The 44,701-nt window shown below is 36.8% G+C and carries 42 protein-coding genes, 1 tRNA gene and 1 riboswitch; of the genes, 10 read left to right on the forward strand and 33 right to left on the reverse strand.

The window, feature by feature from the left end:
• The 11 genes from A5844_RS01365 to purC all read right to left on the reverse strand — a co-directional run.
• A partial coding sequence (locus A5844_RS01365) for a hypothetical protein (RefSeq protein ID WP_179190513.1) occupies positions 1–1,132 on the reverse strand: 1,132 nt, incomplete at its 3' end.
• A 111-nt stretch (positions 1,133–1,243) separates the two neighbouring features.
• Positions 1,244–2,158: an aldo/keto reductase gene (locus A5844_RS01370; RefSeq protein WP_086283270.1), complete on the reverse strand. Its 915-nt coding sequence runs from the start codon at positions 2,156–2,158 to the stop codon at positions 1,244–1,246.
• Between the two features lie 120 nt (positions 2,159–2,278).
• Positions 2,279–3,541 (reverse strand): phosphoribosylamine--glycine ligase, encoded by a 1,263-nt coding sequence (gene purD, locus A5844_RS01375; RefSeq protein ID WP_086283271.1) that lies wholly within the window; start codon positions 3,539–3,541, stop codon positions 2,279–2,281.
• A 16-nt stretch (positions 3,542–3,557) separates the two neighbouring features.
• Positions 3,558–5,090 carry a bifunctional phosphoribosylaminoimidazolecarboxamide formyltransferase/IMP cyclohydrolase gene (gene purH, locus A5844_RS01380; protein ID WP_086283272.1) on the reverse strand — a complete coding sequence of 511 codons (1,533 nt, stop codon included), beginning with the start codon at positions 5,088–5,090 and terminating at the stop codon, positions 3,558–3,560.
• Complete coding sequence (gene purN / locus A5844_RS01385; RefSeq protein ID WP_086283273.1) at positions 5,087–5,665, reverse strand: phosphoribosylglycinamide formyltransferase; 579 nt, start codon at positions 5,663–5,665, stop codon at positions 5,087–5,089. Before purN ends, purH begins: the two co-directional genes overlap by 4 nt.
• Positions 5,662–6,705 carry a phosphoribosylformylglycinamidine cyclo-ligase gene (purM, locus tag A5844_RS01390; protein ID WP_086283274.1) on the reverse strand — a complete coding sequence of 348 codons (1,044 nt, stop codon included), beginning with the start codon at positions 6,703–6,705 and terminating at the stop codon, positions 5,662–5,664. The genes purN and purM overlap by 4 nt, the downstream gene beginning before the upstream one ends.
• 33 nt (positions 6,706–6,738) lie before the next feature.
• A complete protein-coding gene (purF, locus tag A5844_RS01395; protein ID WP_086283275.1) occupies positions 6,739–8,178 on the reverse strand; it encodes an amidophosphoribosyltransferase in 1,440 nt (479 codons plus the stop codon).
• The gene (purL, locus tag A5844_RS01400) at positions 8,163–10,382 is read right to left on the reverse strand and encodes a phosphoribosylformylglycinamidine synthase subunit PurL (protein ID WP_086283276.1); all 2,220 of its coding nucleotides are present in this window, start codon (positions 10,380–10,382) and stop codon (positions 8,163–8,165) included. Before purL ends, purF begins: the two co-directional genes overlap by 16 nt.
• Positions 10,383–11,057 carry a phosphoribosylformylglycinamidine synthase subunit PurQ gene (gene purQ, locus A5844_RS01405; protein ID WP_086283277.1) on the reverse strand — a complete coding sequence of 225 codons (675 nt, stop codon included), beginning with the start codon at positions 11,055–11,057 and terminating at the stop codon, positions 10,383–10,385.
• 1 nt (position 11,058) lies between these two features.
• On the reverse strand, positions 11,059–11,313 hold the full coding sequence (gene purS / locus A5844_RS01410) for a phosphoribosylformylglycinamidine synthase subunit PurS (RefSeq protein WP_086283278.1): 255 nt from the start codon (positions 11,311–11,313) through the stop codon (positions 11,059–11,061).
• A gap of 17 nt (positions 11,314–11,330) precedes the next feature.
• Positions 11,331–12,050 carry a phosphoribosylaminoimidazolesuccinocarboxamide synthase gene (purC, locus tag A5844_RS01415; RefSeq protein ID WP_086283279.1) on the reverse strand — a complete coding sequence of 240 codons (720 nt, stop codon included), beginning with the start codon at positions 12,048–12,050 and terminating at the stop codon, positions 11,331–11,333.
• A 259-nt stretch (positions 12,051–12,309) separates the two neighbouring features.
• Between purC and A5844_RS01420 the strand changes: the two genes are divergently transcribed.
• Positions 12,310–12,687, forward strand: a complete 378-nt coding sequence (locus A5844_RS01420) for a hypothetical protein (RefSeq protein WP_086283280.1) — start codon at positions 12,310–12,312, stop codon at positions 12,685–12,687.
• A gap of 88 nt (positions 12,688–12,775) precedes the next feature.
• Here the strand turns inward: A5844_RS01420 and A5844_RS01425 are convergent, their stop codons facing one another.
• A complete protein-coding gene (locus A5844_RS01425; protein ID WP_086283281.1) occupies positions 12,776–14,071 on the reverse strand; it encodes an ISL3 family transposase in 1,296 nt (431 codons plus the stop codon).
• Between the two features lie 274 nt (positions 14,072–14,345).
• On the opposite strand from A5844_RS01425, the gene A5844_RS01430 reads away from it, so the two are divergent.
• A complete protein-coding gene (locus A5844_RS01430; RefSeq protein WP_086283282.1) occupies positions 14,346–15,776 on the forward strand; it encodes an IS1182 family transposase in 1,431 nt (476 codons plus the stop codon).
• 33 nt (positions 15,777–15,809) lie between these two features.
• Here the strand turns inward: A5844_RS01430 and purB are convergent, their stop codons facing one another.
• The 9 genes from purB to A5844_RS01475 form a co-directional block, all read right to left on the reverse strand.
• Entirely contained in the window at positions 15,810–17,105 is a 1,296-nt protein-coding gene (purB, locus tag A5844_RS01435; protein WP_086283283.1) for an adenylosuccinate lyase, read from the reverse strand.
• Positions 17,106–17,118: 13 nt separating this feature from the next.
• Positions 17,119–18,243, reverse strand: coding sequence for a 5-(carboxyamino)imidazole ribonucleotide synthase (gene purK / locus A5844_RS01440; protein ID WP_086283284.1), 1,125 nt, complete (start codon positions 18,241–18,243; stop codon positions 17,119–17,121).
• Positions 18,236–18,724 carry a 5-(carboxyamino)imidazole ribonucleotide mutase gene (purE, locus tag A5844_RS01445; RefSeq protein ID WP_086283285.1) on the reverse strand — a complete coding sequence of 163 codons (489 nt, stop codon included), beginning with the start codon at positions 18,722–18,724 and terminating at the stop codon, positions 18,236–18,238. The genes purK and purE overlap by 8 nt, the downstream gene beginning before the upstream one ends.
• Before the next feature lie 208 nt (positions 18,725–18,932).
• A complete protein-coding gene (locus A5844_RS01450) occupies positions 18,933–20,237 on the reverse strand; it encodes a nucleobase:cation symporter-2 family protein (RefSeq protein ID WP_086283286.1) in 1,305 nt (434 codons plus the stop codon).
• A gap of 2 nt (positions 20,238–20,239) precedes the next feature.
• The gene (locus A5844_RS01455) at positions 20,240–20,821 is read right to left on the reverse strand and encodes a xanthine phosphoribosyltransferase (RefSeq protein ID WP_086283287.1); all 582 of its coding nucleotides are present in this window, start codon (positions 20,819–20,821) and stop codon (positions 20,240–20,242) included.
• Positions 20,822–20,939: 118 nt separating this feature from the next.
• Positions 20,940–21,037: riboswitch (purine riboswitch) on the reverse strand.
• Between the two features lie 507 nt (positions 21,038–21,544).
• The gene (locus tag A5844_RS01460) at positions 21,545–22,222 is read right to left on the reverse strand and encodes a beta/alpha barrel domain-containing protein (protein ID WP_086283288.1); all 678 of its coding nucleotides are present in this window, start codon (positions 22,220–22,222) and stop codon (positions 21,545–21,547) included.
• Positions 22,223–22,243: 21 nt separating this feature from the next.
• On the reverse strand, positions 22,244–22,858 hold the full coding sequence (locus A5844_RS01465; protein ID WP_086283289.1) for a glycoside hydrolase family 73 protein: 615 nt from the start codon (positions 22,856–22,858) through the stop codon (positions 22,244–22,246).
• Positions 22,859–22,867: 9 nt separating this feature from the next.
• Positions 22,868–23,671, reverse strand: a complete 804-nt coding sequence (locus tag A5844_RS01470; RefSeq protein ID WP_086284059.1) for a M15 family metallopeptidase — start codon at positions 23,669–23,671, stop codon at positions 22,868–22,870.
• A gap of 13 nt (positions 23,672–23,684) precedes the next feature.
• On the reverse strand, positions 23,685–24,221 hold the full coding sequence (locus A5844_RS01475; protein WP_086283290.1) for a hypothetical protein: 537 nt from the start codon (positions 24,219–24,221) through the stop codon (positions 23,685–23,687).
• A gap of 205 nt (positions 24,222–24,426) precedes the next feature.
• Here A5844_RS01475 and A5844_RS01480 point away from each other — a divergent pair, with 205 nt between their 5' ends.
• Positions 24,427–25,392 (forward strand): Gfo/Idh/MocA family protein, encoded by a 966-nt coding sequence (locus A5844_RS01480; RefSeq protein WP_086283291.1) that lies wholly within the window; start codon positions 24,427–24,429, stop codon positions 25,390–25,392.
• Positions 25,393–25,509: 117 nt separating this feature from the next.
• On the opposite strand, the gene A5844_RS01485 is transcribed toward A5844_RS01480, so the two are convergent.
• Positions 25,510–26,469, reverse strand: a complete 960-nt coding sequence (locus tag A5844_RS01485; protein ID WP_086283292.1) for an aromatic acid exporter family protein — start codon at positions 26,467–26,469, stop codon at positions 25,510–25,512.
• A 110-nt stretch (positions 26,470–26,579) separates the two neighbouring features.
• Here A5844_RS01485 and A5844_RS01490 point away from each other — a divergent pair, with 110 nt between their 5' ends.
• Complete coding sequence (locus tag A5844_RS01490; RefSeq protein ID WP_086283293.1) at positions 26,580–27,176, forward strand: FUSC family protein; 597 nt, start codon at positions 26,580–26,582, stop codon at positions 27,174–27,176.
• 253 nt (positions 27,177–27,429) lie between these two features.
• Positions 27,430–27,633: a hypothetical protein gene (locus A5844_RS01495; RefSeq protein ID WP_086283294.1), complete on the forward strand. Its 204-nt coding sequence runs from the start codon at positions 27,430–27,432 to the stop codon at positions 27,631–27,633.
• 142 nt (positions 27,634–27,775) lie between these two features.
• Here A5844_RS01495 and floT read toward each other — a convergent pair whose 3' ends face one another.
• The gene (gene floT, locus A5844_RS01500) at positions 27,776–29,257 is read right to left on the reverse strand and encodes a flotillin lipid rafts scaffold protein FloT (RefSeq protein ID WP_086283295.1); all 1,482 of its coding nucleotides are present in this window, start codon (positions 29,255–29,257) and stop codon (positions 27,776–27,778) included.
• Between the two features lie 13 nt (positions 29,258–29,270).
• Positions 29,271–29,795, reverse strand: a complete 525-nt coding sequence (locus A5844_RS01505; protein WP_086283296.1) for an NfeD family protein — start codon at positions 29,793–29,795, stop codon at positions 29,271–29,273.
• Between the two features lie 162 nt (positions 29,796–29,957).
• Between A5844_RS01505 and A5844_RS01510 the strand changes: the two genes are divergently transcribed.
• A complete protein-coding gene (locus A5844_RS01510; protein ID WP_086283297.1) occupies positions 29,958–30,767 on the forward strand; it encodes a DNA/RNA non-specific endonuclease in 810 nt (269 codons plus the stop codon).
• 9 nt (positions 30,768–30,776) lie between these two features.
• Positions 30,777–31,142, forward strand: coding sequence for a hypothetical protein (locus A5844_RS01515; protein ID WP_086283298.1), 366 nt, complete (start codon positions 30,777–30,779; stop codon positions 31,140–31,142).
• 779 nt (positions 31,143–31,921) lie between these two features.
• On the opposite strand, the gene nagA is transcribed toward A5844_RS01515, so the two are convergent.
• From nagA to A5844_RS01535, 3 genes are all read right to left on the reverse strand, one after another.
• Entirely contained in the window at positions 31,922–33,070 is a 1,149-nt protein-coding gene (gene nagA, locus A5844_RS01525; protein ID WP_086283299.1) for an N-acetylglucosamine-6-phosphate deacetylase, read from the reverse strand.
• Positions 33,071–33,144: 74 nt separating this feature from the next.
• On the reverse strand, positions 33,145–33,981 hold the full coding sequence (locus tag A5844_RS01530) for a helix-turn-helix domain-containing protein (protein ID WP_086283300.1): 837 nt from the start codon (positions 33,979–33,981) through the stop codon (positions 33,145–33,147).
• A 187-nt stretch (positions 33,982–34,168) separates the two neighbouring features.
• Positions 34,169–35,386, reverse strand: coding sequence for a pyridoxal phosphate-dependent aminotransferase (locus tag A5844_RS01535; RefSeq protein ID WP_086283301.1), 1,218 nt, complete (start codon positions 35,384–35,386; stop codon positions 34,169–34,171).
• 214 nt (positions 35,387–35,600) lie between these two features.
• Between A5844_RS01535 and A5844_RS01540 the strand changes: the two genes are divergently transcribed.
• Positions 35,601–35,684 (forward strand) — tRNA-Leu (locus tag A5844_RS01540).
• A gap of 214 nt (positions 35,685–35,898) precedes the next feature.
• On the opposite strand, the gene A5844_RS01545 is transcribed toward A5844_RS01540, so the two are convergent.
• Positions 35,899–36,174, reverse strand: a complete 276-nt coding sequence (locus A5844_RS01545) for a hypothetical protein (protein WP_086283302.1) — start codon at positions 36,172–36,174, stop codon at positions 35,899–35,901.
• Between the two features lie 462 nt (positions 36,175–36,636).
• Between A5844_RS01545 and A5844_RS01550 the strand changes: the two genes are divergently transcribed.
• Both A5844_RS01550 and apf read left to right on the forward strand, forming a co-directional pair.
• On the forward strand, positions 36,637–36,846 hold the full coding sequence (locus A5844_RS01550) for a DUF378 domain-containing protein (protein WP_086283303.1): 210 nt from the start codon (positions 36,637–36,639) through the stop codon (positions 36,844–36,846).
• A 485-nt stretch (positions 36,847–37,331) separates the two neighbouring features.
• On the forward strand, positions 37,332–37,982 hold the full coding sequence (apf, locus tag A5844_RS01555) for an aggregation-promoting factor (protein ID WP_086283304.1): 651 nt from the start codon (positions 37,332–37,334) through the stop codon (positions 37,980–37,982).
• A gap of 1,226 nt (positions 37,983–39,208) precedes the next feature.
• On the opposite strand, the gene A5844_RS01565 is transcribed toward apf, so the two are convergent.
• The 5 genes from A5844_RS01565 to A5844_RS01585 form a co-directional block, all read right to left on the reverse strand.
• Positions 39,209–39,751, reverse strand: a complete 543-nt coding sequence (locus A5844_RS01565; protein WP_244610772.1) for a hypothetical protein — start codon at positions 39,749–39,751, stop codon at positions 39,209–39,211.
• 100 nt (positions 39,752–39,851) lie between these two features.
• On the reverse strand, positions 39,852–40,454 hold the full coding sequence (locus tag A5844_RS01570; RefSeq protein WP_086283306.1) for a hypothetical protein: 603 nt from the start codon (positions 40,452–40,454) through the stop codon (positions 39,852–39,854).
• Between the two features lie 39 nt (positions 40,455–40,493).
• Positions 40,494–40,844, reverse strand: a complete 351-nt coding sequence (locus A5844_RS01575) for an EF2685/EF0750 family sortase-dependent surface protein (protein ID WP_256924506.1) — start codon at positions 40,842–40,844, stop codon at positions 40,494–40,496.
• A 410-nt stretch (positions 40,845–41,254) separates the two neighbouring features.
• Positions 41,255–42,727, reverse strand: a complete 1,473-nt coding sequence (locus A5844_RS01580) for an AcpB/EbpR/MafR family transcriptional regulator (protein ID WP_086283308.1) — start codon at positions 42,725–42,727, stop codon at positions 41,255–41,257.
• 331 nt (positions 42,728–43,058) lie between these two features.
• Positions 43,059–44,543 (reverse strand): AcpB/EbpR/MafR family transcriptional regulator, encoded by a 1,485-nt coding sequence (locus A5844_RS01585; RefSeq protein WP_086283309.1) that lies wholly within the window; start codon positions 44,541–44,543, stop codon positions 43,059–43,061.
• Positions 44,544–44,701 lie beyond the last annotated feature (158 nt).

Consider the following 44,701-nt stretch of genomic DNA (forward strand, 5'->3'; position numbering starts at 1 on the left):
GTTGTTTCTGAGTAGCATTCCTTAAGGTATTAATATTATGGAGTTTCTCCATCATCGTCGCTCTAACTTTTGGTTCAATTTTTAGACCCCGATCCTCTAAGGACAAAATGAAAGAGGTGATATCTTTTGTATAAAATTTTCCATCTATTTGGCCTAATTTTTTCTCTCCATGGTCCTGTTCAACCTTAAGTTTTTTAAAAACAGGTTCTCCATGGTTATTACCAATCTTAAGTTTATTTAAAATAGATTTTTTTTGTTTATCCTTATTCTGTGGCTTTAAAATGTTTTCTAGTTTTACTACTTTATTTGATAGTTGCTGCAAATAAGTCAAATTACCAGAATAAACCGCCAATCCATTTACATATGGATTGACATCGCGTGGAACTAACTCTGTAGTAGAGATGCGATTCGGATCCTTACCATGTTTTTTTTCTTCTTTGATGTCATCTTTAATCCACAGCTCAGTCTTCCATGGATCCCTATCAAATTGAAGTTTCACACTCATTAAATTTTCTTTCATTTTTACGAGAATACGTTCTTGACGTTTGGTCGTATCAAGGACTGTCTCAAATTCACTGCTGAAGATTTTTAATCGTTTGGTAAGTACTTCTTTACTTAAACAAGCTACCAACGGAGTTTTTTCTTTTAGCGATAAGTCACCTTTTAAATTTAGTTCAAATGGATGAGGGGCATGAAGATTAATATTGACGAAAGCTTGCAAGACTTCATCAGTAAACATCCCATCTCTTTTCATAAATGCAAGCTGCGCTTCCCCGTATTCATACCCTATACTTTTAAATTTTTTGCTTGGTTTTACGTTTTCTAATTTAAATTCTCCTCGAAGTTTCTTAATACGTTGTTCAAGTACCATCATTTTCAATGCATTGTCAAAATATTTATTTGTCAACTGATGAAATTTCTCTGCATCTTTGATCAGTTCTAACCTTAAGTCGCGATTTTGTAGCTTCTTCTGATCTTTGACTAATTTTCCTTTTAAACCCTCAATTTTTTTCAACAATGTTTTTTGGTCTTTATGTAATGTCTCGAATTCCTCATATAAGTTTTCTTTTAATTTTATACTTAATCTTTTAGAATCCTCATATATAAGTACATTTTCTTTTTCCTTTTCCATTTTTCTCCTCTTTTCTTTTATTTTATTTTTTCCCCAACCATTTATTCAAAGAGCTGACTAACCACAAGCCAAAATTCTTTCATGGAAAGTCAGCTCTTACTTTTTCAAACCTTAAGGTAAAATATTTCCTGCTGCTTGATACAAGGCATACCAGTCTTCTCTTGAAAGTTCAATTGTAGAAGCACGGGCGATTTCTGCAATTCGCGAAAGATTCATCGTTCCGGCAATCACTTGCATTGATGCTGGATGTCTCAGTATCCATGCAGAAGATAAACCAGTTGGTGTTGTATGATATTTTTCAGCTAACTCTGCTAATTTCTGGTTCAATTCCGGAAATTTTTCATTCCCAATAAATACACCTTCAAAAAAACCATACTGATAGGGCGACCACGCTTGGATCGTCATCTCGTGTAATCGAGAATAATCCAGCACACTTCCATCACGATCAATACTTGCTTGATCTGTCATATTGACATGGATTCCTTGATCGATCATACCAGAATGTTTCAAGCCAAATTGTAATTGATTCGCTACTAACGGTTGTTTGACGTATTTTTTCAACAACTCGATCTGCATTGGTTTTTGGTTGCTAACACCAAAATAACGAACTTTTCCTGATTGCTCCAATTCATCAAACGCAGCTGCAACTTCTTCCGGCTCCACTAAAGTGTCCGGTCGATGAAGTAATAGTGCATCCACATAATCCATTTTCAAACGACTCAAACTGTTTTCTACTGATTCAATGATATGTTTTTTTGAAAAATCAAACATAACACCTGGTACGATTCCACATTTCGTTTGAATAAACAAATCTTCTCGTTGCAATGACGTTTTTGCCAAGGCTTCTGAAAAGATTGTCTCACACTCTCCTTGACCATAAATATCTGCATGATCAAAGAAATTGATGCCATTTTCGAATGCTGTGTCAATCACTTGTTCAGGCTTTTCAGCGCCATTTATGCGCATACAACCTAAAACGACTGCTGACACGAGTTGGTCAGAAGTTCCTAATTTAATTTGTTTCATCTACCCCCACCCTTTCTTATCTCCATCGATTTTACCATATCTCATATGAAAAGGCTTCACAAAAAGATAAAACTATTTTTCTTTTTCACAAAAAAATAGTTTTATCTCTACATTAATGTTCTATTTATTTAAGAGAGCTTTTGTACCAATATCCATACGGTAAAAGGTGTGGTCCGTTTTCTTGTCTTTCAGAGTCTTGTAAATCTTTCCCTGCGCTTCTTCTATCGTTTCGCCAAAAGCTTCAATCAGATAGAGGCGGCCTCCAGATCCTACTAATCTTCCCTTATCATCTTTTACACCTGCATAGCATAATGAAAGATCATCCTCTGAAAAATTCGGAATCTCCATTCCTGTCTGATAGTCATGTGGATAGCCTTCTGCTGCCACAACGACACCTACACGATATCCCTGTGTTTCCCATGTCAAATCCACCGATTTTCCTTGTAGCAAATCATTGATTACTTGTGCTAAATCATTCTTCAGGCGTGGTAGAACAACTTGTGTTTCAGGATCACCAAAGCGTGCATTGAATTCAATCACTTTTGGTCCTTGGGGTGTGGCGATCATTCCAGCATATAAAATACCAGTAAACGGACGCCCTAATTCTTTCATCCCTTTCGCCGCCGGTTTCAGCACATTCTCAATAGCTTCTTCAATCATCGTTTCAGGGATTTGTGGAACAGGTGTGTAAGCACCCATCCCCCCAGTATTAGGCCCTTCATCCCCGTTATAAGCACGTTTATGATCTTGAGAAATCACCATTGGATAAACATTTTCATCACGAACAAAAGCAAGTAAAGAAAACTCTTCTCCATTTAAGAATTCCTCGATCACTACTCGTTGACCACTCGCTCCAAAACGGTCTTTTTCCAACATTTCAAAAGTTGCTCCAATCGCTTCTTGAACACTCATCGCAACAACTACACCCTTACCTGCAGCTAAGCCATCTGCTTTGACAACGATCGGTGCTCCTTTTTGTTCGATATAAGTTTTCGCCTGAGAAAAATCCGTAAAGGTTTGGGATTCAGCTGTAGGAATATTGAATTGAGCCATTAAATCTTTTGCAAAGCTTTTTGATCCTTCGATTAAAGCAGCATCTTTCGTCGGTCCAAAAATCGATAACCCAGCTGCCATGAAGTCATCAACAATCCCATTTAATAAAGGTATTTCTGGCCCAACAAAGGTCCAAGCAACACCTTCTTCTTTTGCAAACGCAATAAGTTTACGATGATCCGTTTCCATAATCTCAACGGGCTGGATTGCATCTTTTTTCATCCCAGGATTTCCAGGGGCACAATACACTGTTTCTACAAGTGGGCTTTCTAGTAATTTTTTGGCGATTGCATGTTCTCGGCCACCAGAACCGATAAGTAGTACTTTCATCCTTTTTTTGCTCCTTTTAATGTCTGAAATGGCGCACTCCAGTGAATACCATGGCAATGCCGTATTTATTTGCCATATCAATAGAGTCTTGGTCTTTGATGCTTCCTCCAGGTTGAATAATTGCTTTTATCCCATATTTTGCAGCGTATTCGACCGAATCATCCATTGGAAAATACGCATCACTTGCTAAAACCGCATCTTTCGCTTTGTCTTCTGCTTGTTCGATCGCAATTTTCACCGATCCCACACGATTCATTTGCCCCGCACCAATCCCAACCGTTTGGTGTTGATTTGCTAGAACGATCGCATTGGATTTGACATGCTTCACTGCTTTCCACGCAAAAGCTAATGCTATCTTTTCGCCTTCTGTTGGTTGCCGGTCAGTCACAACTGTCCAGTCTTCTGACATTTCCATTGTTTCATCCTCTTGTTGAACCAATAAACCACCTAAAACGGATACTACTTCCTCGGTGTATTTGAGGGAATCATTAAAATCAAGAGTCAATAAACGAATATTCTTTTTTGTTTGCAGTATCGCTAATGCTTCTTGACTGAAACTTGGCGCAATGATGATTTCTAAAAATAAGCGGTGCATTTCTTCCGCAGTTTCTAGATCTACTTCTCGATTCAAGACGATGATACCACCAAAAATAGAAACAGGATCTGCTTCAAAAGCCGCTTTCCAAGCAGAGTAAATCGACTCTCCACTCCCAATGCCACAAGGATTCATATGTTTCAAAGCAACAACAGTCGGTTCTGAAAATTCTCTCATGATCCGTAAGGCTGCATCGGCATCACGAATATTGTTGTACGAGAGCTCTTTTCCATGTAACTGTTTGGCACAAGCAATCGAATAGCTTTGAGGAAGAGCTGATTGGTAAAACGCTGCTTCTTGATGGCTATTTTCACCATAACGCAAGTCCTGTTTTCGTACGTATGTTAGCGTCAAATTTTCTGGTTCTTTTTCTCCCACCGCATCAGTGAGGTATTGCGCAATCAATGCATCATAAGCAGCGGTATGGCGAAATACTTTTGCCGCCAGTTTTTTGCGTGTCTCAAGGGTTGTCTGGCCAATTTCAGCCATTTCAGCCAAAACAAGATCATAGTCAGCTGGATCAACAATCGCTGTGACAAAAGCATGATTTTTCGCTGCACTGCGGAGCATACTAGGTCCACCGATGTCAATCTGTTCAATGGCTTGGTCCTGGGTTGTATCTGGGTTCAGGATCGTCTCTCTAAATGGGTAAAGATTCACACATACGAAATCAATCGGATGAATTTCCTCCTCTGCCATGGCCTTCATATGACTGGGGAGGTCACGACGTCCTAATAGACCTCCGTGGATCTTGGGATGTAAAGTCTTTACACGGCCATCCATCATTTCTGGAAAACCAGTTACTTCATCAATTGACAGTGTCTTAACACCTGCTTCATCTAAGACTTTTTTTGTTCCTCCTGTTGAAATAATCTCAACCCCTGATTCAATTAGCCCTTGTGCAAAGTCAACGATTCCTGTTTTATCTGAAACACTTAGTAATGCTCTTGTCATTGTGTACTATCCCCCATATTAATCAATTCTACAATTGCTTCTGGAAATATTCGATGTTCGATTCGATGGATCTTCTCCTCTAAAGTCACCAATGTATCTTGCGGCTCTATCTCTACTTTTTCTTGTCGAATAATTGGACCCGTATCTACACCACTATCCACATAATGAACGGTGACCCCAGTTTCTTTTACCCTTGCTTCAAACGCATCTCTGATCCCATGTAAACCTGGAAAATCAGGAAGAAGCGAAGGGTGGATATTGATAATCTTATTTTCATAAGCCGTTAACAATTCTTTTCCAATGATTCGTAAATAACCTGCCAAAACAATCAAATCAATCTGATGATTCGCCAGCTCCTCCAATATCGCTTGTTCATAAAGCACTTTTGATGCAAACTCTTTTGGTGAAAAACAAGTTGCTTTAATTCCAAGTTTTTCTGCTCGTTGCAAAACAAAAGCATCGGGTCGATCACAAAATAGCCAGTCTATCGTTGCAGGTACTTCATTTTCTTTAAAGTATTCTACTAACGCTTGGAAATTACTACCATTCCCTGAAGCAAAGACCGCAATTCTCATTTTTCTTCCTCAATAAACGTTACTTTTTTACTAGCGAAAGGAACAACTTGACCAATCTGATACACTTTTTCTCCTAATGCTTCGATCTTCTCAACCACTTCTGCGACTTGATCTGAAGCTACAGCAACGACCATGCCGATCCCCATATTAAAAATTTCATACATTTCCTTGTGTGGGATTTTTCCATATTTCTCTAAGGCATCAAAAACTGGTAGAATAGGCCAAGAACCTAGTTGAATATTAGCTGCTGTTTCTTTCGGTAGCATCCGAGGAATGTTTTCGATAAAACCGCCTCCTGTAATATGGGCTGCCCCTTTGATTTTTCCTTCTTTGATCAACGGAAGTAAGGAATGCACATAGATTTTCGTTGGTTCTAACAAAATATCAACTAATGGTTCTGTGAAGTTTTCAAGTGTATCCGTTAAAGAAAAGTGGTTTTGTTCAAAGAAAATCTTGCGAACTAAGGAATAACCATTCGAATGAATCCCACTAGAAGGTAGTCCTAAAAGTACATCATCCACATTGATCGTTTCTCCAGTAATCAACTGAGATTTTTCAATGATCCCTACTGCAAAACCTGCTAAATCATAATCTTCCCCTTGATACATTCCTGGCATCTCTGCCGTCTCGCCACCAATCAAAGCCACATTCGCAAGCACGCATCCATTTGCTACACCAGCAACTACTTTTTCTAAACGTGCTGGTTCATTCTTTCCAGTTGCTAGATAATCTAAAAAGTATAACGGCTCTGCTCCTTGGGCCAAAATATCATTGACACACATTGCCACACAATCGATCCCGATTGTAGCGTGTTGATCCGCTTCAATAGCTACAGCTAGTTTTGTCCCGACACCGTCCGTCCCTGATACCAAAACAGGCTCCTTCAGCTGAAATCCGCTCAAGTCAAAACAACCACCAAAGCCACCTAATGCGCCCATCACGCCTAAACGTTCTGTTTTCTTCACATGCTTTTTGATACGTTCGACTACTTCATAGCCAGCTTCCACATTTACACCAGCTTTTGCATAAGCATTACCCATTTTCTACTTCCCTTCTTCATTTCTATTCCTCCACTAAAAGAATGAGACTTTTTCCTTTAGTGATTCGCGATATTTTTCTTCATAATCATATAATGGTGTTGGATAATCCCCATTAAAGTACGCCATACATAATCCTGAATAAGGAGCATTTTCTTTCAAACCAATGGCTTCAATCAAGCCATCTTCACTCAAAAATTCTAATGAATCTGCTTCAATGCATGTTCTAATTTCTTCCACCGTATGATTGGCAGCAATCAGTTCTTTTCTCGTTTGAATATCGATGCCATAAAAACAAGGATATTTTAATGGTGGTGAAGCAATACGCACGTGGACTTCTTTCGCTCCTGCTTCTTTCAAAAGCCGAACGATTCTACGGCTCGTCGTTCCTCGTACGATCGAATCATCGACCATGACTACTTTCTTTCCTTCTACCACCCCACGAACAGCCGAAAGCTTCATTCGAACTCCTTGTTCTCTTAATTCAGGAGTGGGTTGGATAAACGTGCGAGCAATATACTGATTTTTCACTAAGCCGATTTCATAAGGAATTCCACTAGCTTCAGCATACCCACTTGCTGCCGATAAAGAAGAATTAGGTACACCCACAACGATATCTGCTTCAATTGGCGCTTCCTTAGCTAATCTTCTTCCCATATTTTTACGAGCTGTATGAACATTTACACCAGCAATATCAGAATCAGGTCGCGCAAAGTAAATAAATTCCATGGAACAGATAGCCAACTGCGTATCTGTTGTGTATTGTTCGATCGTATACCCATTATCATCAATGATGACAAGTTCTCCAGGGTGCACATCTTGAACAAAACGAGCGCCAATCCCTTCTAATGCACATGTTTCGGAAGTCACCACGTAAGCACCATTTTTCATTTGTCCGATCGCTAACGGACGAAATCCATTTGGATCTAAAGCTGCGATCATTGCATCTTCCGTCAGTAACAGATATGCAAATCCACCTTTTACTTCATTCAAAGCCGCTTTGAGTTTAGCTAAGAAAGTCGTTTCGTAACTTCGCCGAATCAAATGCATCAAAATTTCTGTATCAGAATTGGAGTGAAAAATTGCTCCGTCTTTTTCTAATTCCGTTCTTAACGAACGAGCATTTGTCAAATTTCCATTGTGCGCCAAACCAATTGATTGATCATAAAACTTAAATAGAAAAGGTTGTATATTGTCCACACTGCCATTTCCCGCTGTTGCATAACGCACATGCCCAATGGCAGCTTGTCCAGTCAGTCGGGCCAGTTTCCTAGGATCTTTAAACACTTCAGAGAGCAAGCCAAGATCTCGATGACCCAATAATCTACCCGAGTCATTTGAAACGATCCCAGCTCCTTCTTGCCCACGATGTTGCAAACTATGCAAACCAAAATAGGTGATATTTGCTGCTTCAGGATGTCCCCAAATACCAAAAACACCACATTCTTCATTGATACTTCTTACTTCATAAGACATGCAAGTGCTTCCTCCCAGCTTTTTTTCGCTGTTTGTGTTTCTAAATCGATCTTTTTATCGATTGTTTGTATCTGGATTCTCGAATCTGTAACCTGACCTAGTCTGATCGCCCGATCCCCAACAAATTGTTCAAATTCCGTTTGTTTTTCCTTAGCAACTGTTAAAACAAAACGTGACTGAGTTTCTGAGAACAAAAGCGCTACTGGTAAATCAATTTCTACTGTTATGCCTAATTCTTTGGTAAATGTTGCTTCAGCTAAGGCCACAGCGAGACCACCTTCTGCACAATCATGGGCACTTTGGATCCATCCTTGTTTGATTGCTTGTAAAACCAACTCTTGATTCGCTTTTTCAACAGCCAGGTCAAAATGTTCGATTCTCCCTTCAATTTTCCCTAATTGCATTTTTTGCAATTCACTACCATTAAAATCGTTAAATGTTGCCCCCACGAGATAAATCAGATCCCCTACCTGCTTAAATTCTTGCGTGGTAATGTAAGCATGATCTTCAATCAAACCGACCATTCCGATTACTGGGGTTGGGTAGATGGCTTGGCCATCTGTTTCGTTATAAAGTGACACATTTCCAGAAATCACTGGCGTTTCTAACATTTCACAGGCTTTAGCAATCCCATCTGCAGAATGAGATAATTCCCAGAACACTTCTGGTTTATCGGGTGAACCATAATTCAAACAATCCGTAATAGCTAAGGGCTTCCCTCCACTAGCAATAATATTTCTTGCTGCTTCCGCTACTGCTATCTGCCCTCCTACTTCTGGATCAAGATAAATATAACGAGCATTACAATCTGTGGTCATAGCCAGTGCTTTCTTTGTTCCACGGATACGTAAGACCGCAGCATCGCTTCCAGGTAGCACCACTGTATTCGTTTGAACTTGTGAATCGTAAGTTTCATAAATTACACGTTTTGAAGCAATGGTCGGTTGTGCTAACAAGTCAAGCAAGACTTGATTTGGGTCTACAACCAGAGGATGGTATTGGTCCATTTCTCGAAACTTTTTCATTCTTTCAGGTTCAGTCATGGCTTTATGATAGATGGGTGCTTCTTCTGCTAAAGCATCTACAGGCAGATTAGCAACCTCAACGCCATGATGATACAAACGATACTGACCATCATCTGTCACTTTTCCGATCGTTACTGCATCAAGTTCATATTTGTTGAATAGTTCTTGCACTTGTTCTTCTGCCCCTGCTTTGACACAAATCAGCATACGTTCTTGCGATTCCGAAAGCATCATCTCGTAAGGAGTCATAGCCGTTTCCCGTTGTGGCACGTCATCAAGTGTCAAGACTAGTCCTGATCCAGCTTTTGAAGCCATCTCGGAACTGGAAGAAACTAACCCTGCCGCCCCCATATCTTGAATACCCACCAAGATATCTGCGTGCTCTAAAATCAGTTCTAAACACGCTTCAAGAAGTAATTTTTCCATGAAAGGATCTCCTACTTGGACAGCTGAACGTTGTTGCTCTTCTTCTTGGCTGAATTCCTCAGAAGCAAAGGTAGCACCATGGATCCCATCACGTCCAGTCTTAGCTCCTACATACATGATCGAGTTACCAACCCCAGAAGCTTGTCCCTTTTGGATATCTTGGTGATCAATCAGGCCCACACACATCGCATTGACCAATGGATTACCTTCATAACATGGATCAAATGCAATCTCTCCACCAACCGTTGGAATACCGATACAATTACCATACCCGCCAATCCCTGCCACTACTTCTTCCAGCAAGTATTTTGTCCGATGGTTATCTAACTCGCCAAATCTTAAAGAGTCTAGTAATGCAATAGGTCGAGCACCCATACTAAAAATATCGCGTATAATACCACCAACACCTGTTGCTGCTCCTTCATATGGTTCAACCGCTGATGGATGATTATGGCTTTCCGCTTTGAAAACAACCGCTTGGCCATCTCCTATATCAACGATACCTGCTCCTTCACCTGGGCCTTGTAAAACATTTGGACCACTAGTTGGAAATTTTTTTAAGACCGGTTTGGAATTTTTATAAGAACAATGTTCGCTCCACATGACAGAAAAAAGGCCAGTTTCTGTATAATTGGGCATCCTTCCCAAAATATCTTCTTCAATCATCCGGTATTCTTCTTCTGTCAAACCCCATTGTGTATAGATCTTTTGTTCTTTGATTTCTAATGCGGTTGGTTCATTGATTGTTCTCATTTACACAGACACCTTTCCAAAATTCTTTAGCATGGAAGCAAAAAAACGTCGACCATCATTTGACCCTAGCAATTTTTCCATCGCACGTTCTGGGTGAGGCATCATCCCCAAAACATTTCCTGCTCGATTGGTGATCCCAGCAATCCGTTCCACACTGCCATTGACATTTTCCTCTTCGTATGTAAATACGATTTGGTTGTTTTCTTTCAATTCCTGTAACGTCTCTTCATCACAAAAATAATTCCCTTCTCCATGAGCCACTGGAAGTTGGATGATTTCATCCATCTCATATTCAGAAGTGAATGCTGTTTGATTGTTGACTTTTAGCGCTACTGATTTACAAATAAATTGTAAGGAATCATTCTTTCTCAAGACTCCAGGCAAAAGGCCTGCTTCTGTCAACACTTGAAATCCATTGCATGTTCCAAAAACAGGTTTTCCTTCATTAGCAAAACGAATGACTTCATCCATAATGGAAGAAAAACGAGCAATGGCACCACATCTTAAATAATCACCATAAGAAAACCCTCCAGGAAGCAATACGCCATCAAACCCTTCAAGTGATGTTTCATCATAACGGACATATGCTGCTTGGGCGCCCATGACATCACGAATCGCCCACAAAAGATCTGCATCGCAATTTGAACCAGGAAAAACGATCACAGCAAATTTCATGTTATGCTTCCTCCATTTGCATGATTTCATAACGGTAAGTTTCCATATTGACGTTTGCTAATAATTGATCGCAGATTGCTTCAATCGTTTCTTCCACTGCCTCTTCGCCAGCAGAAACTTGAATCTCGAAATACTTGCCGATTCTAATCTCTTCAATACTGTGATAGCCTAAATGATGAACCGCCTTTTTCACAGCTTCTCCTTGTGGATCTAGTACTGAATCTTTATAAGTGACATAGACTTTTACAAAATACATCAATCTGATTCTCCTTTTTATATGATGATTAATCGGTTTAAACGATTTAATACTTCTTGGTATACAGGGATCATATCCCCAATTTTTCTACGATAGACATCTTTATCCATGTGAGCTTGTGTATCTAGATCCCACAAACGACAAGTATCAGGCGAAATCTCATCCGCCAATTGGATCGCTCCAGAAGGTGTGCGACCAAATTCCAGTTTAAAATCGATTAATTGCAAGCCAACTTGATGAAATAATTTAATCAATTTCTCATTGATCAGTAATGCCTGTTTTTTTAATTCAGCAATTTCCTCCAGTGATGCAAGCTCTAAATAAACGATATGTTCCTCATTGATAAAAGGATCATCCAATTCATCTTTTTTATAATAAAATTCAAGAATAGGAAATTTTAGTTTTTCTCCTTCCTCCACTCCTAGACGCTTTGAAAAGCTTCCCGCCGAAAAGTTTCTAACAACCACTTCAAGAGGAATCATTTCTAGCCATCTTACCAATTGTTCGGTTTTTGATATTTTTTTGATAAAATGATTTTGAATCCCATGATGAGATAAATAACTAAAAATCACACTTGTGATTTGATTGTTCAATTCAGCCTTCCCCTTCATTGAGTCTTTCATTCCACCATTTAACGCAGTAACTTGATCCATATATTCTACCCATAGGACCATTCCTTCAGAAGTTCCATATATTTTCTTAGCTTTCCCTTCGTAGAGCAAACGACCTTTTTCCATTACAACGTCTCCTTATTATACTTACATTATAACAACCAGCCATATATTTCGTCCGTGTTTTCACTTATGATTCTAACAATTATTTTTACCAAAATCAATATAATTATGTACATTGATAGTTATAACCCCCGATAACGTTCGTGTTTAACTAAAAAAAGATCATTCATCTCTATTATCTCGAGAAGCGTTTACACCATTTCCATTTGATGATATAGTAGTCTTAAAGAAATTTCGGAATAGTTTTCAAGGAGGTATCTAAATGGAAGAATCACTGGCTTATGCACAACGCTTCTTACTCGAATTATCAGAAGAAGAAAAAACACGCTTATACAATGATCTATTAGCCATCAAAGATGTTTATTCGTGTCTAAAAGATGCAAGTTTTTATAAATTCAGAAAAATACATCGTGCATCTATACGATCGAACGAATGTCGCAAACGAACATTACGTTATTCAACAAAGAACAGCCATGAATTAGTCATTGAGCATATTCATGAACAAAAGCTATTCAAACACCATTATCGGATCCAAGTTACTTATGATCACCAAGAATTCGGTTACACATTTGTTGAAGCATTATTACAATTGCTCCATACGCAACATTTTAATTTCTCCAATCATATCGCCTATGCTTAAAAAACGGCTCTTTGTCAATAAGGACTGATGAGTTGTGCAAAATCAAATCTGGGTCAGAATGAACCTCATTCTTTCTCAGATTTTTTTGTTATTTCACTTTGATTAATTGATTGATCAAAAAGATTCTAATTTTCATGTTCTCAAATGATTTAAATCCGTAAGATACTCGTTTCATTGTCTTTATATGGGTATTCTTCGCTTCTATTTTTCCATTAGAGTAAGGATAAACCAGCGCATTGGTGATCCCTTCTTCATAGGATAGAAGATTTTGAAGCTTCGTTCGAAAGCTGTCGTCAAACGTTTCTGGAAGTTCTTTTAATAAGGAGAAAAACAAGTTGGGATCTTTGGCACGAAAAGCTTCCATCAACTCATGAAAAACAGTATATGTCTCTTTGAGAGGTGTTGAAAAAGCAAGCAATCGATCAATCATCATGGATTCGGTGAGAAGTGGGTATTTAGGCGCTCGGAAACTTCGCCATGTTTTGTAGTCATAATGATTAATATTTTCACGATTTTTTAACAGAAAGCGCCAGTTCCTTTTCAGTTTTTCGGCTTCACTATGTTGCCCCCTCTCACGTAGCTCTTTCATTTCTCGGATACGAAAGTCGTTGAATGCCTGATTCATATGTTTGACTATATGAAAACGGTCAATCACAAGTTTTGCATTTGGTAGAATGCGTTTTGTGAGCTGGAAGTAGGCGGCATTCATGTCTGTAACTAGGTATTCTACCGTTTCGGGATTGGTACAGTTTAGAAAATAGTTGGTTAAACGAGGTAATTTGCGTGTGGGTAAAATCTCAATTAGTTTGCCTGTCTCACCATCTGCACAAATGAAGCTCATCTTATCTTCCTTGCAAGTATGAGAACGAAATTCATCGACCATCAATACCCGAGGTAGAGTGCTTTTGGAAGGTTTTGGTAGATAGCATTTCAGCTCTTTCAATGTACGAATAACGGTTGTTAAAGATACCTGACAAATTTTTGCAATAAAAGATAAAGACACTTTTTCAGTTAGAAAAGAAATGATTTTGAATCTGACATGATTGGCAATCGAATGTCTAGGGCGGACAAAATAACTCTGAGCAGTCCAGTGTCTCCGACAATTTTTACAGGTGTAACGTTGCTTCTTCAAGCGTAGGACCATTGGCATATGATTGTATGGGTCAAAACGTACCATCGTTTTCTTCTTACCATTTTTAACAACGATCGACTTGCCATTCGCATCTAACACGGAAGAACCACAATTTTTACAGGCACACGGAGCAGGTGAAAGAACCGCATCAACGATTAAGGTCTTTTTCTTGTGCAGGGTCTCGAAAGTAACCTCGGTAATGGTTAAATTTTTGTCTACTAATCTCAGCATTTTTTTGATAGAATCATTCATAGAGCATATCGTCCTCTCAGTTGTTTATTTTGTGGTGATTTAATCATACCAGAGAACGATATGTTTTTTAATATCTAAAATGAAAATGGGACGGAAGAATCAATTCTGATTCATCAGTCCCATAAATTATAGAGCCTAAAAAACAAACAAAAAGCTATTCCCTTCAAATAGAAGGGAATAGCTTCAGACTGTAGACAAAGAAAAAAATTTCTTTGTTCTACAGTTTTTTTGTTACAATTAAAGAAAACGTTTGCTTTTCGAGGAGGAATGTATAATGATGTCCAAACAATCAATGGATAGTCGAATGGAAGAAGCCAAAATTTCGCTAGATGCACTTGTTCCTAAAAATCATTTGGTCCGTAAAATTGACAAATCATTGTCATTTGATTTTATTTATCCAATTGTTGAATCAACTTACTCGACCATTGGTCGTCCTAGTGTTGATCCTGTCGTCTTAGTAAAATTAGTATTCATTCAATATTTATTTGGGATTCGTTCGATGCGTCAGACCATTAAAGAAGTTGAAACAAACCTAGCTTATCGTTGGTTTCTTGGGCTTAGTTTAATTGATAAAGTTCCTCATTTTTCGACTTTTGGTAAAAACTATGCACGGCGTTTCAGAGAAACCGATTTGTTTGAACAGATATTTATCGTTATTCTTGAACAAGCAGTTGATGCTAGATTTATTCATGAAGAAATTTTGTATATGGATTCAACTCATATTAAAGCGAATGCGAACAAACGTATTTTTACAAGAGAAATGGCACATAAAGAAGCCATTTTATACCAAAAACAATTGGAAGAAGAAATTAATGAGGCAAGAATTGCCGAAGGCAAACGCCCTTTTGGTTCAATCATTCGTCAGGAGGTGGTAGAAAGGAAAATTAGTGTCGCAGATCCAGAAAGTGGTTATTATGTAAAAACAGAACGAGAAAAACAGTTTGCTTATTCTGCTCATACCGTTTGTGATGAAAATGGTTTTGTATTAGATGTCATGATTACGCCTGGAAATCTACATGACAGCCGAATGCTCGTGCCACAAATTGAACGTGTTAAATCGCGTGGTTTCTCCTTTTATGGTGTAGCTGCTGATGCTGCGTACAAAACACCTTGGAATGCCAAGTATTTAATCGACCAAAAACTACGGCCCATTTTTCCTTATACTCGACCCAAAGGAAACAAAGAACGTTTTAAAAAGAAAGATTTTGATTATGATTCCCATTATAATTGGTACTTATGCCCCAATGATCAAACACTTCAGTTTCGCACAACTACTCGAGATGGCTATAAAAAATATGTATCTAAATCTTTTATTTGTGAAACTTGTCCATTATTGAAAAATTGTACAGAAAGCCAGAAACACCAAAAAGAAATACATAGACACATTTGGGAAGATTACTTAGATGAAGCAGAACATTTACGCCATACGGCGTATAATCGCGAAAAATATAAAAAAAGAAAAGAAACGATTGAACGTGTTTTTGCAGACGCAAAGGAAAAGCATGGAATGCGCTACACCAAGTATCGAGGCTTGGAAAAAAATCAGGTGCATACGATGCTTGTTTTTGCCGCAATGAACCTGAAAAAATTGGCCACTTGGCAGTGGAAGCATATGTCTTCATATCTTTTATTATACAAAAATAGACAAAAGTATCAGTCTACACTCTTAGTAAAGAGGAAACTGATGCTTTTGTCTACAGTCTGAAGCTATTCCCTTCAAATAGAAGGGAATAGCTTTTTATGCTAATCCAACACGTTCAAATATGACGTCTACATTTTTCAAATGATGATGGTAATCAAAGGCATCAGCAATATCTTCTTGTGTCAATACAGAAGTAATAGCTGGATCTTCTTCCAATAATGGTTTAAAAGGTACCTGATTATCCCATGCATAAGCTGTTTTTGGCTGTACAAGATCATAGGCTGCTTCTCTTGTCATTCCTTTATCGATCAACTTCAATAATACACGCTGACTATAAATCAAGCCAAATGTCGCATCCATGTTTCTTTTCATATTTTCCGGGAAAACAGTTAGATTTTTTACGATATTTCCAAAACGATTCAACATGTAATCAAGCAAAATCGTTGTATCCGGCAGAATAATTCGCTCAGCAGATGAATGAGAGATGTCTCTTTCATGCCACAATGTAACATTCTCATAAGCAGTTACCATATGACCACGAATTACGCGGGCAAGACCAGCCATATTTTCTGAGCCAATCGGGTTTCTTTTATGTGGCATTGCCGAAGAACCTTTTTGTCCTTTAGCGAAAAATTCTTCCACTTCTCTTGTTTCTGATTTTTGCAAACCACGAATCTCAGTGGCAAAGCGTTCAATGCTAGTAGCGATCAAGGACATCGTTGCAAAATACTCTGCATGTAGATCACGAGGTAACACTTGAGTAGAAACTTCTTGTGGGCGAATCCCTAATTTTTCGCAGACATATTCTTCAATAAATGGTGGGATATTGGCGAATGTTCCAACAGCACCAGAAATTTTCCCTGCTTCTACACCTTTAGCTGCATGTTCGAAACGCTCGATGTTACGTTTCATTTCGGAGTACCAAGTGGCTAATTTCAAACCGAATGTCGTAGGCTCTGCATGTACGCCATGCGTTCTTCCCATCATAACAGTATATTTATGTTCCTTAGCCTTTTCACCAATGATTTTTGTGAATCGTTGCAAGTCTTCACGAATCAAATCATTGGCTTGTTTGATCTGATATCCATAGGCGGTATCAACTACATCTGTACTCGTCAAACCGTAATGTACCCATTTCCGTTCATCCCCAAGGGTTTCTGAAACAGCTCGGGTAAACGCCACTACATCATGCCGAGTCGATTTTTCAATTTCCAAAATACGATCAATATCAAAAGAAGCATGTTCCCGAATTTTTTTCACATCTTCTTTTGGGATTTCACCTAATTCGGCCCAAGCTTCATCTGCAAGTATCTCAACTTCTAGCCATGCTTGATATTTATTTTGTTCTGTCCAAATATTGCCCATTTCCGGTCGTGTATATCGTTCTAACATCTATTTTTCTCCTTTAATCCCAGATATTCGTTTCCTTGATTTCTTTTAGTGTCCCTTCTACATCTTCGGTCAAAATGGTGATATGGCCCATCTTACGACCTTTTTTAGACTCTTTTTTACCATAGAAGTGAAATTTCCAGTTGGCTTTTTTCTCAATCACATGATAGCTTTCCAATAGTTTTTCCCCTAGGACATTGACCATAACAGCATCACTTAACAAAGAAACTTTTTCTTCTAATGGCCAGCCACAGACTCCTCTGATATGGGCATCGAATTGGCTCATACCACAAGCTTCAATCGAATAATGACCAGAATTGTGCGGACGTGGTGCTAGTTCATTCACATAAAGTCCACCAGATTTTGTTAGAAACATTTCCACACATAAAACACCAGATAAGCTAACAGCTTCTGCAATCACTCGAGCAATCCGTTCCGCTTCTTCTATGACATCTGCAGAGATATTTGCCGGTGCGATCGTTTCATGAAGAATATTGTTTCGATGAATATTTTCAACAACCGGAAATGTGGTATATTGCCCTTGCCCATTTCCCGCAACAAGGATCGATAATTCTTTTTCAAAAGGGATCCACGCTTCTAGCACACATGTTCCTTCTCGTAACAAATCCATCGCTAATGCTAAATCTGCACGACTTCTTAAAACATATTGTCCTTTTCCATCATACCCGCCACGAGTTGTTTTCAGTACGCAAGGATAGCCAATACCATCAATGGCATCTTGGATATCCGTAGGACTGACAATCGTTGCATAAGGAGCAATCACGATATTATTGGTTTCCAAAAATGTTTTTTCCAATAAACGATCTTGCGTGATTGCTAACAAATCTGTTCCTTGCGGGATAAATGACATAGGCAATATAGCATTCAATGCTTCAACACTGACATTTTCAAATTCATAGGTGATGACTTCCGTTCTCCTTGCAAGTTCTTCTAAAGCAAAGGTATCATCATAAGAGCTTTCGATATGCCAATCCGCCACTTGAGCTGCAGGACAATCGTTCGTTGGATCAAGAACACCAACTTTAAATCCCATTTCTTTTGCACTGATCGCCATCATGCGACCTAACTGTCCACCACCCACGATTCCGATCGTCGAGCCTGGTAATAATGGTTTAACCAAGTTGATCACTACTTTCTATAACAGTTTCAACCGACATTGCACGTCGTTTCGCCAATGCAGCCTCCAATTCTAAATCATACATGGAAAGCATCTGTATCGCAAGTAGCGCAGCATTAATTGCGCCAGGTTTACCGATAGCGGTCGTCGCTACAGGAACTCCTCCCGGCATCTGAACGATAGATAGTAACGAATCTAAACCATTTAATGTTCGGCTTTGGATTGGAACGCCAATCACCGGTAATGTTGTTTTTGCTGCCACCATACCTGGCAAATGAGCAGCTCCTCCAGCCCCTGCAATAATCACTTTGATTCCTCTTTGTCTTGCTTCTTCAGCATAAGTAAACATCAAATCAGGCGTTCGATGTGCTGATACCACCTGTTTTTCATACTCCACTGAAAATTCATCCAATATTTCACATGTATGTTCCATCGTTTCCCAGTCAGAAATACTACCCATTATTACAGAAATTTTCGCAGCCATTCGTTTCTCCTCTCATCATTTATCCATTCATATTTTAACAATCACTTGTTTTAAAGTCAAAGATAAATTCGAACGATTATCTACTTTCGTTGTATAATATTCGTATTTTGTATTATGCCAACAAAAAACAAGCTGGCTCACTCAAAAATACCCTTGAGTAATCCAGCTTGTTTCTATGAGGGGAGTCGTTCATTCCCTTCAGCCTTTACTATCTTAAAGCTTCTTTGAGAATTTCTTCATCCTTTTTCAATCCATTGAAAATCAAATTTAACACGATTGCGGTAATACTGCTCATGACGATTCCATTACCAGTAAACATTTGAACGGTCTCAGGTAACTGACTAAATAATTCTGGCATGATGTTAAATCCTAACCCAAAGCCAATGGATACCGCCACTATCAATAGATTCTTATCATTGGCAAAATCGACTTCCAATAACATACGAATTCCTTGAACTGCCACCATACCAAACATAACAAGCATCCCACCACCTAAGACTGGATCAGGGATAATTTGAGCAAGTGCGCCAATTTTGGGGAATAAACCTAAAATAATTAAGAAAAATGCCGAAAAATAGATTGGTTTTCTTGTTTTGATACCTGATAGTTGAACTAATCCAACATTTTGTGAAAAACCAGTATAAGGAAACGTATTGAAAATACCGCCAAGTATGACAGCCAATCCTTCAGCTCGATAACCTTTTTTCAACTCTTCTTCGCCAACTTCTTTTCCAGTAATATTTCCAAGTGCAAAATAAACACCGGTTGATTCTACCATACTTACCATGGAAATGATGATCATCAATAAAATCGACCAAATTTCAAATGTTGGTTTCCCAAAATAAAAAGGTTGAGGAACATGGAAAACTGGTGCATGTCCGATGGCACTTAAATCAATCAAACCTAAAAAAGCTGCTAAAATACTACCACCTACTAAGCCAATCAATACTGCGATAGAGCGAACAAATCCTTTTGCTAACAATTGAACGCCAACAATCAAAAGAATCGTTACAAACGCTAATAACAAGTTCGTTAAATCGCCAAAGCTTTCTGCACTGGCACTTCCACCACCCATTTTTTCGATAGCCACTGGGATCAAGGTTAACCCAATCACCGTAATGACAGTCCCAGTAACGATTGGCGGAAACAATTTTTTGATCTTTGAAAAAAAGCCAGCAACTAAAACGACAAATATTCCAGATGCAATGATTGAACCATAGATTGCTCCCACGCCTTGTGTGCTTCCAATCAAAATCAAAGGTGCAACAGCTTGGATCGCACAACCTAAGACAACCGGTAATCCAATACCGAAAAATCGATTAACTGTCAATTGGAGCAACGTTGCCAATCCGCACATAAAGATATCGATCGAAATCAAATACGTCATTTGTTCTTGGTTAAAGCCTAGTCCTGTCCCAATCAGTAACGGTACAGCCACAGCTCCTGCATACATCGCTAATAAATGTTGTAACCCTAATACAGCTGCTTTACCATTTTGTGTTTCTTTTTCCACGATTATGCATCCTCCTCAAGAAACTCAACTGTGCCACTTGATAGTGATGCGACCCGGGCTAAAGAAACCACTTTTAACCCCATATCTTCTAATAACTGACGTCCATCTTGAAAAGATTTTTCGATCACGATACCAATGCCTTCAACTTGAGCCCCAGCTTGTTGGCATAATTCGATCAGTCCTTTAGCAGCTTGTCCATTTGCTAAAAAATCATCGATGATCAATACTTTATCCTCCGATGATAAAAATTTACGAGAAATCGAAATCCTACTTGTCAACTGCTTAGTAAAAGAGTAAACAGATGCTGTTAATAGCTCTTCATCCATCGTCAAACTCTTCGCTTTTCTAGCAAAAATCATTGGTACATTCAGTTCTTTAGCTGCAAATAAAGCCGGTGCGATTCCTGAAGCCTCAATGGTTACTACTTTCGTAATCCCATGATCTTTAAAGACTTCCGCAAAGCGCTGACCAATTTTTTCCATCAATACTGGATCTACTTGGTGGGTGACGAAATTATCTACTTTCAAAACTCCCTCACCTAATACGCGCCCATCTTCTTGAATACGTTCCACTAATTCTCTCACTTTATCTGCTCCTTTTTTCACGATTTATATAAAAACAAGTGATTCAGCTATATATTTGTTGTCTCTTTATTCAAATAAAGAAAAATCCCTTTTTGCTTGAAGATAAGCAAAAAAGGGATCCATCCACTTTTTTACTTATAGTCCAACATTTACGGTGTTGGCTAGAAACTGTCATCCTTATTATGACGATATATAAGTAATTTCATTCTATTTTAAATAACGATAAAACAGTAACATTAAAGCTAACATTTTGATGCACAGCGCGACTTTCTTCATTCCACATAACAATCAAAAAAATTTTTTTACTAGTTGATTATATTTAGCTCGGTAAACAAGCATGAAAATAAAAAAATTCTTTCTTAAGGTGGTTTGAATACCGCAGTTTGTTTGTAAAGATCAACTCTATCTATCTTCAAACTTTTGCAACGATGTTTTAAATAATGAAAACAGTCTAACACTAGTTTCTGAAACTGACAACAATATTTAACATATTTTTTTCTAAAATCTCATCTTATTTTTCAAAAATCCTATAATTTCCAAAGTATACAAATCACTAAATCATTATCGCTTAATATGCCCCTATCTTCACATAAGGCCTATTTAAAACTACTTCTTAGAAAGATAAGATATATGATACCAAAAAATGCAAAGACCTTTTTTAGTTTCTAGCTCTTGATTTTTCAAAACTACATATCCATATATCTTTACTTTTATAGAGTAAGTTCAGTTGTTTTTTTCGAGCTTTCGATATTTATCCATTTTTCGGCTAAAAAGCTCTCCACTACTTGGTGGTGTGTATGTGATTGCATTTGCTCCAGCTCTGATCGTATCCAGAATACTATCATCTGATGGACCACCAGTTGCCATAATTGGCAATTCTGGATAATTCTTGCGAAAATGACGAACGGTTTCTGCAGTATCTTTGCCAGCACTGATATTGATAATCGAAATACCTGCTTCTAACTTCTCATCAATTTCTGAATATTTAGAGGTGACTGTGCTAATCACCGGAATGTCCACTACTTGACAGACTTCATGAACAGTTTCAACTGGCGTAGGTGCATTCAGTACCACGCCCAATGACCCTTGTGCTTCTGCAAAAAGACTCATGTAAGCCGAACGCGTGCCATGTGTCAATCCCCCACCCACGCCTGAAAAGACTGGTATATCAGCTGCTTCAATAATACTTTTGGTAATTGCTGGATGGGGCGTAAAGGGGTAGACAGCAATTACTGCATTGGCATTGGTATTCCTTATGATTGCAATATCCGTCGTAAAAATAATCGAACGAATCAACTTCCCAAAAATCTTGATACCACTGGCTTCCATAATGACTTCTGGGACTTTTACAATATCTTTACGTAACTCTGTCATTATTTCTGGAACAAATGAATCTGCCATACTTCCACTTCCATTTCTAGATTATTGATCATATTGATCGAGTTTATAGGTTTCTATCACGTGGATGATCTTTTGCGCATAGGTCGGGTCTGTCGCATAACCAGCATCTTGTAAAGCTTGTGCAGCCTCTCGATAATTACTTGCCGTGATCACATTTGCATACAATGCTGGATTCCAATCGACACCTTGAACAAATAAAGCAGTATGGTCGTCCATAGATTGTTCCCAAGAATCGTAGACTCTAAAGTCTCCTTGGATAGTTATCCATTCTTCATTGATAAATTCCTTTGTTTCTAGATTGACTTTCGGTTCATTCCCGAAAGCTTTGATCCCAAAAAGATTTTTATATTGACTAGCTAGTGTGCTTTTTCCCCAATCTGATTCGAGGATTGCTTGACCAATGATGATACTAGGCAATATACCATAACCTTGTTGCAGTTCTTTTGCATGAGGAATAAGGGCAGCAATGAATTCTTCATGCGTCCGTGTTTCTTCTTGCTGCACATCGGATGAATACGGTAATGACAAACTTTTCAAAGAAAAAACAAATGCCATTAATATCAAACCACTTCCCAGCACTACAGCAAACCAACGACTGTTTCGCCGTTTTTGTTTTTTCCATTTACTTTTAGCCATTTTTTGTTCCTACTTTTCTTTTAATTGATCCAGATACTCTTCTAGAGTCAAGCCGTGTTTCACCATGTACATCGCATTTTCTTTGCCCACGTAACGCAAATGCCAAGGTTCATACGTGATGTTGGTAACATCTTCGCGTCCTTTCAAATAACGAACAATGAATCCATAATTCGCAGCATTCTCTGCAATCCACTTTGCTCCAGGTTCATTTCCATAACTTGCATCTAAAACAGTAGTTGGATAATTGTTATACCAGTTTTGATCGACCACATCAATCGCTAATCCTGTGTGATGTTCGCTATACCCTGGTTCAGTTATCGTTTGTTTTGTAATGTTTGTCGCTTCTTCTTGTGTCACACCTTGACTTGCCATCACTTGCTGAACATTTTGCGCAAACACTTCTTCTTGGGAAGCGACTGAACGATAAGCTGACACCATCACTAAGGGAAAGCCAGCCGCTTGGGCAGCTTGAGCAAACTCTTCATACTCGGGTTTAATCCTTTTATCAATCAAGTATCCATTGTCTAACGAAACTAATTGATTGGTTTCATCAATTTCTTTCGTTAATTTATGCGTAGGACCGACCAGAACCAAATTCCAATCGTCTACCTGTACATCAGGAAGATCTGACTTTGTTTTTTCTGAAGAGTTATTCACTGACTCAGCTTTTACCTCACTCATCGTTGTTTTTTTCTGTTGCTTCGTTTGACTTACAGTTTGGTCTTTTGCGTATGAATTGTTTTCTGTAACCACGAGATAGCCCATGGCAGCCAACATGATGATAACTGCGCTAAAACCTAATAGTTTATTCAATTTAAAAATCCTTTCATTTCCCTTCTCGTTCCATTGTTTCATGAACATAGGTTTCTTCTAGATTTTCATTTACCCAATCTAAAAGTTCTAGCTTCTCTCCTTCGATTTGGCGCTGAATCTCAGCTGGCAAACGGAAGTTCAAAATGTCATCATAACCCCATTCATCATATTGAATACTTACTTTTAAGTCAAGGTAACCAGCGGGAGATTGCTCATTTTTTAAAGGGATCAACTCCACACTTGCACAACCACTACTTAACCACTTTTGCGCAATTCTCGTTTTGATTTGTTTGTACTCCGCTATCGCCACTGTTCTTTTTTCAGGAAATATAATCGTTTGACGCAAGATCTTTTGTGTCAACATCCATTCATAATCAGTAAATAAGTTCTTTACTTTTTGCATGGCCTCTGATGATAGATTTCGTTCGCCACGTTTCCAACCTTGCCAATCCTCTTCATTCATCAAGAGATAGTTTTCTAAAAAATTTTGTTCTGTTTCAAATTGTTCAAGTAAAACACTTATGATTAGATCTACGTAGACTTGATGCACGTTAATCTCCTCCTCTTATTTCATTTTTATTTTACTTAAATTCAACCAAAAAAGCATCCTTTCAAACAAACCTTTCACACTTTTTTATTAATTTCTTTTTCAAAGTAAAAAAATAGGAATCTTTGATATAATCGAAGATGAACAAATGATTACTTTCAGTTTCATTATGTTACTATAAATATAACACGAGAAGGAGAGATGATGAATGAAAAAGTTTCAATGGGGCATCGTAGGTTTAGGATCCATCGCTCATGAATTTGCAGAAAACTTTTCTCAAGAAACAAGCGAGCTAGCAGCTGTGGCATCAAGGACACTAGAAAAAGCACAAACTTTTGCAAAACATTACGGCATAAAGAAAGCTTACGGAAATTATACAGATATGCTGCAAGATGAAACAATCGATATTATTTATATTGCTGTACCTAACCGTCAACATATCGCTCATATTTTACAAGCATTAGAAGCAGGCAAACATGTGTTATGTGAAAAAGCCATCACGATGAATAAAGAGGAACTGGATCAAGCCATCCAATTAGCCGAAAAAAAGGAACTCGTTTTAGCTGAAGCAATGACTATCTTCAACATGCCTCTCTATCAGCAGCTACGTTCGATCATTGATTCTGGTAAACTTGGGGCTTTAAAAATGATTCAGGCGCCCTTTGGTAGCTATAAAGAACCCGACCCAACTAATCGTTTTTTCAATCCTGATCTTGCAGGCGGTGCGCTCCTTGACATTGGTACCTATGCCGTTTCATTTGCACGTTTCTTTTTAAGTTCTCAACCAAAAGTCATCGCTTCCCGAATGATTCCTTTTGAAACAGGTGTTGATGAACAATCGGTGACGATTTTACAAAATAAAGAAAATGAACTTGCTGCTATTAGTCTAACTTTTCAAGCAAAAATGCCTAAAGTAGGGATTGTTGCTTTTGAAAATGGGTATTTGACTATCAACGATTATCCACGAGCAGACAAGGCAGAGATCTTCTATACTGATGGCACAAAAGAATTTATTGAAAGTGGTAGCACAATGGAAGCGATGAATTATGAAATCGAAAATATGGTCAAAATCATTGAAGGAAAATTACCGAACCGCTCCTTTTACTTGACCAAAGATGTCATTAGCATTTTAGATGATATGCAAGTCCATTGGAAAAAGCAGGAACTAGCGTAAAAAGGCCTTATTTTAATAGATGGAAATGCCTAAAAGCCACCTAACTCTTTAGAGTCAAGTGGCTTTTTTGATTGATCATTTAGGGTTCAATGTTTCGTACTTATAAAAAAATGCAATCTACTCATTGCTATTGAGTTGTTGAGAAAATTCAACTTTAAGTTCGATAAAACTTTTAAACGATTGCAAAAATTGAAATAATTCCGCTCGATCTTCAAATTCTAAACGAGAGGCGGGCAAAGGCATTTGCCGATAAAGTTCGTATACTTCTTCAATTCGTGTTAAAATTTGACGCCCATCATTTGCTTCAGCAAACGTCTCAGCGGTATAAATCAGCAAGCCATATATATGATGACTATAAGGAGCCGGATGATGGATCCGTCTAAGATTCTCCTCCATATCTTGGACAACATTGATCTGTGCGCGCCTCATTGAAAAATAGGTTTCAAAATACTGATTTTGATTCAATAAATTGTTTTCTTGATGCCTACGTGCATAGGATTGGCTCTCTCGGATATAGATCTGTAACTCTTTGCAAAGAGTAAGGTTTCCTGTAGTTTCTCCAGAAAGTAAAAAATCTGCCATGTTCTTCAAGAGCAAACGAAAACGCTCTTCTATTAACTTTTGGTGTTCTTTCAGCTGCTTCTTTGCATCAGGCATATAGATATTGGAAAGCAAGGCGAAACCTACACCAATCGCCATCAACCATGTCTCGTTTTGGAGCAACTGCCAACTCATACTTTGCTCACTGAGATAATGAGTGACTAATACAGAATTCACCACTATCCCTTCCGTTAATTTAAAGCGAACAGCAACAGGAATAAATAACAATAGAAAAAATCCGAAGCCCAGAATCGTGTACCCTAACACATAAAAGCAAATAAAAGCAATCAATGTAGCGACAATAAACGCAAGGATCCGATAAAAACCTGTTACCAGTGTTGCCTTGCGCGTATTACCAACGCTCAGCAAAGCAATAATACCAGCTGCTGGCCAAAATAAGAGGGACAAATACTTTGCTAAAAACATTGAAGCAATCACACTGATCACCGTTTTGATTGTTCTCATACCAATGCGCATTGGTCTCCCCCTTCCTTTTCTTTGAATTATACTAAAATCAGCTATGAAAAACTAGCAATCCTATCAAACTTTAGTTATGATATTGGAAAGAACTTGAAGGAGAATCAATTATGAAACTCGGACGCTTTCGTCTCGGTATGCGAACCTTAAAAAGCGCTTTAGCCGTATTCTTATGTATTTTGTTTTTTCACGTATTTAATCGTGGTATCCCTATGATCGCTGCCTTATCTGCTGTTTTTTCATTACGTCAGGATTTAACGACTACCGTCTCCTTTGGGCGTTCCCGTATAATTGGAAATACACTTGGTGGTGGATTAGGTATCTTTTACTTTTTTGTAAAAAATTATTTTCACAATGATTTTTTAGTGGAGCTTTTTTTGTTACCACTCTTAGTGATCATTGTGATCGTTGTTTCCGATGGTATCAATAATAATTCTGGTATCATCTCTGCCATCGCTACCTTGCTTTTGATTTCGCTAAGTATACCTCAAGGCGAGTCCTCTTTATATGCGATTCAAAGAGTTCTAGACACCTTTATCGGGACTTTTATCGCTATTGGCATAAATTTCTGCTTACGTCCGCCAAAAATCGAAGAAAAAGAGGAACTAGTAGAAGATTTAGAAGTCTTACTGAAAAAAGAAGAAGGATTACGAAAAAATCTAGCTGAGGTGGAAGCTCAGATTCGCAAACAACACCAACAAAAATAACTTTCAGGACTTATTCTGCCACTCGTCCAGATAAGCAAGTAAGAACCTACCAAAATGAAATTTATTCTTTGTTTGATAACTCAAAAAAATCGAAGAACTCCAAAAATATTGGTTCTATAATATCTAGTGTTGGTGGAAAACAATTTTGTTTTCTACTAACACTATTTTTTTATAAAAAAAGATAGAAAAAGAGATATCCAAATTGATAGAATTAAGTCGACTAAAACAAACTCTCTCAAGAAAGGATATCTCCATGGACTATCATACTAGAAAATTACTCGGTTTAACAGATGAAAATATCATTTTCCCTACAAATTGGCTTTCTGAAAAGAAAGAAGGAGGAATTATCCATTTTCGTGACCGTATTTACTTGATCCAGGGCTTGGTTTTCCAAGATCAATCCAAAACAAAAAAGAATCAATCGAAGCATATTTCTACTTCGATTGATTCTCGATGAAACTCTTTCAATTTGAACTCACCAACACTACTTGTCGAAGAACCAAAATCCTCACTTTTTTTGGGTTCTTCGACTTTTTGCTAACCATTTCAGGCTTCTTTTTCAGCCACAATTCTAAATTCAGTTGGTTTATTCAGTCAGTTTATTCATTTGATTCTTCTGGCTTATCATAAACATTTACTTGTCTACTTGTTCCACGAGTTGATAAATTCTCGATGAGGTCTTTTATATCAAGACCGGTTGTTTCTTTCAATGTTTCTTGAGTCGTGGATAATAAATTTGTGGCATAACTCGTCACACGGTTTGCCCCACCAGATTCACCTGAAGTATTTCCTGTATCCACAACAGAGATTTTCTCAATATTTCCTAAAGGCTGTGCAGCTTCTCGCATCAACTGAGGAAGCATTTCGATAACCATACTCAATACAGCAGCTTCGCCGTATTCTTTAAAGGCATCTGCGATTTTTTGTTTGGCTTCGGCTTCCGCTTTTCCTTTTGCTAGAGTTGCTTCGGCTTCGGCTTGACCAGCTAATCTCGTTTGATTGGCTTGGGCTTGCGCTAATGCCTCAATTCTAAATTGTTCTGCTTCGGCTTCTGTTACTTCTCGTACTTTTTGCGCTTGCGCCTCTTGTTCTTTGGCATAACGATCTGCATCGGCTTTTTTCTTCACTTCAGAATCATATTGTTTTTCACGACGGATGATTTCTTTTTCTTCCAACTCAATTTGTTTTTGTCGTTCAACGACTTTGACTTGCATCTCTTGTTCAATAACTTGTTGTTGCTCTCTTGCACTTTCTAAATTGTACGCTTGGTCCGCTTTTGCTCTTGCTACATCTTGTTCTTGCTTGTATGCAGCTAATTTCAATTCTTTTTCTTTTAAAGATTCCGCAATCTCTGTTTGGCGTTGCAATTCAGCGGCTTGAGATTCTTTTTCAGCTTGCGCTTTTTTGATTCGGGTTTCTTTCAATGCTTCCGCTTCAGCAATATCTGCATCACGTTTTACTTGAGCAATTCTTGGTTTCCCTAGCGAATCCAAATAACCATTTTTATCACGTACTTCTTTGATCGTAAAAGAAACAATGATCAAGCCCATTTTCGCTAAATCTACCGAAGCGACTTCTTGTACACTCTGGCTAAATTTATCTCTATTTTGATAAATTTCTTCCACTGTCATAGAACCTAGGATCGAGCGAAGATGACCTTCTAATACTTCTCGTGCTTCGTTTTCTAATTCTTCACGAGTTTTTCCTAAAAATTGTTCTGCTGCTGTCGCGATTTCTTCAACAGAAGAGCCGATTTTTATGATAGACGTACCATCACACATGACTGGTACACCTTGTTCTGTATAGACCTCTGGAGTGGACACATCTAGTTTACTTGATAATAAGCTGATTCGGTTTGAACGCTGAAATACAGGTAAAACAAACGCTCCTCCCCCACGAACGATTTTTACTTTGTTGTTACTCTCATCTGCGTGGACATTTTTACTTCCTAGATAGCTTCCGCTAATGATCAAAGCCTCATCTGGTTTTGCCGTTTGGTATTTCGCAACAAACACGATCAATAACATCAAAACAATCAATGCCGCTAAAATCACAGCGATTAAAACACCCGATATTTCCATTCCCTACACTCCTTTATATTTTTAGCATACTTTCATAAGGTGTTACATAACACACTCTATCTCTTACTTCAATAATCAAGACTTTTTCGCCACGCTTGATCTCTGTTTCTTGCGGCGCATAAAAACAAGCTGGGCGACTGATCGAACCCGTTACACTCTTCAATTGAATTTCACCCATTCCTTGAATCGGTATTGGTGTGACTACCGTAGCGATCTGCCCTTCTAATGACTTCTCTGAAGCAGAAAGCGTCGACTCCGCATGCTTCATTGGCATCAAAATATAAAAGTTCAATAAAAAAACTAAAACGGTTGCAATTATTCCACTCACAATAAAAATAAAAAATGAAGATTGTTCAGTCAACGTTTCGCCAAGGTAGCCTAATAGACTAGTAAATGTCAACCACGGGATGATCAACATCGGATCTACTGGACCATCAAAATCAAATACATCTCCAAAAATCACCAGTACGACAGCAAGAGCTGCACAAACCAGCAAGACATACCAATAAATCGTGGCGATTGCAATTCCCCCTATCATTTCATTTATTCGCCTCCTTTGTTCACAATTTTATCATACCATAGCAAGGAAACAAAATCGTCATACTTCTAAATTAATAGTTCAACTTTTATCCCAATTTTCAATGACCTTTATCTTTTCCTTCGACTCATTTTCCATTATACTGGAACACGAGGTGAGACAATGAAAAACTTGAAAAAGCTTTGGGGAAGTTTAATTTCTTTAGTAATCGTCAGTGCGGTTGGCTTGTGGGTCGGAATCGATCGAATGGGTGAATATCAAACAGATAAAAGCAACTATACCGCTCCTACGACCGAAACAAAATCATCTATAACTACTAGCGATACTGCCGATTTTTTTGAAAGTGAGGATTCAAGTGAAACTCAAACAGAGAAAAGCGAATCTTCTCCCTCTGTGATCAGAACAGAGCCGTCTGATAGTAACGATTCTACGCAGCAAACAAAGAATCGCTTTACACGAGCCGAGGATCTAGAACCAGTAGGAAACAACGAGGGACCTCAAGTGCTTGGAACAGCTACCTTCAATAAAAGTGAATTAAGTAACAAAAACGGTTGGATCGACTACCATAAATTGGATCATTTAGGACGCCCCACTGGCGCAGATGCTTTATTAAAGAAATCGATGATCAATACAGGGACGAGTGCCAATCGTGAAATACGTCCACCAGGATTTATTTCTGGACCAAAATATGATCATTCCCGTGGTCATTTGATTGCCAAACAATTCGGGGGCAGCGGTGATGAACCAAAAAATCTAGTGACCCTTTACCAATATCCTGTAAACGATCCTTATATGAATTACTATGAATTAATGATTCGTCGCGCATTGAATCAAGGAGAAACTGTCCGTTATCGAGTGACTCCTCATTATGTAGAAAATGAGTTGATTCCTGAAAGTATCGAACTTGAAGCAAAAGGATTAAGTCAAAATACAATCATTGATTTTACAGTTCTTATTCCTAATAAAAAGTAGGTGAACGTGATGTTTGAATCCTTAGAAAAAAAGCACTATACATTAGATGAAATGATCGAATGGCTAATTGACACTAACCTATTTTTTTACGAAGAGCTTATTTTCCTTCCTTCTCTCGATCAATTTAAAAATAGTCTAGCTACTACAGCTCGCTACTCTTCTTTTGAGAAGGAAGATTTAGATGCTCTACTTACTGATCACCGATTAGTCGCACGTACGATTGATGGTGAGTTTTTATTTGCAAATGAGGAAACAGTCTGTCTGTTTCCTCATTCGCATATGAAAGAAGATCTTTTATATTTCAATGGCACTTTTTCTGATCTATTAATAAGATACGCTAACTCATCAAAATCAATCGCTGATTTTTTTAACTAATATCTGAAAAACTGGACTTTCTCTAATAGAAAGTCTGATCGACTGTCCTACTCCTCCAAACAGTCATTTTCCTATCCGGATCCTCTTTCATAGATGCAGTTAACTGCGCCATTATCTCCGGATAGGTTTATCTCACATCTTCTAAATGACATTGATTGCCCTCTTGTCACACTATACTTAAACCTCGGCACACACCACCATCTATAATAAACCAGCTATTATATAACTGAGAAACTGATTTTGATTATTCTAAGACATCCACTACTGTACAGTAGATGAATAACTTTTCTGCTTGAGAGATGAGAGGAGCTTACCCTTTTTATCCATTTTTTCAGGAATATATTTTAGCTATAATTTTTTATGTATTTATGCAGTTATTCTCAATAGCGATGATTGTTTCTTACTAAAAAGGAAAAAAGCGAATAGCAAAAAAGAACGAGCGTGGAACAAAAGTAAACAACACTTTTATTTCACGCTCTAAACACTTATAACGATGGGAACAGAAGTACCTCTTTCGGAAATAAGCCGAAATTCACAAAAATTTGAAAAGTAATTTTCGTGAGGTTCTTCTTATTTTTCGGAGTTTAACACTTCTGTCGCAACCTCGTTCCGTCAGATAAAATTCCTCTGTGAGAGTACCATTGGATTAAAGGTAGCTTGTCCAATGCTTGAGATTCTTGCTTATGACATACCCTTTATTCACTTCAAAAGATCCAAATCTACTTTATTCCATAGAACTTTTTTGAGAATTCCTTAGACTAGGCTTCGGTAATGGATGATTAAGCATGGTAACGTTCAACGCCATCTAGATACGTAGCTTCTAATGTCATATCGGGATTTAAAACGATGAAATCAGCATCTCGGCCTTTAGCGATCTTCCCGCAAGTGTCATCAATTTTACAACTAATTGCTGGAACTAAAGTAGCCATCATCACCGCTTGCTCAGGAGTAGCTAATCCCCAGTCTACTACATTTTTGATTGCTTCTTTCAATTTCAAGATACTTCCAGCTAAATTACCTGATTCCAAACGAGCTGTGCCATCTTTGACTACCACTGGAAACTCGCCTAAATTATAATTTCCATCAGGCATACCTCCAGCCATCATGCAGTCAGTGATTAGTGCGACATGATCATGTCCAGCTTTTTCCATTAAAATTTGAGCAGCATTCGGATGAACATGATGACCATCACAGATCAATTCAGAAAAGACATGTTCCAATGATAACAGCGCACCGACCATTCCAGGTTCACGATGATTTAAGCCTCTCATTCCATTATATGCATGAACAAAGACACTGGCACCAGCTTCAACCGCTTTTTGCGCTTCATCGATTGTGGCATTACTATGACCTAAAGCAACAACAACACCTTCATCCGTTACTTGTCTAACAAAATCTTCTACGCCTTCTCGTTCAGGTGCCAAAGCGATTTTTTTGATCAAGCCGCCAGATGCTTCTTGCCATTCATTGAATGTAGATAAATCGGGATCACCAAAGTAGCTTGGATTTTGAGCACCTTTATATTCGACTGTAAAGAAAGGTCCTTCAAAATAAATTCCTTTGATTTTAGCTCCTGGTACTTCTTGGTAGACCTTACCAATCGTTTCAGCGACATCTTTTAAGCGTTCTTTGCTAGAGGTTAAAGTGGTTGGTAAAAATGAAGTAACCCCACAGGAAAGTAGCCCTTCAGACATTGCTTTGATTCCTTCTGCATCATTATCCATCACATCATGATTCATAAACCCATGAATATGCGTATCCACTAACCCAGGAGCAATCCATTTGCCTGTTTGATCAATGATATTGACTTCTCCTTCAGGTGTTGTTTGAGTATACTCCCCAAAAAGACCATCTGTAACTTCAAGATAACCCGCATTTTTTACGCCTGATGTCAAAAAGAATTTGTCTGCATAGATAAAAGTTCTCATTCTACTCTCTCCTTTGATATTCTACCTTTAAATTACTCTTATTTTATCAAGAAGTCAAGAATGGTCTACACCATTTACAGACTTTTCGCAATTTTTTTTACAGATTGAGCAAGTTCTTCATAGAATAAAGCTTTACTTAATTCATCTCTTTGTTTATAAATCAAACTTTTCAAAATAAATAAATCATTCAGATAGTAATAACTATTTTTTTCTTGTGCCCAATGAATTCCTTGATTCACTTGCTCTAATGCCGCTTCGCTTTCTCCTTGGTGAAACAAGAAACTTCCATAATTATAAAAAATCTGAGTAAATTCGCTCTTCGTTCGCTCCTTAACTGTTTCATGAAAAAGCTGTACACTTCGGCTCAAGTAATATCTTGCCTCAGTACTTCTGCCGGCCACACCATAGATTTTTCCAATACAGCTGATTAATTGGATTTCAATATCACAAAGATGGGCACGCTCTTTTTGAGTCGAATAGGTTAGCGCTTCTTTCAAATAACCTAAAGCTTGCACTAGATTTTTACGAAGTGTAAATTCACATACCCCTAAATAATAGTAATACCGTTGAAAATCTTCGGCAGAAGAGAGATTATCAGTCACACTTGATGATTTCAGTTCTTGTTCTAATTTACGATAGTCTCGTTTTAAAAAATATAAGTCCAACAGATCGAACTGATTAGATAAGGAGCGGTTTTTATGATCCGATAACGTCATAACGTGATCGATCGTTACTCCTAGCCGCTGACAGATTTGTGCCATTACTAAAACATTTGGCAATTCTTCATTATTCTCGATCCTACTTAACACACTTTGCGAACAAATTCCTTGTGAAAGCATCTTTTGTGTCATTTTTTGCTCTTTTCGAATCTCTTTTATAATTGTTCCAAAGGAATCGATCAACGCTTCCATAAGTAACCTCCTCCAAAATATGCAGATTTGCATTATACCCAGTATTGTACTTTACACACTAAGAAACTTCAAGAAAAGACCAGTAAATGAGCGAGCATTCTTACTCTTTCTCATCAACAAAAAAAGCCTCCACTGGATCGTATCGGCAATTTTTGAAGAGAACCATCAATAATCTTATTTTATTCTACTATTTTTGTCGATAACTTGCTAAAAACTCACGCATCTTAGTAGCAGTAGTTTTTAAATCATCTAATTTTGGCAGATACACGATCCTGAAATGATCAGGCTGAGACCAATTAAATCCACCACCATGGACTAGTAAAATTTTATGCTCATGTAAAAAATCTAAAACAAATTGTTCATCATCATAGATATTAAAACGTTTCGTATCGATTTTAGGAAAAATATAAAACGCTGCTTTTGGTTTCACAGCAGAAAGACCTGGAATGTCGTTAATGGCATGATAAATGTATTCTCTTTGCTCATAGATCCGTCCACCAGGAAGAAGCAATTCATCCACACTTTGATACCCGCCTAATGCAGTCTGAATGATTTGTTGGGATAATACATTCGAACATAACCGCATAGAAGAAAGCATGTTCAGCCCTTCGATATAGCCTTTCACATGCGATTTGTCACCACTTAAAACCATCCATCCTACACGAAATCCTGCTACACGATGTGATTTCGACAGACCATTCAATGTCACCACAAACAGATCAGGTGCTAAAGTGGCAATCGGGATATGTTCCAAGCCATCCATGACTAAACGATCATAGATTTCATCTGAATAAATAATCAAATGATTTTCACGAGCTATTTTAACTATTTCTTCCAATAATTCTTTGGGATAGAGCGCACCGGTTGGATTATTGGGATTGATGATCACAATTGCTTTCGTTCGGCTAGTGATCTTTGATTTGATATCCGCAATATCGGGATACCATTCCGCCTCTTCGTCACACACATAATGTACTGGTTTTCCGCCTGCTAAAGAGACTGAAGCTGTCCATAATGGATAATCTGGCATAGGTACCAGTACTTCATCCCCGTTATCTAGTAGCCCTTGCATACACATCGTGATCAACTCACTGACTCCATTTCCGGTATAAATATCATTGATAGTGACATTTGGAAATCTTTTCAATTGGCAATACTGTTCAATCGCTTTTCTAGCCGAAAAAATACCTTTTGAATCAGAATACCCTTCTGAATCTCTGGCATTCATAATCAAATCACGGATTACTTCATTTGGGGCTTCAAATCCGAATGGTGCTGGATTACCGGTGTTCAATTTTAAAATACTGATGCCCTCTTCTTGCATACGTTCCGCTTCTTCAAGTACTGGACCACGAACATCATAGCTGACACCTTCTAATTTATTGGATTTTTCAAATTCTCTCATACTATTATCCAATCCCTCTTTTCAAAAAAGTTAGAAATTTCTGATATTATTTACTTATTTATCTCAATATCATACTCTATTCGATTGGATTTTACCATCATTTTCAGGAAATTGAATGGGAATATTTATACTTTTTTATTCTTATTTTTTCTTTTTTGCCTTCCATATCTTGACTTCCATTTCGTATGTCGTTATGATTATAGTGTTGTTTCTTGCAGATGTGTTGGAATTGGCAGACAAGCATGATTGAGGGTCATGTGAGCATTCGCTCGTGTGGGTTCGAGTCCCATCATCTGCATATTAAAAAAAGCCTACAATAAGTACAGAAAAATAAGCTAAGTCTTTCGGGAGATGCGGAGGACTTAGCTTATTTTGATCATTCTGAAATCAGAAGCTAGAAGAATGTAAAGTATCTTTTGCAACGCTTATTATTTACCAATCAATCTATACGTACTTTCCCTTTTAGTCTTATGGAGAATAGATCTATCTTCACATCTCAATAGTTTTCTTTCTTATTTCAATGATTGCTTTCTTGGATAACTACTGTTTTCAAATGCAAGGACAATTTTTGATTTTTCCATGATCGTATAGTCTTTGACTACAAACTGTTTTTTATTATTGTAGTATCCTTTTACGAAAACTTTTGTTCCTTCATCTACTTCTGCAAAAAAATTTAAACTATGATTTGCAATCAAGCAATTTTCTCGTCCTAAACTAAAGCGAATCAACGGTCTGGCACCTAGTTTTAATGTTCTGATTTTAGTAACGGTTCCATACCTTTTTTCCATCAGCCTCACCTCATCTACCATTATACGAACAAACGTTCTTATAATCAAGTGATTAAAGAAATATATGATGTACTTAAATCAATGAATAAAAACGGTTTGGCAAAGAAGTAAATCATCTGACTTTCTTTCACCCTCTTTGTTGATGAACACACGAACACATAATTAAGAATTAGGGCAATTACCACATAACGGGAAGTTGAAACTTCTCATCAGACTGAGTTTTAAAAGGGTTTAATTGCTTTTGTATTTACATATCTAATTGTTTTATTTGAGTATTTATCGACTATTTGTTTAGAAAATCCTGCCATACCGTTCACTTGTTTTGCTTGTTCAAATCCTTTATGAATTGATTTTCCTCTTATCGTTTTTTAAATAGTACATGAAGACTCAAGCAGTATTTTAGTATGAATCGTCTAATTGCTTTATAATGAAAGTATGTCATATAGGAAAGGGGTAATTTCAATGAAAACATTAGACATGATTGCTTTAGCATTGCTTATTGTTGGAGGATTGAACTGGTTATTGGTTGGTTTATTAGAATTTGATTTAGTTGCTATGATTTCTGGTGGTTCAACTACCATTCTAGCCAAAGCTATTTATATCATTGTTGGAATTTGCGCTATTTATTGTTTGAAATTCTTTCCAATGATCTCAAATCGTGTAGAACGCTAATTACCATTAGCTTCTGCTAAGATTTCTTATAGATATGTTGTGACGAATTGTCCAACGCTCTGAATGAATCGAAGAATCCGAAATTAGTTTTTCTATTTTCGTGATTCTTCGGTTTATTTTTTTGTACTGATGTAGTATTGAAACATCATGAACACAAATAGATAGTAGAAAAACTATTTTCTAACCATAATAAGTGAACAGGACTTTATTAAAAAATCACTTTTTATTCCTTAGATTTCAGCTAGGTTATCGGGACTTAAGTTTTTTTTAAACACTTTGATAAACGTACCAACTAACTTCTTTTTCCTCTCATTTAAACAAAGGTAACGTTTTCTGATTACGTTTATGACTTGCATTATTACAAAAAACGTAGATTTGTCACAATCTGTTACATTTCTTTCACCTATGAAATATTCTGATATGTTAAAGTATTCCTCGTTGGCAAGATAGCTGACAATTTAAAACAAACACGAAGGAGATTTTTCATGAAATCACTTAAAACAATTCTATTTGGAACAACTTTGGCTGCCGGCTTTGCATTATTTATGGGGACTTCTGCACATGCAGATGAAGCCTATACTGTTCAATCAGGTGATACACTCTCAACGATTTCTCAAAAATACGTTGGCGATAACTCCTTGGTTCAATCAATTGCAGAAACAAATTCTATCTCAAACATTCACCTGATTTTCTCAGGTCAAGAATTAACGATCCCAACAGGAGAACAAGCAAGTACTCCAGCACCTGTTGTATCTACAACTACTCCACAAACACAAGTAGTTGAAGCAGTAGAATCAACACCTGTACAAGAAACAGCTCCTGTTGTTGAACAAGCACCAGCAACACCTGCACAAGAAACAACTCCTGTTGTTGAACAAACTCCAGCTGCACCTGTAGCTGAAACGTCTGCAACAAACACCAGCTCAGCAAAAGAATGGATTGCGCAAAAAGAATCAAGTGGTTCTTACACAGCTTCTAATGGTCGCTATATTGGACGTTACCAATTAGATTCTTCTTACTTAAATGGTGACTATTCTGCTGAAAACCAAGAACGCGTAGCAGATCAATATGTTACCTCTCGTTATGGCTCTTGGGAAGCTGCACAAGCTTTCTGGTTAGCAAATGGTTGGTACTAAGATCTATCTATAACAAGATAAAAATTATAAAAGTAACATCTTAAAAATACACTGCAGAGCGTGGGACAAAAGTATTATTTTACTCTTGTTTCACGCTCTAAATACGTATAGACGGCGGAATCAGAAGCAACTCCTTCAATAACAAGCTGAAATTCACAAAAATTTGAAAAGCAATGTTCGTGAATTCCTTCTTATTTCTCGGAGTTAACCACTTTTGTTCCAGCCTCTTTAGTATGTTGACAGATAAACTTCTTAATTTTTTTCAAATGATCAAAGTAAGATTTTTTATCTTATTCGGAATCACTTAAATTAGTTGATTATTTAAAGCTTGACCCTCCCTATTATTGTTGAAAGTAGCTTTTGAATGATTAAGCTTGCTTGATCGGCACCTTAACTAGCTTTTCTATTAGATACCCTTCCATATTTCCACTCAGCAGTAGCAATAGAACCCAAATGATGAGTGTCACTTTTATTTTGTTGTATCAAATGGTTTAAATGTGTGAGAATTACTTCTTCACTACCAATTACCTCCATTACTTTCTGAAACCTTCTATTTTTCTTTAAAAAAAAAGACATCTATAACTACCGACCTCCCATTTTATTCAGTATGAACGGAACGCTCCTCCATTGGGTAGTGTTTGCTATATAAAGTATGTTCACTCTGAGCAAGAAAATGAAATTGAGATAATATATAGTTTCTTACGTTTATCTAGGATTTTCCGTTGCCAGTTGCTTGAACAATATGTCTATTATTTTCTACACTAGTAAAATCAGTGTTAAAGTGGAATATAAATTTACCGCTATTTTCAGTCACTTTTTTCTATTTGACTTATGGGAATATCCATTGGAGACTCCACCTTATCAGCTGTAAAATTCCTTTCTTTTTAATTCTGATAGTCAATATGATTGTCTTGTTCTTTTTAGATTCCGATGCACTTTCTATATTTGATTTTGATTTACCAGTGTACACCCTGTCAAAAACAGAATTGTACTACATAAATTCACTCCTTCATTTATTTCATCAGGGTGTTACCTTTCATTGAAGTTTAAATCTCAACAATTTGATCCTATTTACTTATATAGCATGGTATATATTTTTTCTTCTGATTGGATAGCGCTTTTCTCAAGCTTTTCATTGTCTGATATCAGGGCAAATAAAAATTGCTCTAGAAATAGTCCTTTTTTTCAAAAGGGGTATTTCTAGAGCAATAATTTTTTCAAAATTATCAACTGATGTTAATCGCTCCATCAATTGTTGTTGTATTCACTAATTCTGTTTCATTATAAATATTATAAAATATTTTTACTTCATAACTACCTTCGCCTTGATTAGGTAAATTCTTAAAAGGAATTGAGTCTATCCGATTATTGGGTGGAATCAAACCAGATTTATAGAGTTCTTTATTATTTGAGGCTAAGTAGTATTCGACTTGGATATTGTAAACATTTTGCCCACTATTTCGGACATCAATGTTTGCTTTACCATCCGCATCGATTTCAATATTATGTTTTAAGATGATTCGCATTTTATCTTTATCTACTTCATCTTGCATTGCTTTTAATATCTCTTCATTACTCAGCTTAGTTAGATTGTCATCCAAATCGGGCAAACCAGTTACTATCTGAGGGGGAGATTGATTAAAATAAAAGTATCCACCGATCCCAGCCATTAGAAATAAGGCAATTAAGGAAATGAGGATATATGTTTTTTTCTTTTTGCTACTATTTGTATGTTTTATATTAATTGTTCTATGTGCTATTTTGTTCAATCTCCCTTCTCTGTCTATAACTAAAAAGGTCTGAATGTTCAGATCTTTTCTAAATAGCTGAGTTAAGATTTACTCTTCTTATCTATCTGTCAAAGTAATCTTAGTCTTTTAAAGCAGTAAAATGAAGTGACATTTTATATGAAGGTGTCACAATTTCATTTTCTTTAAACTCACTAGTGATCATGCCTTCGAATTTTAAAGCTTTGGATTGTTGCTTTCCAATCGTTGTTAAATAAGTTTTTGTATTCAAAAATTGACCGGAAGCACTTTGTAGACGAACAGCTGGTTCATTGAGCGCTGTGAAGTATAAATCTTGTGTAATACTTGTAGAACTAGTCTCTTCAAATTTTTCAACTTCAACCTTTACGTTACGTGCATTCGAATTATTCGTCATCGAATAAAGTGGTGAAACGATTTCAGGTTGTGGTGTGCCATCTTCGGCCATACCATTCGCATAACGAACTGTTGTTGGAATGGTGATATCAATATAGTCCTTATCTTCTGGTGTTACCGGATCCCATTCACCGACCCAGCCTTCCACTGCAACTTCGGCTTTTTCTTCTTTTTGAATCGTTTGTCCTGGTGTATTATCTGGTTCACCAGGAATCCAGCCTAACTCTACAGCTTCTGTACTTAAGGCACCTAACTGTAATCCACCTAATACGATAGTTGATAAGATAGCTACTTTACTCAGCTTCTTCATGTTGTTTCGCTCCTTACTGAAATGAATAAGACAAATATCTCAATTATAATTTTGTGAAAAATCTTTTTCTCTATTAGTAACAAAAATCATCACTAGTGCTAAAAGTGAGACCAATAAACCAATTAAAGCAATTTGATTATTGAATAGTTCGCCAGTTCGTGGGAAATTTGATGAAGAATCTTTTTTTGATGGTGGAATCGTTACATTTTGTTCTCCATTTGATGGTGTTGTTTCTCCTGTGTCGCCCTTATTGTCTGAACTAGTTCCCCAATCACCAATCGTTGCCTCAATACGAATTGTCTGCGTCTCTGTTTCTTGTGCATGACAGACAGTTGGAATCATCAAAACCAACATCAACATGCCTACCATGTAATACCTTATTTTTTTCACTGCTCACCTCCAATTGTTTACGACACAATTCCCACAAATCAATTATCCTTAAAAACGTGAGAGTTTTAAAACCTAGTTTTACCGACAGATTGGTAAATAAAATAAGTACACATTGTTATTTTTATAATGATATGTACACTTAACTCTTACTTTTTTTGCCATATATAACGTATCTTTATTGATCTTATCAGGAAATACACTATCCCTCTTCCAAACACATAACATATTATTGAATTTTTTTATCAGGCAAGAATTTGATTGCTTCTTTAATTCAGTAAACTGATGAAGTAAAAAAAGAAATCGAAGTAACTTTCTTGTTTATCTACATCAAATTTAAGTATATTTATTTCCTGCTATTTTACATTTCTGAGGAACTTCCGCATAGTTTTACTATCTCAAAGAATAATGTCTTACACTTCGACAAATTCATCCACCTTAATGTGATAGTAATCGACTAATTTGTTGATTGCATCTTCATCTAGATAATTTGAGATTCCAATAGTTGGTATACCAAAATGATCATCCAAATAAATATCTGTTAAGATACAATCAAATTTTTGCAGATAGCTAGTCTCTATTTTTGTGGTGGGGTTCAGAATTTCAATATCAATGTTGTGGCGAAAATAGAATTGAATTTCTTCTTTAAGCATGCACATGTGTTCATATGAGCTATCCAACAATAAAGCCACACGGAGCTTCACTCGATACTTACGAACTTGGCTCCACAAATCAGGCCATGAAGTCAATAACTTAAAAACGGATTGATGAACCATCTCATCTATGTATGATAGAAAAGGTGAACCTAATGAACTATAGATTTCAAAAAAACTATTTTTTAAGTTTTTTACTAATAATGGGCTATCTCTTTGGATGTTCTCACAAAATTCTTCTTTCTTATTATGTAAAATATAGGTGGGTCTGACAACATTCATCGTTGTCCAATAAATATCGTGTATCAATTTATCCCGTTTTTCACAAATTACGCCGTATTGGTCTTCTAAATAAGAGATGATCGAACTAACTTTCTTTTTTTGAAGAACAGAATCTACCTCAGAATCTAAATGGCTAAATCTTGCTGTAGGATGGATAGGCTGATAAAATTCATGAAATAGTTGTTGTAGATTCTCCTCTTTCAGTTCTACCGCAAATACTTGTTCCATGCGATTCAATAGTTCTATCTCGTTATTAAGATGGTAGAAGACAAAAGGGGCAAAATTTGGAGGCAAATTGTACCCTTGCTTCAGCCGTGTAAAACAAACAAAAAATTGAAATTTAATACTCCCTAAAAACAAATGATTGTCGTTGTTCATAAGTGCCCAAATTGTATTTTCTTTAACAAACATCTCAATGATATCCGAAATTAATTCGACTTCATCTTTTTTTATCACATTCTCTGGTAAACTATACTTTTCAGAAAAATAGGCAGAAAAAAAACTCCGGATGTTGCTTTCGTCTCCTATGATCTCCAAGTTATTCGTGATTTTAAATTGATATGTTTTTACTGCTTGATTGATACGATTGATAATTCTAGATACCTGAGTTTCTGAAATATACAAGATATCGCTCAGATCATCTTTTGATTTTGCTTTAGCAAAAAAAAGATTTTCTAGTAATGTATATTCTAGACTTTTATCTAGTATTTTTGAGTAGATAAAGGCTTTAGGTATGGTAAGATTTTTTTTTAATAATACACCTGATCTAAACGAGGTTTCGATAGTCAGTGGTGAAATCATTTCATTTATCTCTGCAAGATCATTTCTTGTTGTTTTTTCTGAACTTTCAATTTTTTCTGCAAGCTCAGAGGTCGTGATCCATTGTGTGTCCCACAATATTTCCAAAATCTTCAATTGACGCTTCAAACGCCCATCTAAGATTTTTCTCATTTTTGTTCCGCCTCTCTAAACCAAAATAATCATAGTCTAACATTAGTTGTAACATATAGTTTTCTCTGAAAATAACCTCAAACTACCGATGGCTAGGTAAAATAACGATTAATCAGAAACATTTCTATTTTACATAAGTCATACTTTATACTTAAACAGTATTGGTCTAGTTAGAAAAAATGCTATTCAACTTACTACAACATATTGTTCAATATATGAAACTCTTTCTTGATTTAATCTATAACAAGTATTAAGCTATTCACATTTTTAAATTTTTATTTTGTTAAAAGAATATAACCGCTAATTGGGCATATATGCATATTTTTTAATTCTAAGTGAGAATTTTTTTTCTAAATAACTTAAAATCTTCCTTTCTTTCCAAAATAAATGTATGTAATTTATTTATAAATTCATCATCAAAATAAAGTGGAACTCCAATTATTTTTATATGTTCTATTTCACTAGCATCAAATACATCTGTTAACACACAGTCATATTTACTTAAATTATTTAAACAAATCTGTTCAAAAGGAGGCAAGATATCTACCACATAAGTATGCTGGAAATGCTTTTCAATTTCTTCCTTTAACATCATCAAATGTCCTAGAGGTACATCTAACACAAGTGCAGCTTTTATCGTAAACACTGCTTTTCTCGTTTCTGCACGAAAAGCATGCCACTGAGTAACTAAGGTGTATATAGACTGATAAATCATGTTTTTTTTGTCGAAAGAATTAAAATCGAGTGTATCATAGATCGTTGCAAAATTTTCTTTTAGTTCAATCATTATATCCGATTTCTCACGTGTCAAATCTAAAACAAACTCTTCTATGACATTATTCAAAATGTAATTCGGTCCTAAACTCCTAAAGCTACTCCATAAAATAGCATCAACTAGCTCGTCTTTTTTTTCGCATTGAATATCGAATTTTTGACAAAAACCATTAATCAACCCTTCTACTTTCATTTGTAAATTTATTTGATCAATACCTGACTGACGACATATCGCTGTTAATTTGAATGGTTCGTAATGATGTGCAAATAGGTTGTATAAAACAACTTCATCCAAATCCAAATTAAAATGAATGAGCCAATCTTTTTTTAATCCTTCATCACTTAATATAGTAGTATAGGTAAAACTAGTTGGTCCTGGTTTTAAGTACTCTCCTTGTTGGCATCGATAGACCGCAGATAAAATTTTCAATCGAAGTTTACTCAATAAAAAATGATGTTGATCGCTTACACCGATCATCGTTTTATTTTCGCTGTAAAATCGTTGAATGACGATGTCAATTAGCTGAAACTCTCCGTCCATCAGCATGTGTTCTAAAGAAAGATATTTCTCGTACATCAAACTAGTGAATAGCTTACGGATATTCCTTTCATTTCCAATAAATCTCATTTCATTGCTGATTTTAATTGAAAATTTTTTCAATTCCATATTCAATTTTGTTAGCAATCGATTTAATTGTGTCTCCGAGATAAATAAACAATCACATAAATCCCCTTTTGAAATAGCAGGATTTTTATAAACTTCTTCAATCAATTGACACTCAATACTCTTTTGTAGAAAAAGAGAATACAAGTGTGTTTTAGAAACACCAAGTTTTTTGTCTAAAAAAACTCCATATTTAAAAGAAGTCTCGATCTTCAATGGTTCGATGATTTCATTGAGGTGTTTGATATCCGTACGAATTGTTTTTTCTACTCCACCAATAACTTTAACAATTTCTGAGACTGTTAACCATCCGTTGTCCCACAATAGCTCTAACAGAGCTAACTGTCTTGCACTCTGCTTCGTTAATATTTCTCTCATTTTCCCCCCCTAAAAGATCTAGCTATAATTTAAAATAACAAAATAAACTCAGAAAAAGGATATTTTGATCATTTTTAAAACTAAAAATAAAAATTGTAAAAATAAAAAAACTTAACTCAATAACAATATTAAAATATAAATGTACTAATGTCTATACA

Source organism: Candidatus Enterococcus wittei (assembly GCF_002140175.1).
Taxonomy (GTDB): domain Bacteria; phylum Bacillota; class Bacilli; order Lactobacillales; family Enterococcaceae; genus Enterococcus_B; species Enterococcus_B wittei.

What these genes read in the sequence shown, in the direction of transcription:
- A5844_RS01370 (WP_086283270.1), bottom strand. Translation starts at nt 2,158, where the DNA reads ATGAAACAAATTAAATTAGGAACTTCTGACCAACTCGTGTCAGCAGTC.
- purD (WP_086283271.1), bottom strand. Translation starts at nt 3,541, where the DNA reads ATGAAAGTACTACTTATCGGTTCTGGTGGCCGAGAACATGCAATCGCC.
- purH (WP_086283272.1), bottom strand. Translation starts at nt 5,090, where the DNA reads ATGACAAGAGCATTACTAAGTGTTTCAGATAAAACAGGAATCGTTGAC.
- purN (WP_086283273.1), bottom strand. Translation starts at nt 5,665, where the DNA reads ATGAGAATTGCGGTCTTTGCTTCAGGGAATGGTAGTAATTTCCAAGCG.
- purM (WP_086283274.1), bottom strand. Translation starts at nt 6,705, where the DNA reads ATGGGTAATGCTTATGCAAAAGCTGGTGTAAATGTGGAAGCTGGCTAT.
- purF (WP_086283275.1), bottom strand. Translation starts at nt 8,178, where the DNA reads ATGTCTTATGAAGTAAGAAGTATCAATGAAGAATGTGGTGTTTTTGGT.
- purL (WP_086283276.1), bottom strand. Translation starts at nt 10,382, where the DNA reads ATGAGAACAATCAATGAACCAACCGCATTAGAAATCAAAGAACAAAAG.
- purQ (WP_086283277.1), bottom strand. Translation starts at nt 11,057, where the DNA reads ATGAAATTTGCTGTGATCGTTTTTCCTGGTTCAAATTGCGATGCAGAT.
- purS (WP_086283278.1), bottom strand. Translation starts at nt 11,313, where the DNA reads ATGTATTTTGTAAAAGTCTATGTCACTTATAAAGATTCAGTACTAGAT.
- purC (WP_086283279.1), bottom strand. Translation starts at nt 12,050, where the DNA reads ATGGAAAAAGGTCGTTTGCTCTACGAAGGGAAAGCTAAGAAAATATAT.
- A5844_RS01420 (WP_086283280.1), top strand. Translation starts at nt 12,310, where the DNA reads ATGGAAGAATCACTGGCTTATGCACAACGCTTCTTACTCGAATTATCA.
- A5844_RS01425 (WP_086283281.1), bottom strand. Translation starts at nt 14,071, where the DNA reads ATGAATGATTCTATCAAAAAAATGCTGAGATTAGTAGACAAAAATTTA.
- A5844_RS01430 (WP_086283282.1), top strand. Translation starts at nt 14,346, where the DNA reads ATGATGTCCAAACAATCAATGGATAGTCGAATGGAAGAAGCCAAAATT.
- purB (WP_086283283.1), bottom strand. Translation starts at nt 17,105, where the DNA reads ATGTTAGAACGATATACACGACCGGAAATGGGCAATATTTGGACAGAA.
- purE (WP_086283285.1), bottom strand. Translation starts at nt 18,724, where the DNA reads ATGGCTGCGAAAATTTCTGTAATAATGGGTAGTATTTCTGACTGGGAA.
- A5844_RS01460 (WP_086283288.1), bottom strand. Translation starts at nt 22,222, where the DNA reads ATGGCAGATTCATTTGTTCCAGAAATAATGACAGAGTTACGTAAAGAT.
- A5844_RS01465 (WP_086283289.1), bottom strand. Translation starts at nt 22,858, where the DNA reads ATGGCTAAAAGTAAATGGAAAAAACAAAAACGGCGAAACAGTCGTTGG.
- A5844_RS01480 (WP_086283291.1), top strand. Translation starts at nt 24,427, where the DNA reads ATGAAAAAGTTTCAATGGGGCATCGTAGGTTTAGGATCCATCGCTCAT.
- A5844_RS01485 (WP_086283292.1), bottom strand. Translation starts at nt 26,469, where the DNA reads ATGCGCATTGGTATGAGAACAATCAAAACGGTGATCAGTGTGATTGCT.
- A5844_RS01490 (WP_086283293.1), top strand. Translation starts at nt 26,580, where the DNA reads ATGAAACTCGGACGCTTTCGTCTCGGTATGCGAACCTTAAAAAGCGCT.
- A5844_RS01495 (WP_086283294.1), top strand. Translation starts at nt 27,430, where the DNA reads ATGGACTATCATACTAGAAAATTACTCGGTTTAACAGATGAAAATATC.
- floT (WP_086283295.1), bottom strand. Translation starts at nt 29,257, where the DNA reads ATGGAAATATCGGGTGTTTTAATCGCTGTGATTTTAGCGGCATTGATT.
- A5844_RS01505 (WP_086283296.1), bottom strand. Translation starts at nt 29,795, where the DNA reads ATGATAGGGGGAATTGCAATCGCCACGATTTATTGGTATGTCTTGCTG.
- A5844_RS01510 (WP_086283297.1), top strand. Translation starts at nt 29,958, where the DNA reads ATGAAAAACTTGAAAAAGCTTTGGGGAAGTTTAATTTCTTTAGTAATC.
- A5844_RS01515 (WP_086283298.1), top strand. Translation starts at nt 30,777, where the DNA reads ATGTTTGAATCCTTAGAAAAAAAGCACTATACATTAGATGAAATGATC.
- nagA (WP_086283299.1), bottom strand. Translation starts at nt 33,070, where the DNA reads ATGAGAACTTTTATCTATGCAGACAAATTCTTTTTGACATCAGGCGTA.
- A5844_RS01530 (WP_086283300.1), bottom strand. Translation starts at nt 33,981, where the DNA reads ATGGAAGCGTTGATCGATTCCTTTGGAACAATTATAAAAGAGATTCGA.
- A5844_RS01535 (WP_086283301.1), bottom strand. Translation starts at nt 35,386, where the DNA reads ATGAGAGAATTTGAAAAATCCAATAAATTAGAAGGTGTCAGCTATGAT.
- A5844_RS01545 (WP_086283302.1), bottom strand. Translation starts at nt 36,174, where the DNA reads ATGGAAAAAAGGTATGGAACCGTTACTAAAATCAGAACATTAAAACTA.
- A5844_RS01550 (WP_086283303.1), top strand. Translation starts at nt 36,637, where the DNA reads ATGAAAACATTAGACATGATTGCTTTAGCATTGCTTATTGTTGGAGGA.
- apf (WP_086283304.1), top strand. Translation starts at nt 37,332, where the DNA reads ATGAAATCACTTAAAACAATTCTATTTGGAACAACTTTGGCTGCCGGC.
- A5844_RS01570 (WP_086283306.1), bottom strand. Translation starts at nt 40,454, where the DNA reads ATGAAGAAGCTGAGTAAAGTAGCTATCTTATCAACTATCGTATTAGGT.
- A5844_RS01580 (WP_086283308.1), bottom strand. Translation starts at nt 42,727, where the DNA reads ATGAGAAAAATCTTAGATGGGCGTTTGAAGCGTCAATTGAAGATTTTG.
- A5844_RS01585 (WP_086283309.1), bottom strand. Translation starts at nt 44,543, where the DNA reads ATGAGAGAAATATTAACGAAGCAGAGTGCAAGACAGTTAGCTCTGTTA.